Raw genomic sequence first — 56,963 nt, forward strand, 5'->3', positions numbered from 1 at the left:
CCCCCGCCACTACAGAGAACCCCAAATATACGGTTATGCCTGTGCAAGATGTATCGGTGTATGAAGTGGGAGAGACAGGCGGGATCAGTACCATGACCGTCAGAACCGGCGTCAGCGGCCTGAAATATTTTGGCGCCCAGATCAACCCGGTCACAGCCCATGCAGGGCAAGAAGCCGTGGTCTTTACCCATCTGCGCGGCGGCCTCCAGTTGAGCCTCAACGTCACCAAAGCGGATTTTGACCTCGTTGACCGGGCCCAGGCCGGGTTCAACGTCCAGGTTGGGGACATCGTCAAAGTATTCATTATGGACGACTTGACCAACGACGTGGACCATAACCCGATCCTGTTGCAGTAGAGGCCGCGGTAGAGAAGGATGGGGCGCGGGGATCTTCCCCACGCCTCATTTCGCGGTCTTTCCCGTTCGTCCCAAGGGGCATCGTTGATCGTTGCGAAAAAGGCGCTGAGTTGTCAATGCCCTTTTCCTATTTAAATTTTCATTAAGATAATAAAAAAAGGTAATAAAAACAGGAAAAACAAAGGAAAGGAGTAAAAGGATGGACAGCAAAAAGCGCAGCCGGTTGCTGGCGTGCCTGATGATTTTGGCCATGTTTTGCGCCATGCTCCCCACCAGCGCTCTGGCGACGGAGGGTCCGGCGGGCCGCGCCGGGGGCGCGGAGGTCACAGTCACGGAGGCGACCTACGAGGTCACGGTGGACAGCGCCGTAACCGGCGGCAGCATTGCGGTGAACCCGCATAGAGGCGTCCAGGGCGACACAGTCACTGTCACCGTGACGCCGGACAGCGGCAAGCAACTGGTGGCGGACAGCCTGAAATACACCGCGGACAGCGGCAGCGCCTACACGGCGATTAGCGTCGCCGGGGGCGTGTACAGCTTCGCCCTTCCGGCAGCGGACGTCGTTGTGACCGCCCAATTTGCAGACATCATAAACGAAACCCCCGAATTGGTCCCGGTGGCTATCAGCACCGACGGCGCTACAGTTGCCGGCGGCGACACCATTAGCGCGGACGGCACTTACAACGTCGCCGCCGGCGCGACGGGTACGATCACGATCAATTCCGGGCTGACCGTGACGCTGGTGGGCAGCGGCACGGCGAACGAGCCCAACAGGGAGCTGTCCGTCGACTGCGGCGAAGGCGTGACGCTGACGATCCGGGATCTGTACGTGAGCAACACAGACGAAATTAACCTGCTCAACTTCTCCGGCTCCGGCAACAGGCTGCTGGTAGCCGGCGTGAACGTGCTGGAGGGCATGGTGTACAACGCCAAAGCCGTGCTTCACGTCGGTCCCGATACCGAGCTGACCATCGACGGCGCTGACGCCGACGGGACCATGTATTTATACAAATACACGGCGGGAGCCGGCATCGGCGGCGACATCCATGAGGCGAACGGCAGGATCAACTTTGCCGGCGGCAATTTGTTTATCAAGGGCAGCAAAACCGGCGCCGTAATCGGCAACGACACCTGCGGCGACGAAGCCAAAGAGGCGCAGATTGGCGACATCATCATTTCCGGCGGCAGGATATATATTGAGGCCAACGCCCGGGGCGCGGCTATCGGCGGCAGCAGCATGTCCGCCGGCGGCAACGTCTACATGACCGGCGGCACCCTGGCGATTTATGTGGACTGGACGGGTTCCGCCATCGGCGCCGGCGCCGTGGAACTGGCTGCGGAGGATGCCAACTGCGGCAATCTGATCATCAGCGGCGGCTCCCTGAAGGTCTTTGTCAACCAGAACGCCGCCTACGACTGGGGCCTGACCGAGGAGCAGGTCTGCGACAGCCCCATCACCGCGACCAAAGTAAACGCCCTGCCGGGCGGCGACCCGGTTTACCGCTATATGCTGGACGTTTCCGGTATTGAGGCCGACGCCAACGGCGAATACGACGTGACCGTGGACGGAGCGCCTTATTACACCGGGGGGCTGCACGATTACGAATACACGACGAATCAGGAATCGACCATGGCCAACTGGACGAAAACCAATGCCGACAGCCATATCTACCTCTACCTTACCCTGGGCGCCCATACGGTTTCCGTGAATGGCCAGGAGTTGAATCCCATCGAGGTTGTGGAACCGGACTACAGCAGCGACGAAGTGGTCATCCCGGAAGATCAGTGGAGCGATGCGGCGGATACAGGCTGGTATACCGCCAACCCCGCCGCCACGTCCTTTGAAATCGGCACGGCGGCGGAGCTGGCCGGCCTGGCCGCCCTCGTCAACGCCGGAACCGACGATTTCAGCGGCAAAACCGTGACGCTGACGGAGCCCGTGAATCTCTCCGAACGTGAATGGACAACCATCGGCCGGTATGACAATGCAACCTCCATCGGTACAGCCTTTTCCGGTGCCTTCGACGGGGGCAAAAACGCCATCTCCGGCCTGCTGCTCGGCGATGTGGACAAGAATTACCAAGGCTTGTTCGGCTATGTTTCCGGCGCTACGCTGAAAAATATCTCCGTGGCCAACGGCTATATCACCGGCTATGAATACTTGGGCGGTGTCGCCGGCCGTGCGGTGAATTCCACGATCACCGGCTGTGATAATAGAGCCACGGTCTACGCCGTCTATAAAAGTGCCGGGGGCAGCCAACGCGTCGGAGGCGATTATTGCGGCGGCATCGTCGGCAACGGCGAGAATTGCACCGTTGCCTCCTGCCAAAATAACGGCTCCGTCGGCGGCCTGCGCTATGCCGCCGGTATCGCCGGGCTATTCTACGGCACAATCACCGATTGTGTCAACAAACACGAATGCCTTACTCTCTGGGAGGGCGTTGCCGGCATTGTTGCCGCATGCGGTACGAGGTACGGCGGCGATCCCTACAGCACGACGATCTCCAACTGCCGCAATGAAGCCGATCTGTCCGGCCAGACTGTCGCCGGCATCGCCCAATTCTCTACTGATGATAATCTCCAGATCACCAAATGCTGCAACACCGGTGATCTGACCGGTTGCGCAACCGGCGGCGGCATCATTGCCTTCATGGGTGGTGGCGACGTGGTTTCCAAATGCTTCAATTCCGGAGATATCACCGCCACCGCCAATAGCGGTATAGGTATCGGCGGCATTGCAGGCTGCATGAGGAACGGTTCAAGGACGGAGCCGGGTGTTGTGATCGATTGCTATAACACTGGCGCCGTTACCAATAAGGGCGCCATGGATACCAACGCGGGCGGCATCGTCGGCCGTGTGAATAAAGAAAACCTCTACTATTTTATCGTAAAAAACTGTTACAGCACCGGCGCTGTTTCCACCCAAATTACAGGTACTCATGCGGGCGGCGTTGTGGGATATCTCACTAATACAATATATGGTGATGTCGACATCGCCAACAGCTATTATCTCACAGGCTCCGCCCCGGGCGGCATCGCCGGGGCGGACATACCGGGCGGGGCCGAAGGTAAAACGGCGGCCGCGTTGCAAGAACTGTCCGTTACCTTAGGCGCTTCTTATGCTGACGACGACGGGGCGGAGTCCGTCAACGGCGGCTATCCCGTCCTGCGCTGGCAGGCAGGACTGCCGCAGCCCACCTGTATTGTTACTTTTAACGTCAACGTAGCTGCCGCCGTTGTCACCGTAAAAGATGCCGCCGGCGCCGCGGTCGCGCCAGAAAGCAGCGGCGGCTATCCCCTCATCGCCGGTGATCTATACAGCTATTCCGTGGAAGCGGAGGGCTATGAACCCTACAGCGGCTCTGTGTTTCCCAACGGCGATACGGAAATTTTCGTTACCCTGACAGCCATGGAAGATCCCGGAGAGCCCGTCGTTTACGGTGATATCAACGGAGACGGAAGTATTAATTCTCAAGACGTTGTTCTTTTGCGAAAGCATGTTGCCAATCTGAGTTTGCTTTCGGAGGACCAATTACCGGCCGCCGATGTCAATAATGACGGGGCCGTGAATTCTCAGGACATTACGAAGCTGAGGCGTTATGTAGCGAACATTATTGCTGCCTTAGATACAATTGGGTAATCTAACAACATAGGGAGGATGTGGAGGAGTTATGGAGAAAGAACGATATCATTTGCAAAGACTTACACCTGCTAATTCTTCCAAGTGAAATGATTAAGCCGCCAACGGGCGGCTTTTCTTTGAAACTTCATCGGCTTTTAATTTTCTAATGTTTTGGCTCGTTTACCAGTTCCCTACGATCTACAGTTCTGGGCGGCTCTTCATACCAGCCGTTGTCAATAAGGATATTGATACCGTCTTCAAGATAATTGGCCACTTCAGCCAGAGCTTTTGTGTAATGGCCCGCTAAGTCATGCCGCGGGCTTGTTGCCATTGATGCGGCGTAGTTTAATATACCGGCGGAAATAATCAGTGTGGTATGATACATCATAAACTTATCTGAAAAAACCGGGGTTGTTGAATCCGTAACCATGAAATCCCACTGCACTGGATCGGGCACGTCTTCACGGGTTAGAGATGAGCTGAAAGTATCTATAAAACTACTTGACAGGTTTACTCCCCGGTCCATAAATTTTCGTACCTGGCCGGATCTGGCCGTCTGTCTGAATCCCATTAATAACCTTTTGCCGATGTTATTGGTGATAATGCCATAAAAAAGCGCCGATATTTCCTGGGCTAGAAGACTCCTTCGCTCACCCAGGAACCCGCCTAAGAAATTTTGTTTCTTTACATAATCGACTTCTTTTGCAGTGGTTATGATAGGCGGCCTGATATACATGCCTTTTGATAATAGGACGTTAACCGTATTGTTATATAGGTGGATGCTTGAATTGATACAATGATCATAGAAATCACGAATATCAGCGCGCCCGGAAGTTACGAAAGACAACCCGTTTATCCCGATCGCGATTTTATTCGCGTTAACCATATAATAGAGGTAATAAGGATCCGTAAAAAGCCGGGGAGCGTTCAGATTCACGTCATTATCGGTAAAACCCAATGGTATGGGCAGGTTTTCATTATTAAAGAGTTCAGTAACCCTGTCTACTCTCTTACTGCATATATTAACAGCGTCCTCCATTATCATCCTTACTTCATTATCCTCAGCTGTCTGGCTGAAGTGTTTAAAGATACAGACAAACATCGTATAATGCATATACGTATTCCAAAGTGCGGCGAGTTCTGTAGCATTTAAAGGGACGTTGTCAACTATATCGATGGCTCTCGACTCCATTTTACCGGGATCATAATAGGTTCCTTTCATCATATAACCCTCCGGATTGAATAGTAATGTTATCTTTCCCTATCTGCTTTTAGATATTCAGCGCTTGACGTCCTTTTCCCCCTTTATCTCATTTTGCCTGGGAAAACTAAAATAAAAAGTAGCGCCTTTGTCAACTTCGCCAATCAGCCATGTTTGACCATTATGCCGCTTGATTATTTTCTGGCATATAGCGAGACCCACGCCTGAACCTTCAAACTCGTTTTGTGAATGGAGTCTTTGGAATACTCCGAAAAGCCGGGAGGAATAACGCATATCGAAGCCCACTCCATTATCGTTCACTGCAAAGACGTATTCATTTTCGGTTTCACTGAAGCTGACTTCGATGGCGGCAATTTCCCTGTCACGGGTATACTTTAAGGAATTGGATAGTATATTTGCAACAAGTATCTTCATCATTACAGGATCACCGGTTACATCTGGCAGGGGCTTGAGCTTTAATTGTACTTTTCTCTGACCTTGCAGCTGAATGAGTTCATTGTAAACGTCAAGAAATAATTGCTCCAGCTGTATGACTTCATTTTGCATCGGCATTTCACACATCTTTGAAAACTCCAGCAGATGATCAATCACAGAGATGACTTCTACAGATTTTTCCTGAATAATAGCAGCCAGCTCCTGGCCTTCACCATCCAATCTATCGCGGTAATCTGCAATCAGATATTCAAGAAGCTTATTGATTGACAACAGCGGGGACTTTAGATTGTGGGCTACAGTATAGCAAAAACTGTCCAGTTCGCGGTTGGCTTCCTGGAGCGATTCAGTTTGCTGCTTCAGTTTAAGATGGGTTTTTACCCGGGCCTGCAGTTCGGAGCCGTGGAAGGGCTTAACCACGTAGTCTTGTGCTCCCAGTTCAAATCCTTTCCGGATACTTTCTTCATCGTCCCTGGCAGTTAAAAAGATGATGGGGATACTGCTGAAGGCACGGTTGCTTTTAATGGTTTTACACAGCTCAAAGCCATCCATTTCGGGCATGTAAATATCCAGCAGGATCAAATCCGGCTGGTGCTTGCTTAACAGTGTCAGGGCGGCACTCCAATTTTTGGCGATTCTTATTTTATAATCGTTATCGTGCAATACTGCCACAACTGTTTCAATATGTTCCGGGGTATCTTCCACCAGCAATATTTCGAATTGATTATTCTTGCGGACAGCGCCCAAGAGTATCATCTCCCTCTATAATCCACTCTCATGATGATTAAATATTAAACGAACGATCTTGTAAAAAACAATCTTTTTTCATAACACCGGCAAGCCGGTCTGCATGTAAAATAGTTCAATGAAATACTTATGGCGATTGCCAAACGCCGTAATTGTGGTTTACAATATAGGTTAAGGCAAAGAAGCTGTCGTATGCAAAGTTGCAAACCTGCTTCTTTGCCTTTTTTTATTTGCCTTGATAATTTGTTATTGAGGGTAGTCAGATATGAACACAAAGATAAGCATCAAACAATCGACAATCAGCGCCCTTATCCTGGGAATATTTTTTCTCATCGCAACGCTGCTGGGAGGCAGTATTTTGTATATGAATTCCAGCATCAACGCTTACAATGCCGCCGAAAAGAGAAGGACGGAATTCAAACAGCTGGGCATGGATCTGGCGGACGCGTCCGATTATTTGACGGAGGAAGCAAGAAAATATGCCGTAACCAAAGATATCACCCATTTAAATAGATACTGGGAAGAAATTAATATCACCAAAACAAGAGACAACGTTATATCACGCCTCGAGGAGCTTAATTCACCGCCTGAGGAAAAGGCGCTGTTGGCGGAGGCGAAAAAGCATTCCGACGACCTGGTGAAAACAGAGAGGCATTCCATGCGGTTGGTTTTAGAAGGTCTGGGGGAAGCTGAAGCCGACATGGTTTTTGAGGTTGCCAGCTATGATTTGAGTGATGAAGAAAAACGGCTGACCCGGGAAGAAAAGTTTTCCAAAGCCCGTGACATTATGTTTGACGCCCAATATGACGAAGACAAAAAAAGCATCATGGGTCCCATCGACAGATTTCAAAACGTGATGAACGCACGTTTGGACGCCGAACTGGAAGTTGCCCGGGAAGGCACGAGAAGAGCGGCAATTTTGCAATTGATCCTCGCCGGTATTATTATCGGCGCCGTGGCATTGCTGATTAGAATTCTTTTCACCCAAATAAACATTCCAATCAAGAATTATACGGAATTATTGCACGATATTTCATTCAACAATACCGGCTTCCGGCTGCTGCCCGAAGGCTCGTATGAACTCAGGCTGCTGGCAAAAACGTTCAATGATTTATACGGCTCGTTTCAGGAGGAACTTGTTAAACGGAGACAGGCGGAAGAAACGATGAAGGCGGCCAAGGATGAGGCTGAGCGCGCCAACAATGCCAAAAGTGAATTTTTGGCCAACATGAGCCATGAAATCAGAACACCGCTCAATACCATTACGGGCTATACATACTTGTTGGAAAGTACCGATTTACAGCCCAAACAAAAGGAATACGCCGATACTATCAATCTGGCGGCAAAAAATTTACTGGGCATTATCAATGAAATTCTGGACTTTTCCAAAATCGAAGCCCGCAGGATAACGCTTGAGCTGGTCGATCTGGATCTGTTTGGTGTTTTAGACGACCTTTGCGGCATGGTTGGTTTTGAAGCCCAGCGCAAGGGGCTTAAACTTAATTTAACGATCAAGCCTGAGGTTCCCCGGTACATCAAAGGAGATCCGGTGCGGCTCAAACAGGTGATCTTAAACCTGCTGGCCAACAGCGTAAAGTTTACCCATGCGGGAAGCATAGATATTCTGGTGGAATTACTGGAGAAAAATAAAGACCGGGTTGGTTTGCGTTTCAGCGTAAGGGATACTGGAATTGGTATACCCGCAGAACAGAAAGAGCGGCTTTTCGAGGCTTTTACCCAGGGAGATGCCTCAACATCAAGAAAATATGGCGGCACCGGTTTAGGATTGGCTATTTGCAAAAGGATGGTTGAGCTTATGGGCGGCAATATTTCTGTGGAAAGTGAAATAGGGAAAGGGTCGACCTTCAGCTTTAGAGTTAATTTTGCAATTGCGGAGAGTATTCCGGTGGAGCAAAATCAGGGCGAAACGCAAAAGTTCATAAGAATATTCGGCGGTAAGAAAATTTTGCTTGTTGAAGACAATCTTATTAACCTGCAAATGACTAAAGAGATTCTTGAGCAATTGGGTTTTGCTGCCGATACGGCTGAAAGCGGTTTTGTGGCTTTACAAAAAGTTGAAGAGAAGTTTTTCGATGCAATTCTAATCGATATTCGCATGCCGGAGATGGACGGATATGAAACAACACGCCGCATCAGGGCTTTGCCCGGCGCTGAGAAGCTGCCCATTATCGCTTTATCGGCGGATGCGGTGGAAGGCGTGGCGGAAAAAGCTAAAGGATCGGGTATGAACGAGTATTTGACGAAACCTCTAAATCCTTTAAAGCTCATTGCTGTCTTGCAAAAATATTTTGAGATCGAAGTTATTAGTGAGGGATTAGCGGGAGCTCCAGGAACCGGGAAAGTGATGGATGGCCGGTTTTGTCTTGATTGGGAAAAAGGCGTTCAGAGATTGGGCGGCAATGAGATCAAATACAGAGAGATACTCCGCCAGTTTATCAGTAATCATAAGGATGACGCCAATAAGCTTGTCTATCTTTTAGCCGCAAACAATTTGGGCGAAGCTGGAATGCTGGTCCATACCATCAAAGGCATTGCCAACAACATCGGGGCAACAGCCTTGAGAGATGCCAGTATAGATCTGGAAAAAGCAATACAAGACAATGATCACAGGCGGCTGGAACAAGCACTGCAAGATTTTAAGACAGCTCTGGAAGAATTGTGTGTATATGCGGCTACTCAGTTGGACAATATGCTTTGTATTGAAGATGAGGAAGAAAATAAGATTGAACTTGGTGATATGCATGCGTTTCTTTTGCAATTACTGGCCTTGCTGCAGGATAGTGACGCAGATGCGAAGGATTTGTTTCAAGCTTGCTCTGCTAAGCTTAAGCAAAGCCTGGCAGAACGGGATTATCTTGCGTTAGATAAAAAAATTTCTTCCTATAATTTCAACGAGGCTACAACCTATCTGCAGGCGCTCACTTTGAGGATGGACCGGGACGAAGGGGGGATGAAACATGTATAAGGTGTTGATTATTGATGACGATAAATCAACAAGATACCTGCTGAAGCGGTTTAAGAAGTGGGAAGCCCATGGTTTTATCATCAAAGACGAAGCCGCTGACGGCAAAGAGGCATTGAGAAAATTAAAAGCCTTTCCCTTTGACTTGATTATTACGGATATAGAAATGCCGGGCTTGAACGGCATTGAATTTCTGCAAGAGCTGAAAAGCATGAAAAAGCAGGCTTGCGTTATATTTCTCAGCACCCACAGCAATTTTGAATACGCCAAACAGGGAATCCGCTTGGGCGTATTTGACTATATGGTCAAGCCTTTTGATGATCATTCCCTTGGCGAAACTTTAGCAAGGGTAAAAGCATATCTGGATAAAGAATATTTACAGAGAACCAAAAAACTGTATTATTTCCGGGAAAGTGAAAGGAAACTTGCAGCCTGCCTGTTATCCGGCAGTGACCCGGATCATGGACTGCTGGAAAGTATTTTTGTTGAAACAGCGGAAATGCTTGAAAACAACCTCTATAAAACGGGTATTTTACTGAACACAATGCTGGCCAATCTAAGAGAAAAAATCTATGCCGCCAATCCCTGGCTGGAAAAGATTGAGGACGATATGCTGGCATATGATCTGACGCAAGCGCAATCGATTTCCGAGCTGAAGCAAAAATTCCAGGTTTGTCTGAACGCCCTGCTGGAAATAATCAAGAAATATGAATTGCATCAACCCGGCAGTATAATCAGAAGAACATGCGCTTATGTTGTGAATCATGTTGAACAGGATATTACGCTGAAAATGATTGCTGTTGAGGTACACTTTAGCAAAGATTATATCGGCAAGCTGTTTAAGCGGAAGACCGGCTATAACTTCAACGAGTACGTAACAAAAATCAAAATGGAACATGCCAAACACCTCATTCGCTCCGGTGCCTTCAAAAACTATGAGGTAAGTGAGAAGCTGGGATACAGCAAGCCGGATTATTTCAGCCGGCTGTTTAAGAAATATACCGGGTACACGCCTGCCGAATTTAAAAAGATCCTGTGATATCGACAAATGAATGGGTTTTAATCAGTACCGTTTTGTGGGGTAAAATTGCTGTTTTGTGACGTTTAATTTTATCCGGCTTCAGTATAAGATACTGTTAAGAGATGACTATACTGATACAGGATGACCCGGATAAGTCATCCGCGTATAGCTGTGGCGCTATAAAATGTGCATTCGGTGCCGAATGTGGATTTTATGGCGCCTTTTGGCGTTGTTTGAGGCGCACAGTCATCACAACCATATCGCGTTCATGGCCATGAAACGTTGTTGGTAAATCTGCGCTTGCATTGAAGAAAAAAGGAGGATTTGGGAATGAAGATAAACGATAAGAAAAAATTTGGAAGAGGTATCGCCGGAATAGTTGCCGTACTGCTTGCCGGGTCGATGCTTTTGACCGGGTGCGGGGGCGCGAAAACAGGAGATTCCAATGGGGCCGCTTCATCGTCAGATTCAGGTGATACCGTCAAGGTCGGTATTTTGCACTCATTAAGCGGCACCATGGCCATCAGTGAAGTATCCGTGAAGGATGCTGAAATAATGGCCATCGATGAAATCAATGCCGCCGGCGGTGTTTTGGGCAAAAAGATCGAGCCGGTCGTCGAAGACGGGGCTTCCGATTGGCCGACATTTGCGGAGAAAGCCAAGAAGCTTTTGCAAAATGACCGTGTGGCAACGGTATTTGGCTGTTGGACTTCCGCCAGCCGCAAGGCGGTGCTGCCGGTCTTTGAACAGAACAACGGGCTTTTATGGTATCCGGTCCAATACGAGGGGATGGAAGCTTCCCCTAACATTTTCTACACCGGAGCCGCCCCCAACGAGCAAATCGTACCGGCTGTTGAATGGCTGCTGCAAAACAAAGGCAAAAAGTTCTTTCTCCTTGGCTCAGACTATGTCTTCCCGAGAACAGCCAACAAAATCATCAAGGCGCAGCTTAACGCTATGGGCGGGGAACTGATCGCAGAAGAATATACCCCCCTGGGGCATACGGACTACAGCACTGTGATTAACAAAATTAAGTCCACGAAACCGGACGTTGTCTTTAACACCTTGAATGGTGACAGCAACGTGGCTTTCTTCAAACAGTTAAAGGACGCCGGGATCACTACGGACGACCTGACTACGCTCTCGGTGAGTGTGGCGGAAGAAGAAATTCGCGGCATCGGCGCCGACAACATCAAGGGGCACCTGGTTTCCTGGAATTATTATCAGACCACCGACACTCCTGAAAACAAAGAGTTTGTCAAAAAATACAAGGAAAAATACGGCGCCGATCGTGTTACCGACGATCCCATTGAAGCCGCCTATGTCGGAGTTTATCTCTGGGCCTCGGCAGTGGAAAAAGCAGGCTCCACTGATGTGGACAAGGTCAAAGAAGCCGCCAAAGGGCTTGAGTTTAAAGCCCCCGAGGGGCTGGTCAGGATTGAGGGAGAGAACCAGCATCTGTGGAAACCGGTCAGGATTGGTGAGGTGCAGGCAGATGGCTTGATTCAGGAGATCTGGAGCACCGGGGAGGCTGTAAAACCGGATCCGTACCTGAAATCCTATGAATGGGCCAAGGACTTGAGCAATTAACCGGCAAGGCAACTTTGCCTGAGCGGGGTGCCGTCAAACATCCCGCCCGGGCAAAAAAATCGGAGCGTGATTGGGTTATGCAAGTATATGTTCTGCAAATATTCAACGGGATCAGCGTCAGCTCTATTTTGATGCTTGCCGCTTTGGGCCTGGCCATCACCTTCGGCCTAATGAAAGTGATTAATATGGCCCATGGCGAGTTGATCATGCTCGGCGCTTATGTAACCTTTGTAACCCAAAATATCTTTATGTCCTCTGTAGATAAGAGTTTTTTTAACAGCTATTTTCTGTTTGCTTTACCCGCTGCCTTTGTGATTACGGCGTTTGTCGGTTATTTGATGGAAATTACCGTGATCAGGCACCTGTACGGGCGGCCGCTGGACAGTTTGCTGGCCACCTGGGGGGTAAGCCTGATCTTACAGCAGCTGGCCAGAAGTATTTTTGGCGCCCCCAATGTTGATGTCAAAAGTCCCGCCTGGCTTGATGGGGGATTCCTGCTGATGGCCAATTTGCAGCTGCCGTATAAAAGGCTGTTTATCATGCTGCTGACGGCCCTGTGCATATCCGGAGTCTATTATTTTCTCTATAAGACAACCGGTGGACGCAGGATCCGGGCAGTGATGCAAAACCGGGCCATGGCGGAAAGCCTCGGTATTAATACGCGCAAAATTGACGCCATGACCTTTGCCATGGGCTCCGGCCTGGCCGGTATCGCGGGCTGCGCCCTGACGCTGCTCGGCTCCATCGGGCCGACTCTGGGCACCAATTATATCGTTGATACCTTTATGGTCGTAGTGCTTGGCGGCGTGGGCAGAATTATCGGCACTGTGGCGGGCGCCGGGGCGATTGGAGTGGGCAATACGGCTTTTGAGTTTTTAACCAATGCCTCCCTGGGCAAAGTGCTGGTGTTTGTCGTGGTGATCTTATTCTTGCAATGGAAGCCCCAGGGTTTCTTTACGCTCAGCAGCCGGTCCTTAGATGAGTAAGTGGAGGTGAGCCAATTTGACCGGGACAGCGGCAAAAATTAAAACACGCATACTGCAATCCAATCCGGCCATCTCCATAATATTTATTATATTATGTCTGGCGCCGTTATTTTTAACGGATTTTAGAATAAATCTGCTGGGTAAATTTGTGGCCTACGCCATCCTTGCCCTGGGTATCGATCTGATTTGGGGCTATACAGGGATTCTGAGCCTCGGACATGGTGTTTTTTTTGGCCTGGGAGCTTACTGTATGGCCATGTATCTCAAATTGGAAGCAAGTGGAGGCAAGGTGCCGGATTTCATGTCCTGGAGCGGGCAGGAAATATTACCATGGTTTTGGAGACCTTTTGCTTCGGCGCCTTTTGCGATCGTCATGGCAATTCTCATCCCCACGCTGCTTGCTTCCATCATCGGCTATTTAACCTTTAAAAACCGCATTCGCGGTGTATACTTCAGCATCCTGACCCAGGCCCTGTCGATTATCTTTGTCGTGCTGTTCATCGGCCAACAGGCTTTCACCGGCGGCACCAACGGGATCACCAATTTAAAAACTATGTTTGGTTTTTCTCTTTTCGCTCCCGCAACTAAGATGGTCCTTTATTATATCGCTGTTTTGTTGCTGCTGGCGGCGTATGTGTTTTGCAAATTTATTATCGACAGGCGTACGGGGAGGGTATTAATCGCTATTCGGGACGGCGAAAACAGGATCCGTTTTTCGGGGTACAACCCGACGGTTTACAAAGTGTTTGTTTTCGCTATTTCCGCAGGCCTGGCCGGCCTTGCGGGAGCCATCTATGTTCCCCAGGTGGGGATTATTTCGCCGGCGGCAATGAGCATTGTCCCTTCCATTGAAATGGTCAGCTGGGTGGCTATCGGCGGACGTGGCGCCTTGACCGGCGCCATCATTGGAGCGGTGCTGGTTAATTCCTTAAAAAGTCTGGTCAGCGAGAGTTTTCCGGATATCTGGTCGTATTTTATGGGCCTGGCCTTCATTGTGGTGGTTATTTTCATGCCCGGGGGGCTGGTGGGACTTTTTCGTCAAACAAAAAGTTATCTGGCGCGTCTTTTTGACGCCAAAACGGATGGAAGAGGCCTTGATGCGCTTGCCGGCGCTGCGGAGACGGCATGTAAAAAGGAGTAGCGGAGTTCATAAAAATAATTTTTGAAGGTGGTTTTGATGGAAAGTGTTTTGGAAGTTATTGACTTGACGGTCAGTTTTGATGGCTTTAAAGCCGTCAACCATGTCAGCACTTCTGTGAAAAAAGGGGATATCCATTTTTATATCGGGCCAAACGGCGCCGGTAAAACAACTTTGCTGGATGCCATCTGCGGGCGGGTCAGGCCCGCTGCCGGCTCGATCCTTTTCAAAGGCCGCAGTGACATGACCAGGCTGGCGGAACATGAAATCGTGCAATGCGGCATTGGCAGGAAATTTCAGGTCCCGTCGGTCTTTAACAGTATTACTGTTTATGAAAACATGGAACTGGCCGCAGAAAAGAAAAGGACTATTTTTTCCACCCTTTTTTCCAGGCTGAGTCCCGAACAGCGGGAGACCATCGACTATGTGCTCAATATCATTGGTTTATATGAAAAAAGGTTCGAGAAACCGGCGGCATTGTCCCATGGAGAGAAACAGTGGCTGGAGATAGGCATGCTTTTGGTGCAAAGACCCGAAATTATTCTGTTGGATGAGCCTGTGGCGGGCATGGGCAGAAAGGAAACGGATAAGACCGGCGAGCTGCTGACGGAAATCGCCAAAGACTGTTCCGTAGTGGTGGTTGAACACGATATGGAATTTGTCAGGGATTTTGCCGGCACCGTAACGGTTCTGCATGAAGGAGCGGTTTTGGTTGAAGGCGATATGGAGACCGTGCAAAAAGACCCGCGGGTAATTGAAGTGTGCTTGGGGCGGGGCGGTGAGTGAGATTGTTGGAGGTCAGCGGGTTAAGCGCTTATTATGGCGAAAGCATTATTCTAAAAAATATCAGCTTGCGTATAAAACCAGGGCAGGTTGTTTGTCTGCTGGGAAGAAACGGTGTCGGCAAAACAACATTTATGAAAAGCGTCATGGGTCTGGTCAAAACTCCCACGGGCAGCATCAGGCTGGACGGCCGGGAAATGATTAAAATGCCCACTTACAACAGGGCCTTGCAAGGAATCGGCTATGTTCCGCAGGGCCGGGATATTTTCGCCGGTCTCAGCGTTTATGAGAATCTGCTGTTGGGGTTGGAAAGAAGTGGTGAGCGGGGCGCTTTAGATGAAAGTATTTACGAACTCTTTCCGGTGTTGAAAACGATGCTGAAAAGAAAAGGCGGTGATTTAAGCGGCGGGCAGCAGCAGCAGCTGGCAATAGCCCGGGCACTGCTGTCAACCCCCAGGCTGCTTTTGCTTGATGAGCCAACGGAAGGGATCCAGCCCTCCATCATTCAGGAAATTTCCAGGGTAATTAAGAAGCTGAAAGGCCAGGGCAATATTACCATGCTGATCGTGGAGCAATACCTGGAGTTTGTTTTAGAAGTGGCTGATTATTTTTATGTGATGGATAAAGGACTTATTGTCATGGAAGGAAACACAAAAGATGTCGAGCTGCAAAATATCCAGTCAAAAATAGCAATCTAAGTGGATCAATGCGAAAGGTGCGAATTCATGCGCACAAATGATGGTGTGTGGCTGGAAAACCGTGGCCGGTTGATTTCGGCGTAGTGGAGGTGAGACCGATGCATTTAACACCAAAAGAGACAGAAAAATTAATGCTGCATTTAGCAGGCGAGCTGGCCGGGAAAAGAAGAGCCAGGGGTCTGAAGCTAAACTATCCTGAGGCGGTGGCCCTGATCAGCGCCGGTTTGCTCGAGGCGGCCAGGGATGGTAAGACTGTTACCGAATTGATGCGGCTGGGCGCCGGCATCCTGACCAGGGATGATGTCATGGAGGGAGTAGCGGACATGATTCATGAAATTCAAATTGAAGCGACCTTTCCCGATGGAACGAAGCTGGTTACCGTTCATAACCCAATCCGTTAGTTTAGGGGGCAGATTGATGATACCCGGGGAATATTTCATAAAAAATGAATATATCACGTTAAACGCCGGGAGAGAGAAAACTGTGCTCAAAGTTGCCAATACCGGTGACCGGCCGGTGCAGGTGGGATCCCATTATCACTTTTTCGAGGTAAACAAGTGCCTGGTTTTTCCCAGGGATAAGGCCTTTGGTATGAGGCTGAACATTCCGGCCGGGACCGCGGTGAGATTTGAGCCCGGTGAAGAGAGGGCCGTCGAGTTGGTGGCCATTGGCGGCAGCGCCGTCATCCATGGCTTAAATGACCTGACCGGCGGCAGCGTCAAAGATGGAGCTGTTTTTCAGAAGGCTCTTTTAAAGGCAAAAGAACAAGGCTTTGAAGGAGTTGAAGGATAAAGTGAGCTATCAAATACCGGGCCGGGATTATGCCGGCATGTACGGCCCGACCAGGGGAGACCGGATCAGGCTGGCTGACACGGACTTGATCATTGAGATTGAGGATGACTTGACGGTTTACGGGGATGAATGCAAGTTTGGGGGAGGCAAATCGATCCGTGACGGCATGGGGCAATCGCCGGCAGCCACCGGACAGGACGGTGTTCTGGATTTGGTGATTACCAATGCCGTAGTGGTTGACTCCTGGGGAATTGTGAAGGGGGATATCGGGATCAGAGACGGCAAAATAGTTGGTATCGGCAAGGCGGGCAATCCTGATGTCATGGATGGGGTTGCGCCGGATTTAATCATTGGCGCCTCCACCGAGGTGATTGCCGGGGAAGGGCTGATCGCCACGCCGGGAGGCATTGACACCCATATCCATTTCATCTGTCCCCAGCAGCTTGAAACGGCGCTTTACAGCGGCATTACGACCATGCTCGGGGGAGGAACCGGACCGGCTGACGGCACCAATGCTACGACTTGCACGCCCGGCAGTTTTAATATTCACCGCATGCTGGAAGCTGCCGAGAGCTTTCCCATGAACCTTGGTTTTTTCGGCAAGGGCAATGCTTCCTTTCCCGGCCCGCTGGCTGAGCAGGTTGAAGCGGGAGCCATCGGGCTAAAACTGCATGAAGACTGGGGCACTACGCCCAAAGCGATAGATACTTGTTTGCAGGTAGCCGACAGGTATGACGTGCAGGTTGCCATCCACACGGATACGTTAAATGAAGCAGGTTTTGTTGAAGATACCATGCGGGCGATTGCCGGAAGGGTAATCCATACCTTTCATACCGAAGGCGCCGGCGGCGGCCATGCGCCGGATATTATCAAGATTGCCGCGCTGCCCAATGTGCTGCCGTCTTCCACCAACCCGACCATGCCTTTTACCGTCAACACCATTGACGAGCATTTGGATATGCTGATGGTCTGCCACCACCTGGACAGCAAGGTGCCGGAGGATGTTGCCTTTGCCGACTCCAGGATCCGGCCGGAGACCATTGCCGCCGAAGACATTCTGCATGATTTGGGCGTATTCAGCATGATGAGTTCTGATTCCCAGGCCATGGGCAGAGTTGGGGAAGTGATTAGCAGGACCTGGCAGACGGCCGACAAAATGAAAAAACAGAGAGGCCCGCTGCCCCAAGACAGTGAGGAGAATGACAATTTCCGGGTGAGGAGGTATGTGGCCAAATATACCATCAATCCTGCCTTAACCCATGGTATAGCCGGTTATGTGGGTTCTTTGGAAAAAGGCAAGGTGGCTGATGTTGTGTTGTGGAAGCCGGCGATGTTCGGCGTTAAGCCGGAGCTGATTATAAAGGGAGGCTTTATTGCCGCCGGCAAAATGGGGGATGCCAACGCCTCCATACCCACACCGCAGCCGGTGCTTTATAGAAACATGTTCGGCGCCTTTGGCCGCGCCAAGTACAGCACCTGTCTAACCTTTGTTTCCAGGGCGGCGCTGGAATCGGTCGCCCTGGCGGAATTAAAACTGCAGAAGCAAGTCGTGCCTGTCGCCGGCTGCAGAAACGTATTCAAAAAAGACATGGTTTTAAATGACGCCACCCCCGGGATTGAAGTGGACCCTGAAACATACGCGGTGCTCGTTGACGGGGAACATTTAACCTGTGCGCCTATGCCGGCCCTGGCCCTGGCCCAGCGGTACTTTTTGTTCTAGTCTTTGATAAAAAGAGGTGAGCCTGTGCTGATCGAATATATTGATAACGAACTTAATGGACCGGACCTTGGTAACCTGGAGTGTGATTATGTTCCCCTGGAATGGTATGAAGTTGACAAGAAAGTGCTGCATAAAGTAAGCCGTCATGGCCTGGAGGTAGGGATTCGCAATCTTGCGGGGCGGCCTCTTTGTGACGGGGATGTTTTATGGCGTGATCAGCACAGGGCTCTGCTGGTGGAAATCCTGCCCTGTGCGTGTATTGCCCTGAAACCGCATACCATGCTTGAAATAGGCAAAGCCTGTTATGAGCTTGGCAACAGGCATGCGCCCTTATTTATGGCAGACGGGGAATTGCTCACCCCCTATGACGCTCCTCTTTATAATGTGCTGGGCAAATATGGTTTCACGGTATATGTGAAAACTGCGAAATTAAAAACGCTCTGGGGTGGTTATGCCGGGGGGCACGCTCATGGACATGCTCATGAACACTCCTAAAGGCGCGCCGGTGCAGACAAATCCTTTTTTCTGCCTGCTCCAGCTCAGTGACCCTTTGTTGCCCATCGGGAGTTTTACCCAGTCCTTCGGCCTGGAGACGTATGTGCAAAAGGGCATTGTCCATGACGCTGCTTCCGCCCGGCGGTACCTGGAGAGTTATCTTCGCAACAGTTTTCTCCACAATGATCTGCTGGCGGTTAAACTGGCCTGGGAACATGCCGGCCGGGCCAATTTAGACGGGATCGGCGGTTTGGAAGCAATCATCGGCGCTTCGAAAACGCCCCGGGAAATTAGAGCGGCCAGTGCGAAATTAGGAGCGCGGCTCCTGAGGATTGTGGAACCGGTGTTAAAAGAGCACGCTTTTTTTAAGGCCTATCTGCAAAAGGTTAAAAGTGGCCAATGCGCCGGGCATTACAGCGTAGTCTACGGCCTGGCTGCCAGGCTTATGGAGGCAGAAAAAACCCTTGCTCTATCGGCAGTGTGCTATAACACTGCTGCGCAAATTGTCAACAACTGCGCCAAGCTGGTGCCAATCAGTCAACAGGCTGGACAGCAGATCCTGTTTGGCGCCCATACAGTATTCCGGCAGGTCGTCGAACAGGCGGAGGCATTGGACGAGAGCAGCCTGGGCATTAGCTTTGCCGGTTTTGACCTGAGATCCATGCAGCATGAAAGATTGTATACAAGACTTTATATATCGTAAATATTGGGGAGGCAATGTCCATGGCGTTCGTCAGGATTGGTGTCGGCGGACCGGTTGGCTCCGGCAAAACAGCGTTGATCGAGCGTATGACAAGGCTGTTGGCGCCCGACTACAGTATCGGTGTGATTACCAATGACATCTACACCAGGGAAGACGCCGAATTTTTAGTAAAAAACAGCGTGCTTGCGCCGGAAAGAATCATGGGCGTGGAGACCGGCGGCTGCCCGCATACGGCGATTCGTGAAGACGCTTCCATGAATCTGGAAGCGGTTGACGAAATGTTTAAGAGTTTTCCGGACCTGCAGATTCTATTTATCGAGAGCGGAGGCGACAACCTGTCGGCAACCTTCAGCCCCGATCTGGCCGATGCGACAATTTATGTCATTGACGTGTCCGGAGGAGATAAAATTCCGCGCAAAGGCGGACCGGGTATTACCAGGTCGGATTTGTTGGTGATAAATAAAATAGACCTGGCTCCTTATGTGGGGGCAAATCTAACCGTGATGGCCGTGGACTCGAAAAGGATGAGAGGGGAAAAACCATTTCTTTTCACCAACCTTAACACCAATGAAGGGCTCTCTGATGTGATTAAATGGATCAAGCAGAGCGCGCTCCTGGAAGGCCTGTGATGATGGTTAATAAATTTGGCCGGGACAGTGAATTGTATATAAAAGCTAAAATGGATAGCGGCCTGACCTGTTTGGAGGATTATTATTTTACCGCGCCGTTTAAAATAGCGAAACCTTTTTTCGATGAAAAAAAAGGTATTATGAATATGATCGTGATGAGCGCTTCGGCCGGTATTATGGAAGGAGATTGCTACCGGATCAGGCTTGAGTTGGGAGCCGGCGCCAGGCTTGCCCTGCACGGCCAGTCCTATACCAGGATTCACCGGATGCCGGAAGGCCGGGCCAGTCAGGTCAACCGGTTTAATTTAGCGGCGGGAGCTTTTTTAGACTATGCCCAACAACCGACCATTCCTTATGCCGGTTCAAGTTTTCAATCTTTTTCGGAGTGCCATTTGGAAAGCGGTTCGGCGTTTTTGTATTCGGAGATCATTGCCTGCGGGCGGGTCAAGCGAGGAGAACGCTTTGCCTTCAGGGAATACAGAAACTGCAACAAGGTCTATTATCAAGGCGATTTAATTTTTCTAGATCGTCAAGCGCTGCTGCCGGGCTGCCGGGATTTGGAGGGAATTGGTTGTTTTGAGGGTTATACCCATCAAGCGACCCTGGCATTTTTTTATGATAATTTCCATGACCAATTGCTTGAACGGTTATTTCATATATTGGCTCAGACCAGTGATATTGAATTTGGTTTAACCAAAACGAACAGGTTTGGTTTAATTGTCCGGATTCTGGGCAGCAGCGCGGATCATCTTGATAACACCCTTGCCGCTCTAAAGCAAGAGTGTTATAAATAGAAAAATTTGAGGGCGCCGGCAAGGTTCATGCTCAGAGTGCCTGCCGTCCCTTGACAATTTGATGAATATTCTGTTGACAGGGAGTGATTATTTTTGGTATGATCAGGAATATTTTACAACAATAACTCAAATTACCTGCTATCAAATCGACCGCATAAATGCCGGTGCGATATCCTCTCACTTTTTCTGCATCCATGTAATGATGCGCGCCAGTTAAATTTATTGTAAAAAAAACATCAAATTATTTGCTACCCCCTTACCATATCTTCATTTTTCGTATTAATACGCAGCAAATATTTACCTGTATGGCCAATCTTGTACTGTGTATCCGAAAGGACCGGGCTGATGGAAGCTAAAGTCTATGAGAGTGATATTCAGTATTTAAGTGATGAATTTAGCCGGATCAAACTGCGCTTGCAGGTCATATTGGCAGAACTGCCTGCCGCCGGTTCTTTGCCCGATCCGGATTTTCCCGGGGGATGCCGGCCGGAAGGAGCGTTCTCCAGTCAGGCCCGGCATGCCTGTGGTCTGAAAACGGCCTGTACAGAACCACCTGCCGGGGCGGATACCGGCGTTCAAACGGGTATACAGGAGACCGCGGAAGCACTGGCCAGGCTAACCGAACAGGTTTCACTGCGAAAAGAAGCCACTCTCCGGGAAGGCAATGTTCTGGCATTGTCGCGGCTGGCCGAGGTATTCGGTATAAGTGACTTTGAAACAGAAATCCTGCTGATATGCTTGGCTGCGGAAATCGAGCCGGCATACGCCCGGGTCTTATCCTTTCTCAACGGCGAAAAGGCTCTGAAGCAGCCGACGGTGGGGACGATCTGCCGGCTCCTCTGTTCCGGCGCCGGGGAAACGTTAACCGCAAGACGGTATTTTTCTTACCAGTCGCCCCTTTTCAAGTACCACCTATTGGAGTTTGAAGAAGATCGGTATGAGCCTCTCTCCACCCGTTCTGTCCGGATTAGTCAACGAGTGGCTGATTTTTTATGCGGTCTGCCGGGGATGGAAAGCAGGATCAGTACTTTCGCCAGGTTCGTTCCTCCGGAGCGAACACTGGCTGAGTTGTACTTCTCACCCGGGCTGGAGGACAAGCTGAACTTCCTGTGCAGTTTACCGGCTGCTCTTTCCAGTACATTTCAAGGGGGGTTGGTGTTCCACTTTTACGGTCCCCGCGGGGCGGGCAAAACGGCTGCCGCCGGGGCTCTGTGCGTTGCCTGGGGGGTACCCCTGCTGGTCGTGAACGTTAAAGCAATGTTGAACACGAGTATCGATCTGCCGACGGCTGTAGCTTTAATTTTCCGGGAGAGCCTGCTGCAGCCCGCGGTGCTCTGTTTTGAGCGCTTTGATCTGCTGCTGGGAGACGATGAAAAGGCGGTCACCTGCAGGCTGGAATTATTTGGCGCCCTGCGGGAAATGTCCTGGCTGACCATTTTAGAAGGAGAACGCCCGTGGCTTCCCGCAGGAGAACTGCAGCCCCACCTCTTTTATACGGTGGAGTTTGGACTGCCCGGCTGCCGTCAGCGTGCAAAAATCTGGGAGGATGCTTTGAAGGAGAACGGCTTCGGTATGGAGGCGGCCGACATTTTTTCCCTGGCGAGCAGATTTGTTTTTTCCGGCGGGCAGATCCGGGAAGTGGCGCGCCTTGCCCGTTCTCAGACGATACAGCTTGATCCGGCAAAATGCCGGGTTACGGCGGGAGAGCTGATAGCAGCTTCAAAAGCACTGCCCCATCAGAAGCTGGGCAGTCTGGCCTCAGTTATTCACCCCAAGTTTGGTTTAAATGATATTGTCCTGCCGGCCTGGCAGAGCGAGCAGGTAAAAGACATCATCGCCCGCGTCGAGCAATGGGGCACGGTATACGAAAACTGGGGGTTCGGAAGCAAGTTTTCGGACGGTAATGGTTTAAAAGCCCTTTTTTCAGGCCCGTCCGGCACAGGGAAGACTATGGCGGCGGAAGTGATTGCCTGCGAGTTGGGGCTTGACCTTTACCGGGTCAACCTGGCTGCTGTGGTCAGCAAGTATGTGGGCGAAACGGAGAAGCATCTGGCGAGGGTTTTTGAGGCTGCCCGGAGCGGCAACGCCGTGCTTTTTTTTGACGAGGCGGACGCCCTGTTCGGGAAACGCACGGAGGTTAAGGATTCCCACGATCGGTACGCCAACCTTGAAACCGGTTACCTGCTGCAGAAACTGGAAGAGCATGCGGGTTTGGTCATACTAGCCACCAACTGGCAGAAAAACATGGACGAGGCCTTTATCCGGCGGCTGCATTTCATTTTGGAGTTCCCTCAACCGGGCGAGGAGCATCGTTTGCGGATTTGGCAGGGCATTTTCCCGGCAGAGACGCCGCTTGCCCAGGATGTGGAATTCGAGTTTTTAGCCCGGCAGCTGAAAATGACCGGCGGCAGCATTAAGAACATCGCTTTCGACGCGGCTTTTCTGGCTGCGGGCGAAGGAGCGGTGGTCGGGATGAAGCACCTGCTTCTGGCTGCCAGGCGGGAATTCCAGAAGCTGGGCAAAACGATTTCCATTGAAGATTTCGGCAGTTACGCCAATCTGGTAAAGCGGTATGAAACGGACATATAGCATTCGATTTACGGTTTTCACGGCAGTGAAATTTCTCTTAGGAAGGGCGGGCCTATGCTTAGAGACCTTGATTTTACCCTGGCCAGGCTTTTGCGGGAAAAGGTACCGCTGCCCGCTGTTGGTTACGACATCAGTTTTGACCGCCCTGACGAGAAGTGGGCCGGAGGTATTTCCACGCAAAAGCAGACGGTAAACCTCTACCTTTACGATATTTATGAGAATAGGGAACTGCGCAGCAATGAGCCGGTGCTGCTGCGCCGTGCAGACGGGACTACGGCGATAAAGCAGCCGCCGGTGCGCATAAACTGTGTCTACCTGGTTACCGCGTGGAGCCCCTCGACCGTGGACACCGCGCTCGAAGAGCATCACCTCTTAAGTTTGATATTGAGTGTACTCCTGCGTTACCAGACCATTCCGGAGGATGTTCTGGAAGGGTCTTTGGCCGGCCAGGAACCGGCCTTGCCGCTGCTTGCCGCGCATCCGGACGGGCCGAAGAACTCCGGAGAGTTCTGGACGGCGGTGGGCAATAAGATGAAGCCGTCGTTCAGTCTGATGGTCACGGTGGGATTCGGACTTGCGGAACTGCCGTCCGGGCCGGCGGTTACAACCAGGTCGGTGTCTTACGAACAAAAGGATTATCCGCAGACGTCGGAAGAAGTGTTTCACATCGGCGGCCGGGTGGTTGAGGCGGGCGACCCGGAAACAGGTGTGAGCGGCGCGAAAGTAACGGTTCTGGAAAAAGGGCAGGTTGCGGTGACCGACAAAGAGGGGTATTACAAGTTCCCGGGGCTCACACGGGGCACGTGGACCTTCAGGGCGGAAAGCGGGGCCAGGTTGGCGGAGGCGCCAGTGACCGTCCCCGCTCCCGACGGCAGGTATGTCATCGCTTTAAGCTGAATGCGTTCATTTTTGATTAGGGGAAGGAGGAACAGGTATGCCGGAGTATTTGTCACCTGGTGTTTATGTCGAAGAAATTGAGATCGGCAGCAAGCCGATCGAAGGGGTCAGTACCAGTACCGCCGGGTTTTTGGGAGAAACGGAGCGCGGCCCCTCAACTCCGCGGTTGATCACGAGCTGGTTGCAGTTTCAGCGGGTTTACGGGGGATATCTCGGCAATGGCAAATATCTCCCCCAGGCGGTGGAGGGCTTTTACGCCAATGGGGGACAGCGCTGCTACATCGCCCGGGTGGTGGACAGTGAGGCGGGCACGGCGACCGCAAAACTTACCAGGGGCACTGAAGACGCGCTGACTGTGAGCGCCGTCGGCGAGGGCGCCTGGGGAAACGGTGTCCAGGTAAGCGTGGGTGCCGGCACCTTCAGCGGTTTCAAGCTGGTGGTCAGGTACCGAAGTTTGGAGGAGCTTTTTGACAACCTTTCAACGGACAGCGGTTCCAGTGACTACTACGGGAAAAGGGTTAACGGGGTTTCCAATTTTATTGTCTTATCCGGTGAAACGGGCGACTCAGGTGAGGCCCCGGACGGTCCGGCCAGTTTTACCGCTTTAAGCGGCGGAGATGACGGTACAGCACCGCTGGATCTGGATGACTTCATCCGCACCGATATCGACATTCCCGGCCAGCGCAAGGGGCTTACCGCCTTCAATGAGATCGACGAGATTTCTATCGTCTATGCGCCCAATGCCGCCGCGGTAACAGGTCTGGTCGGCGCGCTGATCACGCATTGCGAAAACAGCAAGGATCGCTTTGCGATCATTGACGCGGCACAGGGGCAAAGCAGCGTCAGCGGCTTAAATCCCAGAAGCGGCTGGGACACCAAGTACGCCGCATTTTATTACCCCTGGATTAAAATATACGATCCTCTTTCCAAAACATATCAGTTGGCGCCTCCCGGCGGTCACATGGCCGGAATATACGCGCGCAGCGACACTGAACGCGGTGTGCACAAGGCTCCCGCGAACGAGGTGGTGCGGGGAGCGGTGGACCTGGAATTTGCCATCACCAAGGGCGAGCAGGATGTTCTTAACCCGCGCGGCGTGAACTGCATCCGCGCGTTTCCGGGGCGCGGCATTCGCGTCTGGGGTGCGCGGACCCTGTCAAGTGATACGCTCTGGAAGTATATTAACGTGCGAAGGCTCTTTATATTCCTGGAGGAATCCATCGACGAGGGCACGCAGTGGGTGGTGTTCGAGCCCAACGACGAGAAGCTATGGGCCAGGGTCAAGCAGAGTATCACCGAGTTTTTGACAAGGGTTTGGAAGGACGGCGCGCTTATGGGCAAGACCCCGGACGAAGCGTTCTTCGTGAAATGCGACCGGACCACCATGACCCAGGACGACATTGACAACGGGCGGTTGATCTGCCTGATCGGGGTGGCGCCGGTGAAGCCGGCCGAGTTTGTAATCTTCCGCATTGCGCAGTGGCAGGGCGGCTCAGCCGTCAGTGAATAGATTTAAAGAAAAATTAGCAAGGAGGTAGGGCACATGGCTACGGGAGGAAGGAAGGATCCTTACCGCAATTTTCGCTTCCGGGTGGAGATCGACGGCGTCACCCAGGCGGGATTCAGCGACTGCAGCGGGTTCGACGCCACAACCGACGTTATCGAATACCGGGAAGGCAGCGATCCAACCACGGTGCGCAAGCTCTCCGGACTGACGAAATACGGCAATATAACCTTAAAGTGGGGCCTTACGGATTCGATGGAGCTGTATAACTGGCGGAAAAAAATTATTGATACGGGAGCGGAAGGAAGCAGGAAGAACATTGCCATAATCTGCATCGACGAGGCCGGCAGCGACAAGGCCCGCTGGGAGATTACCCAGGCCTGGCCGGTTAAGTACGACCCGCCGGATTTCAGCGCCAAAGGCAGTGACGTGGCTATTGAAACCCTCGAAATTGTCCATGAAGGGGTCGTCAGGGTTAAATAAAGAGGGGGTTGACTAAAAAGTGTTGCAGACGGAATTTGAATTTGTTTTGCCCAAGGGATTCGTAGACCAGGACGGCAACCTTCATAAAAACGGCGTTATGCGTCTGGCGACCGCGGCGGACGAGATTGTGCCGCTAAAGGACCCTCGCGTTCAGCAAAACCAGGCATACCACGTGATCATCCTGTTTTCACGCGTGATCACAAGTCTGGGCAGCCTGCCCGCGGTGACCACGAAGGTGATCGAGGATCTTTTTGCCGCGGATCTGGATTACCTCCAGGAGCTGTATAACCGGATCAACAGTAGCGGCGCCAGCACCATCAGGGCGGTTTGCCCGAAATGCGGGCACCGGTTTGAAGTTGAACCGGAAATTTTGGGGGAATAACAGGCTACCCCCTCAAAGAGCTTTACGAGGAGGTAGCCTTCATCGCCTATTACTTCCACTGGCCGCACCGGGAGATCATGGACCTGGAGCACCGGGAAAGGCGCCGCTGGTGCGAGGAGATTTCCCGCATCAACAGGAGTATCAGCGGTGATCAGAAAAAGAACATATTTGATATTGATTAGGGGTTAAGGTATGGCTGGTGCAACTGTAAAGAATCCGTTTGCCGCGTTCCGCTTTCTGGTGGAAATAACCGGTTTGGTCGTGGGCGGTTTCAACGAGGTTTCAGGACTGCAGGTTGAGACCGAAACGGAGGAATACCGGGAAGGCGGGGTAAACGGTTATATACATAAGCTGCCTAAAGTCACGAAAAGCCCGCTGCTTGTTTTAAAACGGGGGCTCACCGATGCGGACAACCTCTGGGGATGGCACCAGGAGGTGGCTGCGGGCATTATCAAGCGCAAGAGCGGGTGTGTGATCATGCTCGACGGGGCGGGCGGCGAGAGGTGGCGCTGGACATTTCTGGACGCTTACCCGGTAAAGTGGAGCGGCCCGGAGTTCAGGGGAGACGGCAGCGCGCTGGCCGTGGAGACACTTGAGCTTGCCCACCGCGGCATCAGCAAAGGGTAGTCCCCGGGACGCCGCCATGTACCATAAAAGCACCAATCAACATCGCTGCATCATGTGTCATAAAACACCAGGCGATGTAGGTGCGATTTCAATCGCACACGGCGCGTCAGCGCCGGACGTGGGAGGCTGGTGTAACATTTATGCGAATGAATTCGCACCCACATTTTAGGGATTTGCACTGTGGGCTGAACAGCCGTACAGCTATTTTCAAGGAAGCAAAAAAAGGGAAGCAGGGGGACGGTTCTTTTGCTTCCAAAAAAGGAAGCAAAAGAACCGTCCCCCTGCTTCCTTAGGAAGGGTGGGTGTGAAAAGTGCTGCGAGTAAAGCAGGTCTCCAGGCTGAAACGAGGGGTTTCACCGCCGGCGGGACGGAAAAAGGAAGCGACAGCGCCGCGCCAACATCATGCGGGCGCTGAGCCGGGATATTTTAGTGGTGCCTCGCTAAATCATACCCCACCGTTTTTTGGCGTGCCCGGGAAAGCATACGAGCGGGAAGCGGAATGGGCGGCGGACCGGGTTTTGGAAGCCGGACGGCGCTCTGCCGGAGCAGGCCTGGCCGGCGAAATCGGGCAGCTTCCGGCACACTTTGGCCATAGTCCGGGCGGGCGTGTGATCGCGCAGGTATTTCACTCCCGGCGCGGCGGGAGCCCGCTCAGCGATGTTACCAGGCGGTTCATGGAACCCCGGTTTGGGTGCGACTTCGGCCGGGTAAGGGTACACACGGACAGCTTTGCCGCAAAAGTATGCAGCAGTCTGGGGGCACAAGCCCTGACCGCCGGAAACAATATCTTCTTCGGCGCCGGCAGGTACCACCCCGGCAGTTACAGCGGCCGGCGGATGCTGGCGCACGAACTGTCGCACGTGGTGCAGCAGTCGCATGTGCCGGCCCTGCAGGCGTATGGGCGCAATGTGCATTACGAGCGTACCAAGTTCTGGGCCGAGTCTGTTTTCGGTCCGTTCAGCAGAGAGGCTGAAACAATTGCGCGGGAGGACAACGGTGTGGATTCGGGCTGGACTCACCCACATTTCGCTACGCCGACTGAATTTTTATATTCCAGTGATGACGACTTTTTGCATTTCCCGGCCCGGACGACCGCCCGGGCGGCAGTCGATGCAGCGATTAACAAGGCGGATCCGGCAGATTTCGGCAAAGCCCTGCACCGTTACCAGGACAGCTTTTCCCATTCCTTTCCGCCGGGAGCGCCGTTGAGCGATTTGGCCCGCGGACGGGGGCGCGGTGAAGTAACGGGCATTGGCCGGGATATCCTGCTGAGGCTCCACCGGGTTTATCCAAACACCTATTTCGGCCGGGGGGCTGCCATCTGGCACGCGCTTTTGGGTTATTACCCCGACGACTACTTGCTCAACGGGGAACAAAGCGCCAGGGATACAGCGATGGAAAGAGATTCGAGGCATCTCATCGGCCTGTTTCACAGCGTCTGGCGGACGGTCCGGATGATGCGGGTACCTGTGCCGCCGGGTCTGACGGTCCCCGGCATGCTCTTCGGGCCGCAGCACGTGGCGCCCTATATGAGAAGGAACTAAGACATGCGTGCTGGTCGTCATAAAGGGGTAAAGGTTTTTGTTCATAGGACGGCATATCCGGGCGGTGGCCGGCCGGAGGCAATCCCTTTTCTGCGGCGGATTTTACGCAAGTACAGGCTGGGGCGGTCCGGACGAGGTTTTCCCGCACTGTATTACCTGCGGCCCGGCGGCAGAATTATATACGAGCAGCGGTCCGGTCCGGCCGCGGCGGGGTTTCCCCTCGGCTTGCCTGCTTCTAATGGCCTGCCCGGGGCTGTATCTATCCATCCGGCTATAAATTATCTGACCCTATTGCCGGCGGGTCAGAGCTACAACCGGCTTCAACCGCTTTCCCTTACGAAAAGCGGAGTAAGCTTTACGGGTAGTCTTTATCCGGATTGGCGGACGGGCGGCGCCCGGACCCGGGGCCGGACGGCAGGTGTCGGCTATTCTGCGGATGCTGCGCCGGGTTACGCAGCGTTATCCGCTGCCGGAAAACCGCCGGCGGCCGGTTTGGCGCCCGGTTTGCGGCTTTCGTTATCCGGCGCCGGGATTTTCGGGCGATATCAGTTCCACAGAGGGACCGGCGCGCCAGACCGTTTCGAAATCAGTCTTTACGCACAAAATCGTGTTTATCACCAGTCCAGGTTTTTTGTAACCCGGCGCCGGGGCGGAATATGGTATTCATCTCAGGATGGTTTCACACGCCGCTATCGCGGCTCCACGTATCCTCAAAACACCCGGCGAGGTGGGTGCGATTTCAATCGCACACGGCGCGTCAGCGCCGCACTTGCAGGAGCTAATGTTACTTTTGTGCGAATGAATTCGCACCCTCATTTTTGGATGTATACTTTTGGAGCCAGGTATCTTCAGGATGGTAAATTAGAATTACCTGAGAGCTTGCCTGCGAAGGGTAATAAAACGCAGGAGCTGTCAGATGCGGCTATGCCTTATAACAGGTTGGCTGCAGTCAACCATACCAATGAGCCGGCGTCTGCCCGGATGATGCGGGCCCGTCCTGCCGTTGGGAGGTTTCTCCAAATTCCTGTTTTCCGTGGAACTGCGATATCCGGCGGCCCATTACAACCTGCGGCTGGTCCCCGGCGCCCGTTACAGGAAACTGCGGCTTCAGGACGTCTCAACGCTAATAAGCCGGCGCCCTTACGCACGGGCTTACGTGGTGCGGTTCAGGAGCAGAATCAAAAGCGCCCGTTACCGGAAACGGCAGTTTTAGAACGCTCCAACGCAAATAAATCGCTGCCTTTACGCACGGCCATGCGTGCTGCGGTCCCGGAACAAACTCAAAAAAGACGGTTCCCTGTGCCGGGAGAAGGTTATCGCGGCGGGGCCACGGAGCGGACGCAGAGGAGGAGCTTGATCAAGGCGGCCGGCGTGCGCCGGGTGCCGGAGTATAACGGCGGTTCTGTGCCGTTACCGGCCATGCCGGAACGGTTGGAGAGACTGTCGCGCCACCGGGCATCTGAGCTGCCGGAGACCGGTGTTGTGGGGCCTTCTTACGCGGGAAGCGGAAAGACCTATTATCCTCCGGTCCGGATGGACGTTCCGGCAGGACATGTGGCGAAAGAGCCGGTTGTTCAGGATGTCGTGGCGGCCGGGCGACGGCGGGAGGCGCCGGGAAATGATCCCGCGTACAGCCCGGAGGATTTTTTAAGGCGCAATGATAATCGCTCGTACCGGTTCGAGACAAGGGAGGATTTAAACCGCCTGGCCGACCGGGTTTGCAGCCTGATCGAAAGAAAGATCCGGATCGAGCGGGAGAGGAGGGGTAAACCGTGCTGGTAAAGGCGTCTCTTACCCGGAAGGATAAGTCTTCGCAGATTGTCCCATTTCTCTTCAACCCTTCGGAGTTTGCCGTGGAGAAAAGCAACCAGTTCACGGAGGTGAGCATTCCCGGCCTGCCTTCCTCGCTCTTTCAGTTTGTCAAGGGGGGCGCGCGCACGCTGACCATGGACCTGTTTTTTGATACCTACGAATCGGGTCAGGACGTGCGCCTTTATACCGATTGGGTTACCGGCTGGGACGCCGGGGCGATGTACAGCAAGCTTACTGCCGGTCGGGCAGGTTTGATGGACCTTGACGCCGATCTGCACGCTCCGCCGGTTTGTCTTTTTATCTGGGGTTCCTACATATTTCAGTGTATTATCGAGCGGGTGAGCAAACGGTTCACGATGTTCCTGCCGGATGGCCTCCCGGTCCGGGCGACGCTGAATGTTTCTTTGAAAGAATACCGGGACTTCGAGAGTCAGGTCAAAGAGATTTCCCTGCAATCCGCGGATATTACCAAGCGGTGGATTGTCAAGCAGGGAGAAAGCCTCTGGCTGATCGCCGCGAAGGTGTACGGGGATCCCGCGCTGTGGCGCCATATTGCCGCAGCCAACGGGATTGTCAACCCGCGGCTGCTCGCGGCAGGCTCTGAACTGGTTGTCCCGCCTTTGGGGTGAGCAGATGGATTTCGCCGGCCTTGCGAAAAAGTACCAGAACTTTTATGCGCCGCGCTTTCAGGTCCTGGTTGCCGGGACGGACGTGGCCAAAAATAAGCTGGTGGAGATAACGGGCGTGACGGTAGAGGATGTGCTTGACGGCGCCGACAGGTTTTCCTTCAGTTTCAGCGACCCGGGCGCGAAGTGGCTGGACAGCGGTCTTTTTGACCCGGGCAGGGAAGTCGAAATAAAAATGGGCTATTTAGACCGTCTTACAACAATGCTGGTGGGGGAAATCATTTCGCTGCAGCCCTCTTTTCCGGCGGGCGGAACGCCGGAATTGGAAGTCAGCGGCTACGATTTATCGCACCAGTTCACCAGAGTGCGCCGGGAAAGAACTTTCCGGGAGATGAAAGACAGCCAGGTGGCGGCGTCCGTTGCCGGCGAGGCCAAACACAAGCTGAAAACGGACATTGAGGATACGGCGACGGTGCATCCGGTCATCGTCCAGAGCCGGCAGACGGATTTTGAGTTTTTAACGGAGCTGGCGCAGCGAAACTTCTTCAAGTTTACAGTGCGGGAGCGCACCCTGTATTTTAAGCGGCTGCAGGGCGCCAATGAGGTTGCCGTATCCATGGAGTACGGGCGTTCCCTCTTAAGCTTCACGCCGGAGCTGAACATCTCCGGGCAGGTCAGCGAGGTGACCGTACGGGGCTGGAATCCCCGGACGCGGGAGGCCATCATCGGCCGGGCCCGCCGGGGGAGTGAAGAGGGGCGGGAACAGCAGCGGTCGAGCGGCGGTGAAATGGTTGAGAATATATACGGCGCCGTGGAGGAGCGTGTGCTGGACCGGCCGGTTTTCAGCCGGCAGGAGGCCGACAGCCTGGCCCTGGCCATCCTCAACCGGCTGGCCGAGGGATTGATCAAAGGGGACGGCGGGTGCATCGGCCTGCCGGAAATCAGGGCGGGTGTGGTGGTGGAACTTAAAGGGTTGGGCCAAAAATTCAGCCGCAGGTACCGTGTGGAGAGTTCCACCCATACCATGGGCAGCAGCGGTTACGCCACTAATTTCAGGGTAAAGGAAAATACAGTATGAGCATCACGGACCTGATCGGGCAAAATACGGGCACGTCGGAACGGCGCATCGCGGGAGTGGTTATCGGCATCGTGACCAATAACAAGGATCCCGACGGCATGGGCCGGGTAAAGCTTAAGTTCCCCTGGCGGGACGACAGCGACGAGAGCCACTGGGCCAGGGTCGCCGCGTTGATGGCGGGTAATGAGCGGGGCGCTTTTTTCCTGCCGGAAGTGGACGACGAGGTGCTGGTCGCCTTTGACCACGGCGATATCAGCCACCCGTACGTGGTGGGGGCGCTCTGGAACGGGGTGGACAAACCGCCGGAGACAAATGCGGATGGGAAGAACAACATCAGAAAAATCAAGTCCAGGAGCGGCCACGAAATAATTCTGTGCGACGACGGGGACAGCGGCAAAGAAAAAGTAGAAATACACACAGCGGGCGGCCACAAGATTCTTTTGGACGATTCAAAAGGCGGCGAGAAGATCGAAATTGTGGACAAATCAGGGTCAAACTCGATCAGGATAGATTCAGTGCAAAACAGTGTCGCCATCGAAAGCTCGATGAACTTGAAAATAAAAGGACAGCAGGTTGAGATAGAGGCCGGCGGCATGATGACGGTGAAGGCCGGCGCGACGCTGACACTCCAGGGCGCTATGGTCAAAATCAACTAGAACTTTTAAAAAAAGATCCGGAGGGATGGATATGGGGCAGCCGGCGGCCAGAGTTGGTGATTTAACGGGCCACGGCACACCGCTCGGTACGGGACCGGGCAGCGTCAACGTGCTGATCGGGGGGATGCCGGCCTGGCGTGCGGGCGCGGACCTGCACAATTGCCCGCTGGTGTCGGGAACGGTTCCCCATGTGGGCGGGGTGGTCCAGCCGGGCAGCGTTACGGTATTCATAAACAGTCTCCCGGCGGCGAGACAGGGAGACACGATCATCGAGAGCGGGCACCCGAATACGATAACCATGGGCTGCCCGACGGTGTTGATCGGTTGAAGTGAGAGGTGTTTTTAAATGGCCAGGGAATTTCTGGGCCGGGGGTGGGCCTTCCCGGTGGGGTTGGACACCGGCGGCCGGATTAAAATGTCCCATGACGAGGAGGACATCCGGGAAGCCATCCGGATCATTCTCGGTACGGCCAAAGGGGAGCGGGTAATGCGACCGGATTTCGGGTGCGGCATCCACGAGTTCGTCTTTGCCGCAATCAACCCGGCCACCGTCGCCCTGATCGAAAACAGTGTCCGTGAGGCGCTCACGCTTTGGGAGCCGCGGATCGAAGTGACCGGTGCGCAGGTTTCCACGGAGAGCCTGGCGGAGGGAAAGCTCCTTATAAGCGTGGACTACAAGGTAAGGACGACCAACAACCGGTTTAATCTGGTTTATCCTTTCTACCTGACGGAGGGCAAGTAAATGTCCGGTAAGGCGCCTGATGTTGAGCCGCGCAAGATGGAAGATTACTTTGCGGCGGTACAAAAAAAAGCTCCTTTTTACGTTCCGGAATGGCGGATGGAGGATAAGGACGCGTCATTCGCCTTATGGAAGGTTTTTGCGCACCTGATTGCCGGCGTGGCGCGGCGGTTGAACAGGGTCCCAGATAAGAACCTGCTCGCCTTTCTCGAAAAAATCGGCGTCAGCCTGCTGCCGCCGCAGCCGGCCAGGGCGCCTTTAACCTTTGTGTTGTCCGGGGGGGCGGCGGAAAGCGTACCGGTGCCGGAACGCACCCAGGCTGCCGCGGGGGATGTGGTATTCGAGACGGAGCAGGCGATTACGGCAACCCCGGCCAGATTGGCCGTGGTTTATGGTGTTGATAATCTCTCGGACGTTATTGTTGCCCCGCCGCCGGGGTTTCTTACAAGTGATGAGCCAACCGCCTTTGCAACTACGCTTGCCTGTGCCGCCGGAGCCGGCGACCAGGGGCTGTTTTTAACAGACACCGGCGGGCTGTCGGCGGGTGACCTGCTTGTGCTCGGCGGGCGGGAATGGGTTTTGGTGGCGGGTCTAGACGGAACGATCGCCACTCTGGATGATAAGCTTTCGTTTAGCCATGCTGCGGGAACGGCGGTTGAAAAAGCTTTAGAGTTTGAGCTCTTCCGTGGCCGCAATGAGCAGGAGCATATTTTTTACTTTGGTCACCACGACCTTTTCAACTTGAAGAAAGGGACCGGCAGGGGCCATGTCCTGATCAAACTGGGTTTGACGGGGACGAATGCCTGGCTGGATGCCGACCTCAACAATCTGAAAAACATAACCTGGGAGTACTGGGGGGAAGAGGGGGAAACCGGGGCCGACCAATGGCTGCCTTTCAAAGTTTACCGGGTGAAAAGGTCGGCGGATTCTCCCCTTACGGCGGAGGTCTGGCTGTGGAAGAAATGCGGCCGCCAGACCAAAGAAAGGGACGTGGCGGGTATACGGGGGCGCTGGTTAAGAGCGTCGGCCGCGCCAAAGGAGATCGGCGTGCCGCCTCTTGTCCGGATTACAGCTGCGGTAAACAACTTAAACGGGCCGGATATGGCTTTCAACAACGATGTGCCGGTAAACCTCAAGGCCAGCTTTTACCCGTTTGGCAAAACGCCCCGGCAAAATGACGTCTTTTACCTGGCAAGCCAGGAGTGCTTTTCGAAAAAAGGTGAGCCGCTCAATATAGAGTTTGAGCTGACGGCGGACAATGATCCCCGGCCGGAAGACCTGCTCCTGTCATGGGAGTACTGGAACGGTCAAGGATGGCAGGCGGTAAAGGGTCTTTCGGGCCACCTGAAGGATGGAAAGAAAGTGAAATATCAATTCCAGGGCGACGGCGGGGTTTCTTTCACCTGCCCGGTAGATTTTGCGCCGGTGGAGGTAAACGGCCAGAAGAACTACTGGCTGCGGGTGAGGATTCTAAACGGCGGCTACGGTCTGGAAAGCGTGATTGAGTTTGAAAAAAAGATTTACCGGAGCCTGACGGAAGTCCGGCCGCCGCTGGTCAAAGCCGTAAAAATGAAGCTCAAGGCTTCTTACCGGCGGGAATTGGACAGCGCGATCTCGTATAACGAGCTCGCCTACAGGCCTCTTACCGCGGCGAGCAAAGGGGAGGGCGGGCCGTTTCAACTGTTTTTCCCTCCGGCCGATACCCACCCGGCCCTGTATTTGGGGTTTGACAGGGCATTGGGGAAGGGTCCGGTCAGTGTCTTCTTTGCCGTTTATGAAGTGGTCTGCGAAGCGGCACAGGTCCCCCGCTTGGTCTGGGAATATTTCCGGGATAACGGCGTGCAAGGGGAATGGACACGGCTCGATGTGGTTGACAGCACGCAGGGGATGACCCGCAGCGGCACGGTGGAATTCGTGCCGCCCGCCGGCATGATTGCGCAAAATAAATTCGGCCGCGATCTGTATTACCTGCGGGCTGTGGACGTTAATAACAAGCTGCGGCCGGCGCCGCGCAGGAGTATTTCCGGAGACAGCCGGTCCGTACGGGGCTGGAGTCTGTACGGGAAAACGACCGCTTACGGAGCGCTGCAGCCGGAGGGGATCCGGCAGTACATCGTCTGGGAAAAGCAGGCGGATTTTGAAGCCCCGCGGTTAAAGGGCATATACCCCAATACCACCTGGGTTAAACAGGTGGAGACAGTTAAAGACGAGATCATCGGCTCGAGTACGGGGCTGGCGGGCCAGTCCTTTACACTGCTGCGCTCGCCGGTGCTCGAAGAAGAAGTGTCGGTAAAAGAGGCGGGAAGCATTGTGACTTTGGAACAGCCGGTTCTAAACGGGAGCTTATCTGGAGTGAGCGCCGGGATAGTGGAGAGTATGGACGGTAAATCGAAGGAGTCCTGGGTCCGGTGGCAGGCGGTGGACGACTACTCCGGCTCCGGGCCGGGGAGCCGGCACTATGTGGTGGACCGGACAACAGGCGCGATTTTATTCGGAGACGGCCAGCGGGGCATGATTCCTCCCGCCGGGCAGAACAACCTTAAGATTACCTACCGCACCGGCGGCGGCAGCCGTGGTAATGTGGACAAAGGTGCGATCAACAGCCTGAGGACGGCCCTTGCTTTTGTGGACAAGGTCAAAAACCCGCAGCCGGCCGGCGGCGGCTCGGCCGCGGAATCTTACACGCGAGTGCTGGAGCGGGGCCCCGCCTTATTGAAGCACCGGGATCGTGCCGTTACTCCGGAAGATTTTGAGCAACTGGCTAAAGAGGCTTCGCAGGGTGTAGCCCGGGCCAGATGCCTGCCCAATTTCAACCCGGGGGCAGAGATCGTGCCGGGATGGGTGACCGTGCTGGTCGTACCCGCCGGCGCCGGGGCCAAACCGGAGCTTAACCCGCTGATGAAAAAACAGGTGGAAGATTACTTGAAGGACCGGATGCCGTGCACGGTGCTGGCGGGGGGACGCCTGCAGGTTAGAGGGCCGGTTTACGTGGAGCTTACCGTCCGGGCGAAAATAATTACCCGCAGCATGGCGGAGGTTTCCGCCCTTGAAAATCTGGCCTTCGAACGGGTGAACGGCTATCTTCATCCCCTGACCGGAGGATCCGCCGGAAAGGGCTGGCAGTTTGGCGAAGCGCCCTGCGCCGGTGATTTTTTCAAGCTGCTGGAGGAGCTGGACGGAGCGGACTACGTTGACAGCCTGTCCCTGTTGGTTAAGACCGGGACTGCGCCTGAGGTTGAGGTCGACACCGCGAAAACGGCAGTGCTGGATATCCCCTCTTACGCCCTGGTCTGCAGCAGCGGGCGCCACGATTTAAAGATTGAGTTTAAGGAGCGGTAATGGATGGCTCTGCCAATACCTGATCTTGACGATATCACTTTTGCGGAACTTGTCTCGGAGGCAGTCCGGCTGATCCCGCAGTACGCTCCGGAATGGACGGATCACAACCCGAGCGACCCGGGGCTCACCATGGCGGAGCTTTTTGCCTGGCTGGCCGAGATGCAGATCTACAGCCTGAACGGGATTACTCCCCGGCATTACCTGAAGTACCTCTATCTTTTGGGGGTAAGGCCGGAACCGGCAGCGGCAGCGAAGGTGTGGGTTACCTTTACGCCCCCGGAAGGTGTGGTAAGCGCCGCGCCGCCGGGATTGAAGGCAGCCACCGGAGAAGGGATGGTTTTTGAGACCGAGAGGGCGATTGACATCCTGCCGGTCACGCTCGACAGGGTAATCGTTTTTGACCGGTACCGGTTTTTCGATCACAGCGACACCAACAGGCGCTCCGGTGTCTTCTACCAGGCCTTCGGGGCGGAGGCTCCGGCAGGCGCCGTGCTCTACCTCGGCTTATCTTTTGCCGCCGGGGTTGTGGAGGACAATAAATTGACGGCGGAAATTGCCGGAAAGAAATTAAAGATAAAAGTCTGCCTTTACGAGGATGATCTCCCGGCAGTTCCTGCCGGAGACGGGGTGGTCAGGCTTTCGGCCGGGGTTTTGTGGAAGTACCGGAACGGGACCGGGTGGGCAAAAATTCAGCCGCAGGAGGAAGAGGACGGCGGGCAGGTTGAAAACTTTTTGCGAAGCGGCGCTCTGGAGTTTATTTTGCCTGACGACATGGAAAAGGGAGATCTTTTGGATTTTGGTTCTTATTTCTGGATTTGCGCCGAGGTTATAACCGGCGGTTTCGAAATACCGCCGCGTCTGGAAATGTTGCTTCTGAATACGGTCAGAGCAGTGCAAGGTGTGAGCGTGAAAGAGATTTTGGGCACGAGTTCGGGTCTGCCCGGTCAGGAATTTAAGACCAGTGGCGCGCCGGTGCTGGCGGGCAGCGGAGCGCTGCAGGCCGAAGACGGGGTCGGTGGCTGGGAAGACTGGGTTGCGGTTGACGGCTTTGACGCCTCACGTCCGGATGACAGGCATTATCTCCTGGAGCCGGATACGGGGAAGGTGATCTTCGGCAACGGCGTCAGCGGGAAAATACCGCCTGCCGGGCGAAAGCTGCGGTTAAGCTATCGCAGCGGCGGGGGGGCGGCCGGAAATGTGGGCGCGGGGGCAATCAAACTGGCTCACGATCTGCCGGGGATTGACGTCACCAGCATTTTCCCCGCTTCCGGCGGGAGGGAGGCGGAGGATACCGAAGCGGCGTGGTTCAGGCTGCGCCGGCAGTTAAAGGAGGTAAGCCGTGGGGTGACTGCCGCCGATTATGAACAGCTGGCCGTGAACACGCCCGGCCTCAGGGTGGCCCGGGCGAAGGCCGTGCCCGTACCGGGGGTGAATGCGGTCAGAATGGTGGTCGTACCCTTCGGCTTCGCGGCAGAACCCGTACCGGGCAGCGGCTTCCTGCAAACTGTACGGGAGCACCTGCACAGGCGCCGCCTGATCACCACGCTGGTGGAAGTGGTGGCCCCGCGGTACGTAAGGGTGTCTGTTTCCGCAACGGTGCAAGCGAGCCCCGGCAGCGCTGCGGACCGGGTGCGGGAGGCGGTGGTTGAGGCTCTTAACGGTTTTCTGCACCCGTTAAAGGGAGGTCCCGGCGGGACAGGCTGGGAGTTCGGCCGCGAAGTTCACCGTTCGGAGCTTTACGCTCTGTTGACGGGCGTAGATGGCGCGGACTGCGTTACCGACTTGGTTTTTACCCAGGACGGGCAGATGGACGAAACCAGCCTGGTCTCTTCAGGCCGGCACACAGTGGAGGTAACTGAGCCGGAAACGGCGTGTGGGGGAAATTATTGATGGTCGGATCAGAGATCAAGTTTTTGACGATAAATACCGCTGCCCTGTGGGCGGAAGGCCTCCTGGAAGGAACTGAGATTGCGGGAGAGAGCCTGCGGCTCAAAAGTTTCCATACCCACAGGTACGCGGGCGCCTGCGGAGAAATTGGAGCGCCGGCGGCTTTTGCCCTCGCCCGCTGCGGTTTGATCTATGTAATTGATAAGCGTACGGGAGGCCTGGCGGTTTATGATTCCGCCGCCGGATCCTATAGCCGGCTGGCGCCTCTTCCCACCGGCAGGCTGCGGGACATTGCTGCGGGTGATGCAAACCTTTACCTGTTGGATGATGAGCGGGTGTACGCCCTGGCCAGGGTGAATCACCAGATCAGGTGGGAGGCGCCGGCGCCGGGTGCGGCAGCGCTTGCGCTGGGCAGGGACGAGAACCTTTATTTATTTGACCCGGCAGGCGCTCAGGTACTCAAGACCGGCCGGGGCGGAGCGGTTTCGATATTGATAGAGGGCCTTGATTCGCCCAAAAACTTCTGCTGCGGTTGGGACGGCTTCCTTTACGTTTTGAGCGGGGAGGCCGTGCTGCGGTTCTCTATAGAGGGAGCGCTGCTGGAGAAGATTGCGGTTTCACCTCCGGCGGACCTCAAACCGTGCTGTCTGGGGGTGGACAGGGATGGAACCCTTTATTTCGGCGGCCGGGATCAGGAGGGTTTCCCCTACCGTCTCGACCGGTCGGGCCGCTGGGAGCGCCTGGGGTACCGGGGAGCCGTCAGCCAACTCGCTGTAAATGCGGGGGGAGACCTGTACCTGCTTGCTTTGGAGCCGGAGCATCTGCAGGGACAAATTGTTCTCCTGGAGCGGGTGGAAAATTACGCCGGCGAGGGTGTCTACACTTCAAAATGGTTTGACAGCGCTGATATCGGGTGCCGCTGGCACCGGTTCGTGCTCGAAGCCGATATACCGGACAACACCCAGGTGCTGGTCAGTTACTGCACCGGCGACGTACCGGACGACCTGGCGGCAGTCTTTAGTCAAGAGGTAATAAATCCTGCCGATGCCCTGATTACCTGCGCCGGCGGCCGCTACATCCGGTTTAGGTTCCGGTTTTTAAGCAAGAATGCCGCCAGTACCCCGCGCGTAAAAAGCATGAAAGTTTACTTCCCGCGGCTTTCTTACCTGCGCTACCTCCCGGCGGTCTACCAGGAGAGCGAGCCGGGAAAGGATTTTTTGGAAAGATTCTTGAGTATCGCTGAGACTCTTTTTAGCGATTTGGAGGATAAAATCGAGGCTATCACCGGCTACCTGGACCCTGCCGCCGTGCCGGAGGGATTTCTCCCCTGGCTTTCTTCCTGGCTGGCAGTGACACGTTACGACAGGTGGCCGGCTCCAAAAATCAGGGCGCTTCTGTCGCGGGCGCCCCGGTTGTACCAACAGCGCGGCACCCGGGAAGGACTCGAGGCAATGATTGCGCTCTACTTAAGCCGGGTTTCTGAAAACGGCCTGGTTGTTGACGACAGCGCAGCGAAGCCGATCATCGTTGAGACCTTCCAGGTCAGGGCCGGAGCGTCCGGGGACGACGCCGTGTGGGGGGACCTGTTCGGCACGGATCCTTATAGTTTCTGTGTGCTTCTAAAGCCGGAACAGGCGCCCACCGGGCAGGATTTAAACGCGGTGAAGCGCATCGTCGAGTTTGAGAAGCCGGCTTACACCCGGGCGGGGGTCAAGGTGCTGCAGCCCTGGTTTTTCCTGGAATGGCATACTTACCTGGAACTGAACACATATCTCACCGGGCAGGGGTTTGTTCTGGGCAGGAGCGCTTTGAGCAGGGATACCTCAATAGTCGAAGTTGAGGAAGGCGGCGAGGTCGAGGTGCGGGCCAGGGTTGGGGTGGATACGGCGTTGACCTGAAACTATTATGGGGATTTGAAAAATTAAGGAGGGTTCATATGCCTGGATGCGGGGGGAAAGGAACACGCGAGGCGGGCGTTAAGACAAGTTTTGAGCTGCAGCGTTTTAAGAAAAACGCATACTTTTACGGTAAACTCATGACGGTAAGGGATTTCCAGCTGGAGCAGGAGTATATCAACGAAAAAAGATCCCTGGGTCACAGGCTGGTGCACGGGGTGGGAATTGTCTGCGGCCTGGAGTTGGAAAGCGTCGGTTTCGGCGCGGGGGCCTCGGCTGATAAGCTGGTGGTATCGCTATTGCCGGGGGTGGCATTTGACGGCTGCGGGAGAGAAATCGTCGTAGAAAGGAAGCTGGCGGATGAGGAACTGGATGTGCCGGGGATCACGACCTTAAGCGGCTCCAAAAAGTATTACCTGTTCTTGAAATACAGGGAGGATTTTGGGGAACCGGTGCCCGCCCTGGCTGATGCTTCGGGATGCGAGGAGACCTGCTGCAACAGCAGGATCCTGGAAGGTTTCAGACTTGGGCTGGCGCAGGAATGGCCTGCCGGCGAGGAGAGTGTTGATACTGAACTGCCTCCGCCCTGTCCGGCAGGGGAAGACCAGGGTGTACTGCTGTACGTGCTTGATATCAATAGGTCGGGTGAGGTCAGGCAGGCCACGGTCAATGTTAGCGAGACCGCAAAGTGCTGCCGTTTTGTTTATAACAACCCGCTGCTTCACGAGCTTTACAGCGGTCAACAGTCGCTTTTGGACCAGCACCTGAATAATTTCAGCAACCCGCATAAGGTAGGTCACGCCCAGACGGGACCAACGGGGTGGGACCATGCGGAATCCGCCGGGGACTCCGGCACGCGGGTGAAGCATTTATCTGCGGAGGACGCCGGCAAGTGGAACGGCGCCGTGCAAAGTATCGGTGATCATCTAACCGATTTTACCAACCCGCACAGGGTAGAACACACCCAGACCGGTCCGCTGGGCTGGGACCAGGTGAATGACGGCGATCCCGCGGAAAAGAAAATGCGCATAAAGCACGTTTCCAGCGAGGATGCGGAAAAATGGAACCAGGCGGCACAGAACGCGGCCCAGAACATTGTGCGGCTCCGTAAGCTGAAAGTTGAAGGAGTGGCCCGGGGAGAGAGGATAGAACTGGAACTGGACCAGGACTTGAAGCTGAAATTTAATGAGCCGGTCATGCTGGGGGTGGAGGTTAACCTTTCGGATAAGGTCATCGAGGCGTGGTTGAAACTCATCGAGAAAAAGTATAAGCCGGATGCGGAGCAGCTCAAAAAATGGAGCGCAGGCATTGCAAAGGTGAGGAAAGAGAACGAGCTTGATAAAATAGACGAGTACTACACCGGTGACCTTTCGCTCATCAGCCTCTGGGCTCTCGTGCCCGCATTCAAAGAAGCGGGTCCGGTTGTACGCCCGGATCGTGTTTTAGGAACCGGAACAATTGAAGCGCCAAGGTTCATTACCCGCCTGTCCGGGACGCGGCCGCCCATTTTCGAGCGCCTTACAGAAGGGCTGGTTGCCGCAGGGCTGCAGCAGGTGCCGGCGCCCGCGCTGGCGGCCAGAGTGGACCGCCGGGGGAAAAAACTGACCATAATCCTGCAGGACAGGCGAAGGGAGGAGGCGGACCTTGAGGAGTACGTAGATTACAATGTCGTCTATTGGGTTGCGCCTGCCGGGAACGGTTAAAAATTGCAGAACGAAACCGGATTGAACCTGCATTTGCTATCGCGGCGCCGGCAGAGGAGCAAAAATCACTATGCAGGCACGATTCCAATCGAACACGGCGCTCGCGCCGCACTTACCCGGGAGTCACCAACTGGTTCTCAAAGCTCCGCATCAGGTTCGGAGGGTTGATTTACCGGCCGGGTTATTTTTTCTTTTTTGGCTTCAACGTATATGATTATATTTGTGTCGATTACAACCAGCTGTACTTGTAATTGTCCGGATTCTGGGCGGCAGCGCGGATCATCTCGATAACACCCTTGCCGCTCTAAAGCAAGAGTGTTATAAATAGAAAAATTTGGGGCATGGGAGAAGACATCGGGCGACCATGGCATGAGTGAATCCATTTATGCGAATGAATTCGCGGCAGAAGCCGTAATTTGTTTTCAGGGAAGGTTATGCGCCAGCGTAATAATTGTTATCTCGGGCCGGCACATGAAACGGATCGGAAGAACTGTTGTCCCCAATCCTCTATTGGTATAAAGTATTAATTCATTTATCTTGTAAATACCGGAATGGTATTTTCTCCCCAGTCCCGTGGTGATTACCGGACCAATGAACGGAAGCCGTACCTGTCCGCCGTGGCTGTGGCCGGAAAGCTGTAAACTTACCGGAAATTTGCTGATTGCATCAGCTATATCGGGTTCATGCGCCAGTAGAATGTTGCAGGCGGCTTCAGGTATTCCATGAATAGCTGTTTCCAGATTAGGCTTGCCTTTCGAAATGCTGTCAAGCCCGGTTAGAAATAGCCTGTCACCGTCTTTTTGTATTGCTGCATGCTCATTGATAAGCACGTGAAAGCCGCCCCGTTCCAAACCATTGATAACATGATTTGGACCTGCCATATAGTCATGGTTTCCCAAAACAGCATACTTTCCAAAAGGAGCTGTCAATTCTGCCAAAGCTGCAACCCCTGAATCAAGCGCCCTCAAGGAAGAAACCGAGTTTAGAAAATCACCGGTAAAACAGATCGTGTCCGGGTTCAGTTCATTAACTACCTTCACAACTGATGATAGATCTTTTCCCGAAAAGAAAAAACCCAAATGAATATCACTAAAAAGCGCAATACGGAATTCCGAGAAAGATACCGGCAGTCTGTTAAGTGGAATTTGCAATTTACGAACATCAAGCCAAAGTCGTTCGATTAACTTCGAATAAAGCACACATCCCGAAAAACCGGCGGTTGCCGGTATCAATTCCAATTGGGTGAAACCAGATACTTTTTTCATTGTTACCTCTGAAGTGCTTAAAAGTTTGAAAATATTATTTTACCCGCCCCAAAGGCTTATAATGTAAAACCATGTAACTCCACTTCTATTTTACCAGGTTTTACTCTCCGCAAAATCCCTCTAAATTATATCCAGTTGAAGCGCAGGCGGGGTATTATGTACATCTATATGGCAGCGGTAGTATGAACCGGCAGATTATATATATGCAGGGAGCTTTATGAATTTGAATCCAATTAAATTTAGTTTTATCTTCCCGAATTTTGGGCAGTAGCACGGACCATCTTAATAACATTTCTACTACGCTAAAGCAAAGGGTTATAAATAGAGTGTGTCGCCGGTTGTTGTAAATCCGGTTAGGACAAAACCATGTGCGATTGAGCAAGGGAGCCAGGAATATATTTACCGGGTAGATGAGATAATAATTTTGAGAATCTAGCTTAAATTTTGGATTTAAAGGTAAATATTCATGGAAAAAATTTTACATGGTATCTCAGGTTCTTTGCACATTCTGGCTGCAGTAACCTGGATTGGTAGTATGATTTATAGCCAATTTGCAGTGGTTCCTGCCCTGAAGCACCTTGGCGCCCCTCGCTCAAACGCCATAAATATGATTGCCAAAGGGCGTTTTTCCCCTCTAGTCTGGGCCAGCCTGGTGGTTCTAATTGTTACCGGTACCTATGTTGCCTTCGATGAGGCAGCAAAACTCGCACCCATTTTTCAGCAGCCGGCAGGTATCGCACTGTTCATAAAATTGTTATTTGTGGCGGTACTGATAGGGATCCTGCTTGTACAGATTTATAATTACGGGCCAAAAATGAAAAAACTGATCAATCCCGCCACTCCCCAAAACCAGGAAAACGACCTGGCTATGGCCAGAACATCCAATACCGTTAACAGGCTTTCCTCAGCGCATCTGATTATCGGGATAGTGATAATCGTCCTGTCGGTAATCCTTTCCGAACTTTTAGAATAACCGGGTGGGTGACTAATTATGGGTGAGTTGCAGGCAGTTTTTAGCGGGGCAAAAGAACTACCCCTCTGGGGGTTCGTACTACGGGCTACCCTCTTGTACTTTGCGTTAATCATCGGCATTCGTTGGATGGGCCACCGCGAGGTGAGCATTCTTGCCGGCCATAACTACCTGGTGGCAGCAGGAATAATGAGCCTGTCAGCGGTGCGGATGGTGAACGCAGAAGCATCGCTTACGTCTGCCCTGCTGATTGTATTCGCTTATGCCGGGGTGAATGTTCTTTACTCCTACCTGGATATCAAGTGGCCCAAGGCTATTGACCGGGGACCGGTAATGCTCATTGAAAACGGGCGAATTAATAAGAAAAACCTGTTGGACACCCACGTTACCATCGATAACCTGCTGGGGCAGCTCAGGCTAAAGGCAGCGCATAACCTGTCCGAGGTAGCCTACGCCGTTCTTGAGCCTACCGGGAAGATTAGCGTCATTAAAAAATCGCCTACCCTGCCTCTAACCAGGCAACATATGAATCTTCCGGCAAAATATGTAGCCTTGCCTGCTTTGTTGGTTCACGACGGACAGGTGGATGAAGAAAATCTGAATATGTTAGGTTTTGACCTGAATTGGCTGAAAAGTAAGCTGGCCGAAAAAGGATTCGGGCGGCCGGAGGAAGTGTTTGTAGCCGCCTTGCAGGCGGACGGCGCCATTTATGTCAGCGCTTAGAAGGTGAGACGATGGAGGATTTTGTCTCTATTTTCGGATCGGTAGAAAAATTAAGCCCAACCGGTTTTCTCGTACGCACACTGGCTGTGGGAGCAATCCTTTACTTTGCCAGCCGGTTTTTACCCAGGCGTTCAGGAGGCCAGTATGCGGGTTATGACTTCGCTTTCTTCTGGATGATGGGCGGCCTGGTGGCTTCCCCTCTTTTTGATTCCAAGATAAGCTTTGCCAATGTATTGACGGCAGTGATTACCATCTATGTCTTGCATTATTTAATTTCATATATCGTGGTTAGAAGCCGTACCATGGCCCGGATTATTGGCGGTATGGCTATCCCGCTGGTGATGGGTGGGAAAATCCTGCGGCAAAATATGAGGAAAGCGCTTTTCCCGCTGGAACTGCTCCTGTCGGAGATACGTCAGGCCGACGCTCCCAACCTGGCTGAAGTGGAAGCGGCTGTACTGGAAACCAACGGCCACGTCAGCGTATTGAAGAAACCCAGCTTTCAGCCGGTAACCCCACAGGACTTGAAAATAAACACTGTAGAAGCCGGGCTGCCGGTGTTGTTAATTAATGAAGGCCGGGTGATAAAAGAAAACCTGCGCAAATTAGGATATAACAGGGAATGGTTGGAAGGTGAGCTGCAGAAATATGGTGTTTTGAACGTAAAAGATGTTTATGTAGCCACACTGGATGGCACGGGCCAACTATACTATTCGGTGCAGGTAGGCGCGCTTAGGGGGTGAAAGATGTGCTTAGCGAGCAGGAACGAATGAACAATGCCATGAAGGAGATGCTTTTTTATGAAGAGAGCATGGCCAAAAAATATTTAGAACTTACCCGGGAAATAACTGATCCCAAACTGCAGCAGATGCTTAAAGGTATGGAAATGGCCGCCCGTAATAACTATGGTACCCTGTCTCAGAAGATGAGCAGCCTGGGTATAGTGTAGAAGAAAAAGTATAATTATTTTACACACCAAAAACACTGGAAGGGGTAATATTATTGAATACCCTTGATAAACTGCAAGACTCCCTGCAGGGAGAAATGATGCTGCAATCTATGTATAATAAATATATGATGGACATAACCAATCCTGAAATCCGTCAACTATTTACCCAAATGCGTGACGCAAAAATGCAGAATGTTACCCAGTTACAACAGGAGATTCAGCAAATGATGCTACAGGGTAGGACATCATAAAAAAATCATACAAAGCGCACCGCAAAGGGGGCGCTTTTGTATGATTGCCGTATTTATTTAAGCCATACCGCCCTGAATCTGCTGCAGGGAATATTGACATTCCGTTATACAAAGGTCCAAATGGTGGGCGCCTTCAATCAGCTTGTTTTTTGCCATTGGATCGGTTTCAGTATTGGCCATGTTCCGCAGTTGGGCAGCGGTTTGCTGGCAAGTCTGTATACACTGTTGTATTGTTTGGGCACCTGGCATAACTTATGTTCACCTCCAGATAATCTGATTTTTTTAGGGCATCTGTGTAGCGCTTTCGCACTGGCGAATACATAGCTCAATATGATGCGCGCCCTGGGTAAGCATATCCCTTACACCAGCGTTCGTAATCCCGTTGGCTCCGCTGCGGAGATCGTTGGCTGCTTTGGTACAGGTCTGAATACACTGCATTACCGCTTGCTTATTCTGCAACATTTTGTCGCCTCCCTCGTTATAAGATCAAGACTATAATTCCCCGCTCAATATCCTGATATGCAGGGAAAGTCGTTGGTAGCCATTAATTGAAGTTCCAGGTGGCAGAGACCGCGCACGGAATAGAAGGTTTTGATGAATGACTGATAAGCTTAATCGATTAATTTCTTGCCGTATCCGCTAAGGAGCAGGGAATTGGTCACCACGGATACAGAGGAAAAGGCCATCGCCAGCCCGGCCCATTCCGGCGGCAGGAGTTTTCCGGTTATGGGATAAAGGACGCCGGCTGCCACAGGAATGCCAATGACGTTGTAAATCAAAGCCCAGAAGAGGTTTTGTTTGATTTTATTTAAGGTTTTCCTGCCTAAGCGGATCGCCCTTTCCACATCAAGGAGGTCATTGCGCACCAAAATAACATCGCCTGTTTCCTTGGCCACGTCGGTGCCTGACCCGATGGCGATCCCGATATCGGCCTGGGCCAAGGCGGGGGCATCGTTAATGCCATCGCCGACCATGGCCACTTTGAGCCCTTGTTCCTGATATTTTTTCACGGTATTGATCTTATCCTGGGGCAGGACCTCGGCGGCAATCTCATCAATACCGGCCTCCTGCCCGACTACATGGGCCACCTTCTTATTATCCCCGGTGATCATGAAAGTCTTAAGGCCCAGTCCGTGCAGGCGTTTGATCGCTTCCCTGGCGCTCTCTTTAAGGACGTCGGCCAGGGCAATCAACCCGATAGCGCGGCCGGCAAGAGAGACAAACATCGTCGTCTTTCCTTCTTGCGCCAGGCGCGTGTATTCCTCTTCGACAGCGCTTACATCTATCCCGTGTTTCCGCATGTGCTTGATATTGCCTATAAGCAAAGGCTGCCCCTGGTAAGAGCAGGCTATCCCGTAACCGCTCTCCTCTTGATAATCCTTCACTTCCAAGATTTCTACTTCTTCTTTCCTGGCGCGACTTGCGACCGCTTGAGCCAGGGGATGGATGGAGGGGTTTTCTCCGGCTGCCGCTATTTGTAAGAGGCCTTTTTCTTTGAAGGGATTAACCGCAATGATATCCGTAACCTCAGGAGTACCTTTTGTGAGTGTCCCGGTCTTGTCAAAACCGATGGCCTGTAAGCTGGAGATGGCTTCCAGCACCGCTGCGGATTTAAAGAGAAGGCCGCGGTTAAGGCCGACGCCGCTGCCGACCATGATGGCCGTCGGAGTCGCCAGCCCCAACGCGCAGGGACAGGCGATGACCAACACGGCAATCGCTGCTGTAAAGGCGAAAACAAAGGTACTGTGCAGGGCAAAATACCAGATCAGGAAAGTGATCAGGGCCAGGGTTACCACTGCGGGAACGAAATAATTGGAGATCGTGTCGGCCAAGCGCTGGATTGGCGGTTTAACCCCCTGGGCGTCCTCCACCATTTTGATAATCCCGGAAAGCACCGTGTCTTTGCCTGTTTTGGCAGTTTGCACTTTAATGCTGCCGGAACGGTTAATGGTAGCCCCGATGACAGGATCCCCGGCTCCCTTGTCAACGGGAATGGACTCCCCGGTCAGCATGGACTCGTCGATGCTGGCTTGTCCTTCTATAATCTCGCCGTCAACCGGTATTCTTTCACCGGGTTTAACAATTACAACGTCGCCGGTTTTTAGATCAGCCGCGGCTACTTCCTTTTCTTCGCCGTTTATCAGCAGGCGCGCTTTATCGGCCTGTAACTCCAACAGCCGTTTTAACGCCTGACCGGCGCGGCCCTTTGCTTTAGCCTCCAAATATTTCCCGAAACGCACAAAGGTAATCAGCAAAGCCGACGTGTCAAAGAAATTTGGCCCTTCGAAGAAAAGGTTGGGAAAGAACATGTGCAAAGTCGTCATCAGACTATACCCGTAAGCGGCTGTAATCCCCATGGCAACCAGGACATCCATATTTGCCGAGCGATTTTTCAAGGCGTGGTAAGCGCCGCGATAAAAGGTCCAGCCCGCCGTAAACTGGACAATGGTGGCCAGGGTGAGGATCGTATACATTGTGGGCCTCGACATGGGGAGAAACATGAGCGGCATAATAGGCACTGATAGGATCACACTGAAAATGAGCCAGTTGCGCTCTATGATCGCACTGCGATCGTCCGGGTCTTCGTCCTTGTTCTTCAGGGGAATATAGCCGGCGTCCCTGACTTGTTCAAAGACATCATTTAAAGTTAATGTTTGGGGATCAAATTCTACAGTCACCGTCTCATTGGCAAAGTTTACTGCCGCCATGTGTACACCGGGAGTACTTTTTAGTTTCTTCTCGATGGTCAAGGCACAATTGGCGCAGGTCATCCCGCTTACTTTAAATTGCTGTTTGCCGCCTTCACTATCCTCACTTTGGGCCCCATAGCCCAGGTCTTTAATCTTGGCCAAAATATCCTCTTGTGAGACAACAGAGGGGTCTAATTCCAGCGTTAACTTTTCTGAAGCAAAATTAACCGCTGCAGATTTCACCCCCTTCATTTTGCCCACGCCTTTTTCTATGGTTAAGGCACAGTTGGCACAGGTCATGCCGCGAACTTTAAACTGCTTTTTTTGAGCATGGTCGCCCGGGTCAATGGAAGGATTGTCACTGACAGTCTCAGGAAGTATCAATGGGTCAGGCAGCCCGGCTGCTTCTGGTGGGGGTTGTTCCGCCGCCGCTTCTACTGGAGCAGGCCTGGTCGAATATCCGGCTTCTTCAATCGCCTGGGTTATGTCTTCCGTACTAACCTGATTTCTGTCAAAATCAAATAGAGCTTTGCTGTCAGCCAAAGAAACCCGGATATTTTCCACACCCGGTAATTTCTCAAGCGCTTTGGTCACCCGCCGTACACAGTGCTCGCAGGTCATGCCGTAAACAGGGATCGTGATTTCTTCCTGGCCTGTCGCGGGAAGGGGGATGTCGGTCGAATAACCCGCTTTTTCAATCGCTTCCCGTACTGCTGACAGGTCAAGCTGCTCCGGAGCAAAGTGAAAAGTCGCCTTGGCGTCTGCCAAAGACACCTGAACGTCAGCCACACCAGGAAGCTTCTCCAAAGCTTTGACAACCCGCCGTACACAATGTTCACAAGTCATACCATAAACGGGGAGTTTTACCTGCGCCAAAGCCACAGTTTCTTCAGTATTAGCCATCGTATCACCTCCACACTATGGTCGAAAATTTGGCAGTTACCTCAATCACCTTAGTTTTTGCTCTATCTCAACGAAAAAGCAGATAAAATATGCAGCCGTCCTATTTAATCAGTTTGAAGATAGTTTTTAGAACTTCATCTACCACTTGTTCATCACCGGCCTGAAGCTGTTCTGCAACGCAGGATTTCATATGCTTTTCCAGTAATAGTCTGGCTACTCCATGCAAAGCCGACTGGGCGGAGGAAATCTGGTTCAAGATATCATCGCAGTATACATGCCGCTCGATCATGCCCCTGATGCCGCGCACTTGTCCCTCAATCCGGTTCATCCTGCTGACAAGTTCGCGGATGGTTTTTTCGCTATGATGGCTGCGCCGTTCGCTGTTTCCCGGACTCTCATGACAAGCAGGGCAGGGGACTTTGGCCTCGTCCATGTAGACACCACCTTTAGTGAAATAGTATGGCAAGGTCCCGCAAAATTATAGTATACCCCCCTATGGTATTTTGTCAATTCATTCTTATTAACAGTAACAGGAGACTTAGCAAAATGTTTCCGGCAGGTATGCAATTACCCCGGCATCAACGTGACCGGGGCTTTGTTTTGACGATCTTTTCGTGTTCTTCAGCTATTTTGGGGTAATAGTGTTTGATTAACTCCCTGACCGTTAAAATCCTCCTTCTCACCTCTGTGCTGTAGAATAAAACCATTTCCCGCACCGGGGTTTCTCCATTGACGAGCAAGGCCAGGTTGTTTATTTTTGCGGCTTCGTCATGGTTCACTATCCAGCGGTAAAGCTCCATTATTTCATATATCAGCTTTTCATGTCTAACCGGGCTAAAAAAATTATTGCGCAGCATTATTTCCAGGTTGTTTAAGCCCACTCTAAAGACCCAACGGTCGCTATCAATGAATAAGTCCTTATCTTCCATGCAATGCGTCTCGTTTAAAAACTGAAGCAAGATGATCTCCTTAAACTTTCTGTCTTTACATAAATCACTGGCCCTGAAAAGTGACCAGGTTAAAACACCGCCGAATAGGGCGATCAGTATATGATTATAAGCAACGATCGTTTCCAGCAGGGATTTGATTAATTCCAAGATGAACACCTTTTTTTAAGCAATTAAAAACCATTATCCCCACGTTTCTTCATTCTTATCACTGTTTATTACTTTTCCAGGAGTCACCAAACTGGTTCTCAAAACTCCGCATCAGGTTCGGAGGGTTGATTTACCGGCCGGGTTAGTTTTTCTTTTTTGGCTTCCACGTATATGATTATATTTGTGTCGATTACAACCAGCTGTACTTTTAATTGATAATTGGCGCCTTCAAATTCGACTGCTCGATTATCTATAATCTGAGGGACAAGTGAATAGTTCAGTTTGTCTACCTCTTGTCCCTTGACCGGCTCCAGCCACTGCCGTACCTGTTTTTCCAGGACCAGGATGGTGTTTTTTTCTTCAAGCCTGGCCATATTCTCACCAAGAATTGCGATGTGAGGTTCAATGCCGGTTACCACTTTTTTCTCTTTTTCTCCCAGACTTTTCTTTAATTGATTCAACTCATCCCGGCAAAGTTCCAGCTGCTGGCTGAGAAGTTGATTATTATGTGTTATTTCGTCTACCTGCCCACCTAGAGTAACGGTTACAAGCACGCCTCCTGCCACCATACCCAGGAAAAATAGCGCCATCAAACGGATAGCCTGATTTTTCATTTCCCTTCTCCGGCTATTGCCAGGACGATCAAGTAACCTAAATGGGTTCCTGCCATGGCGCTTCCGATGTAAAAGAGTTGCTTGATTACCGCTATAATTTCACCTCTAAAAACACCCGACTCCAAAATCTCTATGGTTGAAAAGGTTCCACCGATAGCCGCCACCACGGCCCATATCTTCATTTCTCTGGCCAGCCTGAGCATGACGCCGAGCGGCGGCTCCCGCACCATCACCGCCGCCAGGGAGCCAACCAGTGCAGCGCCGAGCAATACACCCATGGCAGTAAAGAAAATAAGGATAAAATTTTTTTCAAAAGGCACCAATATCTCCTCCTTTTCCACTACCCCCTGTACATTAAAAAATTCGCTTTTCTGACGAATTATCTTGGTTGCATCCTGGCAGGGGCTTATTATTAGCCTATTAGCAAAATTTGTGAATATGACCTGTTTGACGATACCACAGCACGGAAATAGTGCTCTACCGGACGAGCGTTGTCCTGGGGGGACAATCCAATGGCCGAATAAGTCTAAAACACACGTCAAATAATTAAGCCGCCAATGGGCGGCTATATCTTTGATACCTGCGTATAAGACTACGGCTTGCCTCAAGCCTCTTGGATCGCCTTCATCGGGCCATATCACGCACTTTCCGCACATTATACATTTTTCATGATCGACAGTTGGCGCGTCACAACCATGCTGCAGTAAAGCTCCGGCCGGACAAACCCTGACGTATCATTATAAATATTGCCTATCTGTGACAATGTTACTGAAGGATTTTGGTTGACGGGATATGATAACAGCAAGACCAAAGCAGGAAGGTGATAATAATGTCTGCTGTCAATCTCAATCGAAGTCAAATAACTTATGAGAAGAAATATGTTTCATCGTGATGCTCTACCTCACGGCCGGCTTCATTCAACCTGTTATATTCGTTGGTGATGAACCTGTCGGTCATACCGGCGATGTGCTCGATAATCCTTCTGATTAGGCAAAGTATATTTGCTTCACATGTCTTTAATGCATCAAAAACCGTCTCCGGCAAAGGTTCCTTCTCGCGCTCTACAATTGATTTTTTAATATAATTGTCAATCTCGTTAGTTACAGCGTCTTCGCCGAGCGGTTTATATGCCCGTAGCCTTGACCAGACTCTTTCGTGCATAAGTCTGGGATTTTTATAATATAGCTCGAGCAGCGCCGTAATTATTTTGTTTCCCATATAATTCATCCTGGCAATACGGTATCCGTTGTGCAGTCTTTCACGTATCAGCTTCTTAAGGCGATAGTCAAGGGAAGCTGCATAGTTGTCATAAATTATGACCCTGTTTATGTCCGGGTACCTGCCCTTTTTACGAAAAGTACAGCTGCCGGTACATCCTTGAATAGGGTAATTTATGTATTTGCAATTTCCTGTCCTGACACCGGGACATATCTCTTTATATCCGGTGAAGTAAATTTTTATTTGTTTTAATGGAATCCATTCTCCTGTATCTTTATCTTTGTCATTATCGTCAAAAACGAGTTTAACATACTCCGTTATTTCCGGATCTTCGAATTTGTTGAGCCAAATGACTTTGCTGAGCTTCCGGTATTCTTCGGCATAATTTTTCACCAAAACAGGGAGATTCGCGCCGTTAGTTTCCAGGATTTCTTTGTATGATTCATTCATGAATTTCCTGAATTGACGATTTGCTTCCCCGTTTTCGCCTTGAAACTTGAAGCAGTGGAGCTCATTAGGCCTTGCTTCATAATCAAAAAAGTCCCCTTCAGTAATTATGATCCCGTCAACAACTGCAATGATAACAAATATTTTTTCATTTACCTGGTTTTCTGGTTTAACTTGGTTTTCTGCTGTCTGGTCATTAATATGTTCCCGAATCTCTTTACTGATGTCGTAATAATTCGTTGACTGGTACCCGGCATCCAAAGCCATCTGTATACGCCAATAAGAATGCTCAATAATGTTGGCAAGCAACAGGCCCCGGAGAAATGCAATATAAATATATGAAGGCAGTTCCTGTTTTTTATTATCAGCTTTTTTATTATCATCGCTTTTAACATTATCGATAATGCCTAGCAGCAGCTCCAAATATTTTAGTATTCTGCATTTTGATAGCCATTGATCTTCTTCTTTCATTGCGTTCAAGTATTCTTCACTTCGCCACATATGCAGGACAAATGCAAGGTTTGCAGCAAGTTCAAATTTGTTTCTGTATTCTTCATCCTCTTTGTATTTTCTGTTTATCTCATTTTGCATTTGCTCAACAATTTCTTTATTTTCATAGTTGAAATAGGCAGGCAGGTTTTTATCACTCTTACCTATCATCTCCACTATTTGGTGAACAAAAATCTTTGGAACGCGGATACTTCCCTGCTTTAAATGATGCTCTAAATAAGTATTCGTTTCATCATATTCAAATATTTTTTTTGATAAAAGCGCATCAAAGTATTCTTTAATAACGGCGCCTATATTGTTCTTATTAAGAATTCTCGATCTCAGTCCATCCTCCAGATCGTGGATCCTTTGCGCCAAGTCATCGGATATTCGGACAACTTGTGCTTCAAGTGAACCAGGGAAAAACAGTCCCAGATCATTTTTATCTTTCATCATTTGTTGAACGGCTGCTTCAAAGTTTTCATCGAAGGTTGAATTGCGGTGAATGTGTCCTCTAAAGCCCATACCGGTGTGGGTAAGAAGACCTTCACGAACGCCTTTTGTAAGATTAATGCCCCAGCCGAAACGTTCGGCGTCAGTCCTTCTGTCCCAGTCATATCCAGGCTCCAGGTAATCCACATTTTCAACAGAATGATAATTATGACAAAAGCAGTAATTCTGGTTGAATTTTTCGTCGCTATTTTTGAGCCAGTTATTTATTGCCTTTTCCGCTTCGTGGCCATAGGGAGCGTGTCCAAGATCGTGCCCCAGCGCAATTGCTTCAACGAGGTGCTCATTCAGCCGCAGGGACCTGGCTATATGTCTGGCGATTTCCGATACTTCCAGGGAGTGTGTCAGGCGTGTCCGGTAATTATCGCCTTCATGTGTGACAAACACCTGGGTCTTGTATTCAAGCCTCCGGAATGCCGTGCTGTTGGTTATTCTATCCTTATCTATCTCAAAGGGGGTTCTATACCGGCTGCGGCTGCCATGCCGGTCCAAATGATGCTCCGGAGAATCACTGTTAAACCGCTCTGTATACCAGGGGTCATCGCTATGCACGGCATAAGGGGCAAGGTTCTTTTTCTCCCATTCAACCCAAAACTTGCTGTATACACACATCTTTTTTATGGCGCCTCCCATTGGTAGCTGTTGTAACCGGCAAATGCCGTATAAGTGAAACTTTTATCTAAAGTATATACCATTATATTCCTCCCGAGTCAATAAATTAATGAAATTGCTTAAACTATCAGCTCTGCAGCCAACCGTCCTTTTAACACCCGGACAATCAAAAGCAGCCGTAGATTATGCTTTCGGCTGCGTTATGAAAATATATTAACATAATCGGGTTCATAAAACCATTGCCGTGACAGTAAGGCTTCAAAGCTTACTTACTCATGCGGGGCCAATTCAGCAATGCGCTGGTCCGGGTTATCCCTATTTAAGCCGCCATGACAGCAGATCACTGCTGCAATATCGTACCGGGTGAGCTTTTTGAGTGATTGAATTGCCAGGTCGTTTTCATTTCCATCCATCTCCCCATAAACAATTTCGGCCTGAATGTCTTACCAGTGATTGCGGTGTACCCTGGCAGCATCGTAGCGTGAGCCGGCGCTCTTTACCTCAGCCGGAAAGCCGAGCGCAATCGCCGAAACTGGAATCACATGTTCCGGCAGCCCCAATAACCGGGTCAAACCTTTCATGCGATCGTCTCTGGGGTATACTCCGAGCCAGCATGCTCCTAAGCCCTTGTCCCGGGCAGCCAGCAGGATGTTTTCCGTCGCCGCCGCACAGTCTTGAACCATGTAGCTCGAACCGGGATACTTATCACATGTTCGGTCCGCGCAGACGATAATCGCCACGGGCGCCTGCTTCAGCATTTGAGCATGTGTATGAATTTCAGTGATGCCGTTTAGCAGGTTGCGTTCCGTAATGACAACAAAGTGCCAGGGGCGTTCGTTTCCAGCTGACGGGGCGCACATGCCCGCTTCCAAAAGTTCGGTAATGAGTTCTTCAGGAATTGCCTGGTCCGTGTATTTCCGGATACTGCGCCTGTTTAAGATTGCCTCCACAGCATTGTCTCCCTTCATTTCAAATCATTAAAATACTGCTGATTTTCATTCTCTGTTGGTGCGTGGAAAAGCATGGCTAAGTATTTATTCCCACTAATTAGCATTATACCCTGTTTTAAGCGTCACTGGAACGGTTCTTTTGACAACCTTGACAAACTTCGGCAGCGCCTGCATGCGCCGTCTTTCTTAATGCAAAGCCGGTGTGTTGCAGCCAAGCTAAAAAGCGGGCTTAACTATGCCACCTTATGTTTCCGGGTTGACCAACCCATCAGGTCATAGACAATTCAGTATGCTAAAGCTGCCTCAATAAAATTAAACATGGCAAAAAGAAAAGCCGCAACTGCCCACCATCCGGTTACCGTGCCGGATAAAACCAACCAGAGCGTGTAAAAACCGATAGCAGTCCGGATTATCCTGTCAAAGGCGCCCAAATTTTTCTTATAATCAAGTATCAATTTTTATACCCCCTCGTCTTAGAATCTCTCAAGAGGGGGTATTTATTCGTCTGTACTGTTTTGTTGGAATTAATTTCATGTAAGATTTTAAGTGTTTTTTCAGTTGGCACTCAGTCGGTTTTAATATGCATAATGCATAATCCATAATACAACATCAGCATATTTCTCTAATAAAAATTGACCTTGAAAGGAACTATATTAAGATGAACAGTAAGACTCCATTCTATTAAGCCCCTTAATTGAGTTTGAGCCATACCCCCTTATTAATATAAACTAATATTAACGGAGGGGTATGGATGAAACGTAAAAGATATCCTCAGGATTTCAAAGAGCAGCTTGTTAAAGAAG

53 protein-coding genes and 1 pseudogene are annotated in these 56,963 nt (G+C 51.9%); 40 read left to right on the top strand and 14 right to left on the bottom strand.

Annotation, left to right across the window (positions count from 1 at the left end):
• Both Psfp_RS21645 and Psfp_RS10905 read left to right on the top strand, forming a co-directional pair.
• Positions 1 to 356: pseudogene (locus Psfp_RS21645) on the top strand (metallophosphoesterase); the annotation flags it as partial.
• A gap of 199 nt (positions 357 to 555) precedes the next feature.
• The gene (locus tag Psfp_RS10905) at positions 556 to 3,996 is read left to right on the top strand and encodes a dockerin type I domain-containing protein (RefSeq protein ID WP_134218571.1); all 3,441 of its coding nucleotides are present in this window, start codon (positions 556 to 558) and stop codon (positions 3,994 to 3,996) included.
• A gap of 145 nt (positions 3,997 to 4,141) precedes the next feature.
• Here the strand turns inward: Psfp_RS10905 and Psfp_RS10910 are convergent, their stop codons facing one another.
• On the bottom strand, positions 4,142 to 5,203 hold the full coding sequence (locus Psfp_RS10910) for a DUF3231 family protein (protein ID WP_134218572.1): 1,062 nt from the start codon (positions 5,201 to 5,203) through the stop codon (positions 4,142 to 4,144).
• Positions 5,204 to 5,257: 54 nt separating this feature from the next.
• On the bottom strand, positions 5,258 to 6,379 hold the full coding sequence (locus Psfp_RS10915) for a response regulator (protein ID WP_243120590.1): 1,122 nt from the start codon (positions 6,377 to 6,379) through the stop codon (positions 5,258 to 5,260).
• 265 nt (positions 6,380 to 6,644) lie between these two features.
• Here Psfp_RS10915 and Psfp_RS10920 point away from each other — a divergent pair, with 265 nt between their 5' ends.
• The 33 genes from Psfp_RS10920 to Psfp_RS21650 all read left to right on the top strand — a co-directional run bounded on the left by Psfp_RS10920 (position 6,645) and on the right by Psfp_RS21650 (position 42,723).
• Entirely contained in the window at positions 6,645 to 9,365 is a 2,721-nt protein-coding gene (locus Psfp_RS10920) for an ATP-binding protein (RefSeq protein ID WP_134218574.1), read from the top strand.
• On the top strand, positions 9,358 to 10,401 hold the full coding sequence (locus Psfp_RS10925) for a response regulator (protein WP_134218575.1): 1,044 nt from the start codon (positions 9,358 to 9,360) through the stop codon (positions 10,399 to 10,401). The genes Psfp_RS10920 and Psfp_RS10925 overlap by 8 nt, the downstream gene beginning before the upstream one ends.
• 312 nt (positions 10,402 to 10,713) lie before the next feature.
• On the top strand, positions 10,714 to 11,973 hold the full coding sequence (urtA, locus tag Psfp_RS10930; RefSeq protein ID WP_134218576.1) for an urea ABC transporter substrate-binding protein: 1,260 nt from the start codon (positions 10,714 to 10,716) through the stop codon (positions 11,971 to 11,973).
• Positions 11,974 to 12,050: 77 nt separating this feature from the next.
• Positions 12,051 to 12,959 carry an urea ABC transporter permease subunit UrtB gene (urtB, locus tag Psfp_RS10935; protein ID WP_134218577.1) on the top strand — a complete coding sequence of 303 codons (909 nt, stop codon included), beginning with the start codon at positions 12,051 to 12,053 and terminating at the stop codon, positions 12,957 to 12,959.
• 16 nt (positions 12,960 to 12,975) lie between these two features.
• Positions 12,976 to 14,100 (top strand): urea ABC transporter permease subunit UrtC, encoded by a 1,125-nt coding sequence (gene urtC, locus Psfp_RS10940; protein ID WP_134218578.1) that lies wholly within the window; start codon positions 12,976 to 12,978, stop codon positions 14,098 to 14,100.
• Between the two features lie 36 nt (positions 14,101 to 14,136).
• Complete coding sequence (urtD, locus tag Psfp_RS10945) at positions 14,137 to 14,883, top strand: urea ABC transporter ATP-binding protein UrtD (protein ID WP_192895374.1); 747 nt, start codon at positions 14,137 to 14,139, stop codon at positions 14,881 to 14,883.
• Between the two features lie 2 nt (positions 14,884 to 14,885).
• Positions 14,886 to 15,578, top strand: coding sequence for an urea ABC transporter ATP-binding subunit UrtE (urtE, locus tag Psfp_RS10950; RefSeq protein ID WP_134218617.1), 693 nt, complete (start codon positions 14,886 to 14,888; stop codon positions 15,576 to 15,578).
• Positions 15,579 to 15,676: 98 nt separating this feature from the next.
• Positions 15,677 to 15,979, top strand: a complete 303-nt coding sequence (gene ureA, locus Psfp_RS10955) for an urease subunit gamma (protein WP_134218579.1) — start codon at positions 15,677 to 15,679, stop codon at positions 15,977 to 15,979.
• Between the two features lie 16 nt (positions 15,980 to 15,995).
• Positions 15,996 to 16,370 carry an urease subunit beta gene (gene ureB, locus Psfp_RS10960; protein ID WP_134218580.1) on the top strand — a complete coding sequence of 125 codons (375 nt, stop codon included), beginning with the start codon at positions 15,996 to 15,998 and terminating at the stop codon, positions 16,368 to 16,370.
• 1 nt (position 16,371) lies between these two features.
• The gene (gene ureC / locus Psfp_RS10965; protein WP_134218581.1) at positions 16,372 to 18,090 is read left to right on the top strand and encodes an urease subunit alpha; all 1,719 of its coding nucleotides are present in this window, start codon (positions 16,372 to 16,374) and stop codon (positions 18,088 to 18,090) included.
• Between the two features lie 24 nt (positions 18,091 to 18,114).
• On the top strand, positions 18,115 to 18,585 hold the full coding sequence (locus tag Psfp_RS10970; RefSeq protein ID WP_134218582.1) for an urease accessory protein UreE: 471 nt from the start codon (positions 18,115 to 18,117) through the stop codon (positions 18,583 to 18,585).
• The gene (locus Psfp_RS10975; protein ID WP_243120591.1) at positions 18,560 to 19,288 is read left to right on the top strand and encodes an urease accessory protein UreF; all 729 of its coding nucleotides are present in this window, start codon (positions 18,560 to 18,562) and stop codon (positions 19,286 to 19,288) included. The genes Psfp_RS10970 and Psfp_RS10975 overlap by 26 nt, the downstream gene beginning before the upstream one ends.
• 20 nt (positions 19,289 to 19,308) lie before the next feature.
• Complete coding sequence (ureG, locus tag Psfp_RS10980; protein WP_134218583.1) at positions 19,309 to 19,917, top strand: urease accessory protein UreG; 609 nt, start codon at positions 19,309 to 19,311, stop codon at positions 19,915 to 19,917.
• A 2-nt stretch (positions 19,918 to 19,919) separates the two neighbouring features.
• Complete coding sequence (locus Psfp_RS10985) at positions 19,920 to 20,711, top strand: urease accessory protein UreD (protein WP_134218619.1); 792 nt, start codon at positions 19,920 to 19,922, stop codon at positions 20,709 to 20,711.
• A gap of 315 nt (positions 20,712 to 21,026) precedes the next feature.
• A complete protein-coding gene (locus Psfp_RS22245) occupies positions 21,027 to 23,300 on the top strand; it encodes an ATP-binding protein (protein WP_153189519.1) in 2,274 nt (757 codons plus the stop codon).
• Between the two features lie 54 nt (positions 23,301 to 23,354).
• Complete coding sequence (locus Psfp_RS10995; RefSeq protein WP_134218585.1) at positions 23,355 to 24,197, top strand: Pvc16 family protein; 843 nt, start codon at positions 23,355 to 23,357, stop codon at positions 24,195 to 24,197.
• A 37-nt stretch (positions 24,198 to 24,234) separates the two neighbouring features.
• Positions 24,235 to 25,707, top strand: coding sequence for a phage tail sheath family protein (locus tag Psfp_RS11000; protein ID WP_134218586.1), 1,473 nt, complete (start codon positions 24,235 to 24,237; stop codon positions 25,705 to 25,707).
• A 33-nt stretch (positions 25,708 to 25,740) separates the two neighbouring features.
• Complete coding sequence (locus Psfp_RS11005) at positions 25,741 to 26,184, top strand: phage tail protein (protein ID WP_134218587.1); 444 nt, start codon at positions 25,741 to 25,743, stop codon at positions 26,182 to 26,184.
• 19 nt (positions 26,185 to 26,203) lie between these two features.
• Positions 26,204 to 26,566 carry a hypothetical protein gene (locus Psfp_RS11010; protein ID WP_134218588.1) on the top strand — a complete coding sequence of 121 codons (363 nt, stop codon included), beginning with the start codon at positions 26,204 to 26,206 and terminating at the stop codon, positions 26,564 to 26,566.
• Positions 26,563 to 26,748: a DUF6760 family protein gene (locus tag Psfp_RS22640; RefSeq protein ID WP_134218589.1), complete on the top strand. Its 186-nt coding sequence runs from the start codon at positions 26,563 to 26,565 to the stop codon at positions 26,746 to 26,748. The genes Psfp_RS11010 and Psfp_RS22640 overlap by 4 nt, the downstream gene beginning before the upstream one ends.
• A 10-nt stretch (positions 26,749 to 26,758) precedes the next feature.
• On the top strand, positions 26,759 to 27,193 hold the full coding sequence (locus Psfp_RS11020) for a phage tail protein (RefSeq protein ID WP_134218590.1): 435 nt from the start codon (positions 26,759 to 26,761) through the stop codon (positions 27,191 to 27,193).
• A gap of 311 nt (positions 27,194 to 27,504) precedes the next feature.
• A complete protein-coding gene (locus Psfp_RS11025) occupies positions 27,505 to 28,737 on the top strand; it encodes a DUF4157 domain-containing protein (RefSeq protein ID WP_205079550.1) in 1,233 nt (410 codons plus the stop codon).
• A 3-nt stretch (positions 28,738 to 28,740) separates the two neighbouring features.
• Positions 28,741 to 30,519: a hypothetical protein gene (locus Psfp_RS11030; RefSeq protein WP_134218591.1), complete on the top strand. Its 1,779-nt coding sequence runs from the start codon at positions 28,741 to 28,743 to the stop codon at positions 30,517 to 30,519.
• The gene (locus Psfp_RS11035; protein ID WP_134218592.1) at positions 30,510 to 31,178 is read left to right on the top strand and encodes a LysM peptidoglycan-binding domain-containing protein; all 669 of its coding nucleotides are present in this window, start codon (positions 30,510 to 30,512) and stop codon (positions 31,176 to 31,178) included. The genes Psfp_RS11030 and Psfp_RS11035 overlap by 10 nt, the downstream gene beginning before the upstream one ends.
• A complete protein-coding gene (locus Psfp_RS11040; protein WP_153189520.1) occupies positions 31,102 to 32,253 on the top strand; it encodes a phage late control D family protein in 1,152 nt (383 codons plus the stop codon). The genes Psfp_RS11035 and Psfp_RS11040 overlap by 77 nt, the downstream gene beginning before the upstream one ends.
• Positions 32,250 to 32,909 carry a phage baseplate assembly protein V gene (locus Psfp_RS11045; RefSeq protein WP_134218594.1) on the top strand — a complete coding sequence of 220 codons (660 nt, stop codon included), beginning with the start codon at positions 32,250 to 32,252 and terminating at the stop codon, positions 32,907 to 32,909. Before Psfp_RS11040 ends, Psfp_RS11045 begins: the two co-directional genes overlap by 4 nt.
• Positions 32,910 to 32,940: 31 nt before the next feature.
• Entirely contained in the window at positions 32,941 to 33,237 is a 297-nt protein-coding gene (locus Psfp_RS11050; protein ID WP_134218595.1) for a PAAR domain-containing protein, read from the top strand.
• 18 nt (positions 33,238 to 33,255) lie between these two features.
• Positions 33,256 to 33,651, top strand: coding sequence for a GPW/gp25 family protein (locus tag Psfp_RS11055; RefSeq protein WP_134218596.1), 396 nt, complete (start codon positions 33,256 to 33,258; stop codon positions 33,649 to 33,651).
• Entirely contained in the window at positions 33,652 to 36,987 is a 3,336-nt protein-coding gene (locus Psfp_RS11060; protein WP_134218597.1) for a putative baseplate assembly protein, read from the top strand.
• Positions 36,988 to 36,990: 3 nt separating this feature from the next.
• On the top strand, positions 36,991 to 38,877 hold the full coding sequence (locus tag Psfp_RS11065; RefSeq protein ID WP_134218598.1) for a putative baseplate assembly protein: 1,887 nt from the start codon (positions 36,991 to 36,993) through the stop codon (positions 38,875 to 38,877).
• Positions 38,877 to 40,772, top strand: a complete 1,896-nt coding sequence (locus Psfp_RS11070) for a phage tail protein (RefSeq protein ID WP_134218599.1) — start codon at positions 38,877 to 38,879, stop codon at positions 40,770 to 40,772. Before Psfp_RS11065 ends, Psfp_RS11070 begins: the two co-directional genes overlap by 1 nt.
• Before the next feature lie 38 nt (positions 40,773 to 40,810).
• On the top strand, positions 40,811 to 42,472 hold the full coding sequence (locus Psfp_RS11075; RefSeq protein ID WP_134218600.1) for a hypothetical protein: 1,662 nt from the start codon (positions 40,811 to 40,813) through the stop codon (positions 42,470 to 42,472).
• Positions 42,445 to 42,723, top strand: a complete 279-nt coding sequence (locus Psfp_RS21650; protein WP_192895375.1) for a hypothetical protein — start codon at positions 42,445 to 42,447, stop codon at positions 42,721 to 42,723. The genes Psfp_RS11075 and Psfp_RS21650 overlap by 28 nt, the downstream gene beginning before the upstream one ends.
• Before the next feature lie 171 nt (positions 42,724 to 42,894).
• Here the strand turns inward: Psfp_RS21650 and Psfp_RS11080 are convergent, their stop codons facing one another.
• Positions 42,895 to 43,737, bottom strand: a complete 843-nt coding sequence (locus Psfp_RS11080; protein ID WP_134218601.1) for a metallophosphoesterase — start codon at positions 43,735 to 43,737, stop codon at positions 42,895 to 42,897.
• Positions 43,738 to 44,203: 466 nt separating this feature from the next.
• Between Psfp_RS11080 and Psfp_RS11085 the strand changes: the two genes are divergently transcribed.
• From Psfp_RS11085 to Psfp_RS11105, 5 genes are read left to right on the top strand one after another with little or no spacing between them, the layout of a single operon-like run.
• Positions 44,204 to 44,710: a CopD family protein gene (locus tag Psfp_RS11085; RefSeq protein WP_134218602.1), complete on the top strand. Its 507-nt coding sequence runs from the start codon at positions 44,204 to 44,206 to the stop codon at positions 44,708 to 44,710.
• Between the two features lie 18 nt (positions 44,711 to 44,728).
• Positions 44,729 to 45,430, top strand: coding sequence for a YetF domain-containing protein (locus Psfp_RS11090; RefSeq protein ID WP_134218603.1), 702 nt, complete (start codon positions 44,729 to 44,731; stop codon positions 45,428 to 45,430).
• Between the two features lie 11 nt (positions 45,431 to 45,441).
• Positions 45,442 to 46,173: a DUF421 domain-containing protein gene (locus Psfp_RS11095; RefSeq protein ID WP_134218604.1), complete on the top strand. Its 732-nt coding sequence runs from the start codon at positions 45,442 to 45,444 to the stop codon at positions 46,171 to 46,173.
• 5 nt (positions 46,174 to 46,178) lie between these two features.
• Positions 46,179 to 46,379, top strand: a complete 201-nt coding sequence (locus Psfp_RS11100) for a hypothetical protein (protein WP_134218605.1) — start codon at positions 46,179 to 46,181, stop codon at positions 46,377 to 46,379.
• Between the two features lie 53 nt (positions 46,380 to 46,432).
• The gene (locus tag Psfp_RS11105; protein ID WP_134218606.1) at positions 46,433 to 46,630 is read left to right on the top strand and encodes a DUF2383 domain-containing protein; all 198 of its coding nucleotides are present in this window, start codon (positions 46,433 to 46,435) and stop codon (positions 46,628 to 46,630) included.
• Between the two features lie 57 nt (positions 46,631 to 46,687).
• Here the strand turns inward: Psfp_RS11105 and Psfp_RS22510 are convergent, their stop codons facing one another.
• The 11 genes from Psfp_RS22510 to Psfp_RS11155 form a co-directional block, all read right to left on the bottom strand.
• Complete coding sequence (locus Psfp_RS22510) at positions 46,688 to 46,810, bottom strand: hypothetical protein (RefSeq protein ID WP_282434338.1); 123 nt, start codon at positions 46,808 to 46,810, stop codon at positions 46,688 to 46,690.
• Between the two features lie 102 nt (positions 46,811 to 46,912).
• Positions 46,913 to 47,092, bottom strand: coding sequence for a hypothetical protein (locus Psfp_RS11110; RefSeq protein WP_134218607.1), 180 nt, complete (start codon positions 47,090 to 47,092; stop codon positions 46,913 to 46,915).
• Between the two features lie 149 nt (positions 47,093 to 47,241).
• Positions 47,242 to 50,223, bottom strand: coding sequence for a heavy metal translocating P-type ATPase (locus Psfp_RS11115; protein WP_134218608.1), 2,982 nt, complete (start codon positions 50,221 to 50,223; stop codon positions 47,242 to 47,244).
• A 100-nt stretch (positions 50,224 to 50,323) separates the two neighbouring features.
• The gene (locus Psfp_RS11120; RefSeq protein ID WP_134218609.1) at positions 50,324 to 50,656 is read right to left on the bottom strand and encodes a metal-sensitive transcriptional regulator; all 333 of its coding nucleotides are present in this window, start codon (positions 50,654 to 50,656) and stop codon (positions 50,324 to 50,326) included.
• A 145-nt stretch (positions 50,657 to 50,801) separates the two neighbouring features.
• Positions 50,802 to 51,320: a hypothetical protein gene (locus Psfp_RS11125; RefSeq protein ID WP_134218610.1), complete on the bottom strand. Its 519-nt coding sequence runs from the start codon at positions 51,318 to 51,320 to the stop codon at positions 50,802 to 50,804.
• A gap of 98 nt (positions 51,321 to 51,418) precedes the next feature.
• The gene (locus Psfp_RS11130) at positions 51,419 to 51,934 is read right to left on the bottom strand and encodes a hypothetical protein (protein ID WP_134218611.1); all 516 of its coding nucleotides are present in this window, start codon (positions 51,932 to 51,934) and stop codon (positions 51,419 to 51,421) included.
• Positions 51,931 to 52,254: a YtrH family sporulation protein gene (locus Psfp_RS22045; protein WP_348981136.1), complete on the bottom strand. Its 324-nt coding sequence runs from the start codon at positions 52,252 to 52,254 to the stop codon at positions 51,931 to 51,933. The genes Psfp_RS11130 and Psfp_RS22045 overlap by 4 nt, the downstream gene beginning before the upstream one ends.
• A gap of 544 nt (positions 52,255 to 52,798) precedes the next feature.
• Complete coding sequence (dgt, locus tag Psfp_RS11140) at positions 52,799 to 55,210, bottom strand: dGTP triphosphohydrolase (RefSeq protein ID WP_192895376.1); 2,412 nt, start codon at positions 55,208 to 55,210, stop codon at positions 52,799 to 52,801.
• Between the two features lie 269 nt (positions 55,211 to 55,479).
• Positions 55,480 to 55,623: a hypothetical protein gene (locus Psfp_RS11145; RefSeq protein WP_192895377.1), complete on the bottom strand. Its 144-nt coding sequence runs from the start codon at positions 55,621 to 55,623 to the stop codon at positions 55,480 to 55,482.
• A gap of 30 nt (positions 55,624 to 55,653) precedes the next feature.
• Positions 55,654 to 56,160, bottom strand: coding sequence for a nitroreductase family protein (locus tag Psfp_RS11150; protein ID WP_205079553.1), 507 nt, complete (start codon positions 56,158 to 56,160; stop codon positions 55,654 to 55,656).
• A 284-nt stretch (positions 56,161 to 56,444) separates the two neighbouring features.
• Positions 56,445 to 56,615, bottom strand: coding sequence for a YgaP-like transmembrane domain (locus Psfp_RS11155; RefSeq protein WP_134218615.1), 171 nt, complete (start codon positions 56,613 to 56,615; stop codon positions 56,445 to 56,447).
• Positions 56,616 to 56,963: the final 348 nt, after the last annotated feature.

This window comes from Pelotomaculum sp. FP (assembly GCF_004369245.1).
Lineage (GTDB): Bacteria > Bacillota > Desulfotomaculia > Desulfotomaculales > Pelotomaculaceae > Pelotomaculum_C > Pelotomaculum_C schinkii.

What these genes read in the sequence shown, in the direction of transcription:
- Psfp_RS10905 (WP_134218571.1), top strand. Translation starts at nt 556, where the DNA reads ATGGACAGCAAAAAGCGCAGCCGGTTGCTGGCGTGCCTGATGATTTTG.
- Psfp_RS10910 (WP_134218572.1), bottom strand. Translation starts at nt 5,203, where the DNA reads ATGATGAAAGGAACCTATTATGATCCCGGTAAAATGGAGTCGAGAGCC.
- Psfp_RS10920 (WP_134218574.1), top strand. Translation starts at nt 6,645, where the DNA reads ATGAACACAAAGATAAGCATCAAACAATCGACAATCAGCGCCCTTATC.
- Psfp_RS10925 (WP_134218575.1), top strand. Translation starts at nt 9,358, where the DNA reads ATGTATAAGGTGTTGATTATTGATGACGATAAATCAACAAGATACCTG.
- urtA (WP_134218576.1), top strand. Translation starts at nt 10,714, where the DNA reads ATGAAGATAAACGATAAGAAAAAATTTGGAAGAGGTATCGCCGGAATA.
- urtB (WP_134218577.1), top strand. Translation starts at nt 12,051, where the DNA reads ATGCAAGTATATGTTCTGCAAATATTCAACGGGATCAGCGTCAGCTCT.
- urtD (WP_192895374.1), top strand. Translation starts at nt 14,137, where the DNA reads ATGGAAAGTGTTTTGGAAGTTATTGACTTGACGGTCAGTTTTGATGGC.
- ureA (WP_134218579.1), top strand. Translation starts at nt 15,677, where the DNA reads ATGCATTTAACACCAAAAGAGACAGAAAAATTAATGCTGCATTTAGCA.
- ureB (WP_134218580.1), top strand. Translation starts at nt 15,996, where the DNA reads ATGATACCCGGGGAATATTTCATAAAAAATGAATATATCACGTTAAAC.
- Psfp_RS10975 (WP_243120591.1), top strand. Translation starts at nt 18,560, where the DNA reads ATGGACATGCTCATGAACACTCCTAAAGGCGCGCCGGTGCAGACAAAT.
- ureG (WP_134218583.1), top strand. Translation starts at nt 19,309, where the DNA reads ATGGCGTTCGTCAGGATTGGTGTCGGCGGACCGGTTGGCTCCGGCAAA.
- Psfp_RS10985 (WP_134218619.1), top strand. Translation starts at nt 19,920, where the DNA reads ATGGTTAATAAATTTGGCCGGGACAGTGAATTGTATATAAAAGCTAAA.
- Psfp_RS10995 (WP_134218585.1), top strand. Translation starts at nt 23,355, where the DNA reads ATGCTTAGAGACCTTGATTTTACCCTGGCCAGGCTTTTGCGGGAAAAG.
- Psfp_RS11000 (WP_134218586.1), top strand. Translation starts at nt 24,235, where the DNA reads ATGCCGGAGTATTTGTCACCTGGTGTTTATGTCGAAGAAATTGAGATC.
- Psfp_RS11005 (WP_134218587.1), top strand. Translation starts at nt 25,741, where the DNA reads ATGGCTACGGGAGGAAGGAAGGATCCTTACCGCAATTTTCGCTTCCGG.
- Psfp_RS11020 (WP_134218590.1), top strand. Translation starts at nt 26,759, where the DNA reads ATGGCTGGTGCAACTGTAAAGAATCCGTTTGCCGCGTTCCGCTTTCTG.
- Psfp_RS11030 (WP_134218591.1), top strand. Translation starts at nt 28,741, where the DNA reads ATGCGTGCTGGTCGTCATAAAGGGGTAAAGGTTTTTGTTCATAGGACG.
- Psfp_RS11045 (WP_134218594.1), top strand. Translation starts at nt 32,250, where the DNA reads ATGAGCATCACGGACCTGATCGGGCAAAATACGGGCACGTCGGAACGG.
- Psfp_RS11050 (WP_134218595.1), top strand. Translation starts at nt 32,941, where the DNA reads ATGGGGCAGCCGGCGGCCAGAGTTGGTGATTTAACGGGCCACGGCACA.
- Psfp_RS11055 (WP_134218596.1), top strand. Translation starts at nt 33,256, where the DNA reads ATGGCCAGGGAATTTCTGGGCCGGGGGTGGGCCTTCCCGGTGGGGTTG.
- Psfp_RS11060 (WP_134218597.1), top strand. Translation starts at nt 33,652, where the DNA reads ATGTCCGGTAAGGCGCCTGATGTTGAGCCGCGCAAGATGGAAGATTAC.
- Psfp_RS11065 (WP_134218598.1), top strand. Translation starts at nt 36,991, where the DNA reads ATGGCTCTGCCAATACCTGATCTTGACGATATCACTTTTGCGGAACTT.
- Psfp_RS11070 (WP_134218599.1), top strand. Translation starts at nt 38,877, where the DNA reads ATGGTCGGATCAGAGATCAAGTTTTTGACGATAAATACCGCTGCCCTG.
- Psfp_RS11075 (WP_134218600.1), top strand. Translation starts at nt 40,811, where the DNA reads ATGCCTGGATGCGGGGGGAAAGGAACACGCGAGGCGGGCGTTAAGACA.
- Psfp_RS11080 (WP_134218601.1), bottom strand. Translation starts at nt 43,737, where the DNA reads ATGAAAAAAGTATCTGGTTTCACCCAATTGGAATTGATACCGGCAACC.
- Psfp_RS11085 (WP_134218602.1), top strand. Translation starts at nt 44,204, where the DNA reads ATGGAAAAAATTTTACATGGTATCTCAGGTTCTTTGCACATTCTGGCT.
- Psfp_RS11090 (WP_134218603.1), top strand. Translation starts at nt 44,729, where the DNA reads ATGGGTGAGTTGCAGGCAGTTTTTAGCGGGGCAAAAGAACTACCCCTC.
- Psfp_RS11095 (WP_134218604.1), top strand. Translation starts at nt 45,442, where the DNA reads ATGGAGGATTTTGTCTCTATTTTCGGATCGGTAGAAAAATTAAGCCCA.
- Psfp_RS22510 (WP_282434338.1), bottom strand. Translation starts at nt 46,810, where the DNA reads ATGGCCAATACTGAAACCGATCCAATGGCAAAAAACAAGCTGATTGAA.
- Psfp_RS11110 (WP_134218607.1), bottom strand. Translation starts at nt 47,092, where the DNA reads ATGTTGCAGAATAAGCAAGCGGTAATGCAGTGTATTCAGACCTGTACC.
- Psfp_RS11115 (WP_134218608.1), bottom strand. Translation starts at nt 50,223, where the DNA reads ATGGCTAATACTGAAGAAACTGTGGCTTTGGCGCAGGTAAAACTCCCC.
- Psfp_RS11120 (WP_134218609.1), bottom strand. Translation starts at nt 50,656, where the DNA reads ATGGACGAGGCCAAAGTCCCCTGCCCTGCTTGTCATGAGAGTCCGGGA.
- Psfp_RS11130 (WP_134218611.1), bottom strand. Translation starts at nt 51,934, where the DNA reads ATGAAAAATCAGGCTATCCGTTTGATGGCGCTATTTTTCCTGGGTATG.
- dgt (WP_192895376.1), bottom strand. Translation starts at nt 55,210, where the DNA reads ATGTGTGTATACAGCAAGTTTTGGGTTGAATGGGAGAAAAAGAACCTT.
- Psfp_RS11145 (WP_192895377.1), bottom strand. Translation starts at nt 55,623, where the DNA reads ATGGATGGAAATGAAAACGACCTGGCAATTCAATCACTCAAAAAGCTC.